The organism is Microbacterium sp. BWT-B31 (genome assembly GCF_041379855.1).
GTDB lineage: Bacteria > Actinomycetota > Actinomycetes > Actinomycetales > Microbacteriaceae > Microbacterium.
Window position 1 is genome coordinate 55,801 of the sequence record NZ_JBFECU010000009.1, and the last position, 56,977, is coordinate 112,777.

The 56,977-nt window shown below is 69.7% G+C and carries 48 protein-coding genes, 3 tRNA genes, 1 other RNA gene and 2 pseudogenes (2 of these 54 running past the window's edge); 23 read left to right on the top strand and 31 right to left on the bottom strand.

The annotated features are described in order from the left end of the window. Nucleotides 1-286, top strand: partial view of a dihydrolipoyl dehydrogenase gene (gene lpdA, locus AB1K54_RS10865; protein ID WP_371202768.1) — the final stretch only. 1,088 nt of this gene lie to the left of the window's left edge; only the last 286 of its 1,374 coding nucleotides appear in the window; the start codon falls outside the window, past its left edge; its stop codon occupies nt 284-286. A 64-nt stretch (nt 287-350) separates the two neighbouring features. After that, nucleotides 351-2,090 (top strand): 2-oxoglutarate dehydrogenase, E2 component, dihydrolipoamide succinyltransferase, encoded by a 1,740-nt coding sequence (sucB, locus tag AB1K54_RS10870; RefSeq protein WP_371202769.1) that lies wholly within the window; start codon nt 351-353, stop codon nt 2,088-2,090. A 254-nt stretch (nt 2,091-2,344) separates the two neighbouring features. On the opposite strand, the gene AB1K54_RS10875 is transcribed toward sucB, so the two are convergent. Then, entirely contained in the window at nt 2,345-3,700 is a 1,356-nt protein-coding gene (locus AB1K54_RS10875) for a hypothetical protein (protein WP_371202770.1), read from the bottom strand. A 123-nt stretch (nt 3,701-3,823) separates the two neighbouring features. On the opposite strand from AB1K54_RS10875, the gene AB1K54_RS10880 reads away from it, so the two are divergent. Then, complete coding sequence (locus AB1K54_RS10880) at nt 3,824-4,534, top strand: DUF4191 family protein (protein ID WP_371202771.1); 711 nt, start codon at nt 3,824-3,826, stop codon at nt 4,532-4,534. A gap of 4 nt (nt 4,535-4,538) precedes the next feature. Here the strand turns inward: AB1K54_RS10880 and AB1K54_RS10885 are convergent, their stop codons facing one another. Further along, nucleotides 4,539-4,937 (bottom strand): RDD family protein, encoded by a 399-nt coding sequence (locus AB1K54_RS10885; protein ID WP_371202772.1) that lies wholly within the window; start codon nt 4,935-4,937, stop codon nt 4,539-4,541. 128 nt (nt 4,938-5,065) lie between these two features. Here AB1K54_RS10885 and glnA (AB1K54_RS10890) point away from each other — a divergent pair, with 128 nt between their 5' ends. Then, nucleotides 5,066-6,490 carry a type I glutamate--ammonia ligase gene (glnA, locus tag AB1K54_RS10890; protein ID WP_371202773.1) on the top strand — a complete coding sequence of 475 codons (1,425 nt, stop codon included), beginning with the start codon at nt 5,066-5,068 and terminating at the stop codon, nt 6,488-6,490. A 169-nt stretch (nt 6,491-6,659) separates the two neighbouring features. Here glnA (AB1K54_RS10890) and AB1K54_RS10895 read toward each other — a convergent pair whose 3' ends face one another. Genes AB1K54_RS10895 through AB1K54_RS10905 form a run of 3 tightly spaced genes read right to left on the bottom strand, consistent with a single transcriptional unit; the run spans nt 6,660 to nt 11,274 of the window. Next, nucleotides 6,660-9,662, bottom strand: a complete 3,003-nt coding sequence (locus AB1K54_RS10895) for a bifunctional [glutamine synthetase] adenylyltransferase/[glutamine synthetase]-adenylyl-L-tyrosine phosphorylase (RefSeq protein WP_371202774.1) — start codon at nt 9,660-9,662, stop codon at nt 6,660-6,662. Nucleotides 9,663-9,670: 8 nt separating this feature from the next. Next, nucleotides 9,671-11,008: a type I glutamate--ammonia ligase gene (gene glnA / locus AB1K54_RS10900; RefSeq protein ID WP_371202775.1), complete on the bottom strand. Its 1,338-nt coding sequence runs from the start codon at nt 11,006-11,008 to the stop codon at nt 9,671-9,673. Nucleotides 11,009-11,046: 38 nt separating this feature from the next. Further along, nucleotides 11,047-11,274, bottom strand: a complete 228-nt coding sequence (locus tag AB1K54_RS10905; protein ID WP_371202776.1) for an SPOR domain-containing protein — start codon at nt 11,272-11,274, stop codon at nt 11,047-11,049. An 85-nt stretch (nt 11,275-11,359) separates the two neighbouring features. On the opposite strand from AB1K54_RS10905, the gene ppgK reads away from it, so the two are divergent. Then, nucleotides 11,360-12,133 (top strand): polyphosphate--glucose phosphotransferase, encoded by a 774-nt coding sequence (ppgK, locus tag AB1K54_RS10910; RefSeq protein WP_371202777.1) that lies wholly within the window; start codon nt 11,360-11,362, stop codon nt 12,131-12,133. A 12-nt stretch (nt 12,134-12,145) separates the two neighbouring features. Here the strand turns inward: ppgK and rnpB are convergent. The 3 genes from rnpB to AB1K54_RS10925 form a co-directional block, all read right to left on the bottom strand. After that, nucleotides 12,146-12,515: RNase P RNA component class A (gene rnpB / locus AB1K54_RS10915), an RNA gene on the bottom strand. 59 nt (nt 12,516-12,574) lie between these two features. Then, complete coding sequence (locus AB1K54_RS10920; protein ID WP_371202778.1) at nt 12,575-14,347, bottom strand: bifunctional 3'-5' exonuclease/DNA polymerase; 1,773 nt, start codon at nt 14,345-14,347, stop codon at nt 12,575-12,577. A gap of 45 nt (nt 14,348-14,392) precedes the next feature. Then, nucleotides 14,393-15,124, bottom strand: coding sequence for a zinc ribbon domain-containing protein (locus AB1K54_RS10925; protein WP_371202779.1), 732 nt, complete (start codon nt 15,122-15,124; stop codon nt 14,393-14,395). A gap of 84 nt (nt 15,125-15,208) precedes the next feature. Here AB1K54_RS10925 and AB1K54_RS10930 point away from each other — a divergent pair, with 84 nt between their 5' ends. Further along, nucleotides 15,209-16,735, top strand: coding sequence for an amino acid permease (locus AB1K54_RS10930; RefSeq protein ID WP_371202780.1), 1,527 nt, complete (start codon nt 15,209-15,211; stop codon nt 16,733-16,735). A gap of 206 nt (nt 16,736-16,941) precedes the next feature. On the opposite strand, the gene AB1K54_RS10935 is transcribed toward AB1K54_RS10930, so the two are convergent. Further along, nucleotides 16,942-17,017, bottom strand: a tRNA-Val gene (locus AB1K54_RS10935). Between the two features lie 179 nt (nt 17,018-17,196). Here AB1K54_RS10935 and aceE point away from each other — a divergent pair. From aceE to AB1K54_RS10965, 6 genes are all read left to right on the top strand, one after another. Next, complete coding sequence (aceE, locus tag AB1K54_RS10940; protein ID WP_371202781.1) at nt 17,197-19,926, top strand: pyruvate dehydrogenase (acetyl-transferring), homodimeric type; 2,730 nt, start codon at nt 17,197-17,199, stop codon at nt 19,924-19,926. 23 nt (nt 19,927-19,949) lie between these two features. Then, nucleotides 19,950-21,143 carry a PucR family transcriptional regulator gene (locus tag AB1K54_RS10945; protein WP_371202782.1) on the top strand — a complete coding sequence of 398 codons (1,194 nt, stop codon included), beginning with the start codon at nt 19,950-19,952 and terminating at the stop codon, nt 21,141-21,143. A gap of 103 nt (nt 21,144-21,246) precedes the next feature. Further along, nucleotides 21,247-22,167, top strand: coding sequence for an ACP S-malonyltransferase (locus AB1K54_RS10950; RefSeq protein WP_371202783.1), 921 nt, complete (start codon nt 21,247-21,249; stop codon nt 22,165-22,167). Continuing rightward, complete coding sequence (locus AB1K54_RS10955) at nt 22,164-23,165, top strand: beta-ketoacyl-ACP synthase III (protein WP_371202784.1); 1,002 nt, start codon at nt 22,164-22,166, stop codon at nt 23,163-23,165. Before AB1K54_RS10950 ends, AB1K54_RS10955 begins: the two co-directional genes overlap by 4 nt. Before the next feature lie 72 nt (nt 23,166-23,237). Then, entirely contained in the window at nt 23,238-23,486 is a 249-nt protein-coding gene (locus tag AB1K54_RS10960) for an acyl carrier protein (RefSeq protein ID WP_371202785.1), read from the top strand. Between the two features lie 74 nt (nt 23,487-23,560). After that, on the top strand, nt 23,561-24,799 hold the full coding sequence (locus AB1K54_RS10965; RefSeq protein WP_371202786.1) for a beta-ketoacyl synthase: 1,239 nt from the start codon (nt 23,561-23,563) through the stop codon (nt 24,797-24,799). A 144-nt stretch (nt 24,800-24,943) separates the two neighbouring features. On the opposite strand, the gene AB1K54_RS10970 is transcribed toward AB1K54_RS10965, so the two are convergent. After that, the gene (locus tag AB1K54_RS10970; RefSeq protein WP_371202787.1) at nt 24,944-25,447 is read right to left on the bottom strand and encodes a DUF3145 domain-containing protein; all 504 of its coding nucleotides are present in this window, start codon (nt 25,445-25,447) and stop codon (nt 24,944-24,946) included. Nucleotides 25,448-25,665: 218 nt separating this feature from the next. After that, a complete protein-coding gene (locus AB1K54_RS10975; RefSeq protein WP_371202788.1) occupies nt 25,666-26,439 on the bottom strand; it encodes a hypothetical protein in 774 nt (257 codons plus the stop codon). Between the two features lie 211 nt (nt 26,440-26,650). Between AB1K54_RS10975 and AB1K54_RS10980 the strand changes: the two genes are divergently transcribed. Next, entirely contained in the window at nt 26,651-28,657 is a 2,007-nt protein-coding gene (locus AB1K54_RS10980) for a DUF262 domain-containing protein (protein WP_371202789.1), read from the top strand. A 170-nt stretch (nt 28,658-28,827) separates the two neighbouring features. Next, nucleotides 28,828-29,895 (top strand): substrate-binding domain-containing protein, encoded by a 1,068-nt coding sequence (locus tag AB1K54_RS10985; RefSeq protein WP_371202790.1) that lies wholly within the window; start codon nt 28,828-28,830, stop codon nt 29,893-29,895. A gap of 15 nt (nt 29,896-29,910) precedes the next feature. Here AB1K54_RS10985 and AB1K54_RS10990 read toward each other — a convergent pair whose 3' ends face one another. Beyond that, on the bottom strand, nt 29,911-32,007 hold the full coding sequence (locus tag AB1K54_RS10990) for a hypothetical protein (RefSeq protein WP_371202791.1): 2,097 nt from the start codon (nt 32,005-32,007) through the stop codon (nt 29,911-29,913). Nucleotides 32,008-32,295: 288 nt separating this feature from the next. Here AB1K54_RS10990 and AB1K54_RS10995 point away from each other — a divergent pair, with 288 nt between their 5' ends. The 3 genes from AB1K54_RS10995 to AB1K54_RS11005 all read left to right on the top strand — a co-directional run bounded on the left by AB1K54_RS10995 (nt 32,296) and on the right by AB1K54_RS11005 (nt 35,331). Further along, the gene (locus AB1K54_RS10995; RefSeq protein ID WP_371202792.1) at nt 32,296-33,453 is read left to right on the top strand and encodes an ABC transporter substrate-binding protein; all 1,158 of its coding nucleotides are present in this window, start codon (nt 32,296-32,298) and stop codon (nt 33,451-33,453) included. A gap of 93 nt (nt 33,454-33,546) precedes the next feature. Further along, nucleotides 33,547-34,443, top strand: a complete 897-nt coding sequence (locus AB1K54_RS11000; RefSeq protein WP_371202793.1) for a carbohydrate ABC transporter permease — start codon at nt 33,547-33,549, stop codon at nt 34,441-34,443. Between the two features lie 15 nt (nt 34,444-34,458). Then, a complete protein-coding gene (locus tag AB1K54_RS11005) occupies nt 34,459-35,331 on the top strand; it encodes a carbohydrate ABC transporter permease (protein WP_371202794.1) in 873 nt (290 codons plus the stop codon). Between the two features lie 66 nt (nt 35,332-35,397). On the opposite strand, the gene AB1K54_RS11010 is transcribed toward AB1K54_RS11005, so the two are convergent. Further along, nucleotides 35,398-35,474: transfer RNA gene (locus AB1K54_RS11010), tRNA-Ile, on the bottom strand. 91 nt (nt 35,475-35,565) lie between these two features. Then, nucleotides 35,566-36,648: a DMT family transporter gene (locus AB1K54_RS11015; protein ID WP_371202795.1), complete on the bottom strand. Its 1,083-nt coding sequence runs from the start codon at nt 36,646-36,648 to the stop codon at nt 35,566-35,568. Between the two features lie 42 nt (nt 36,649-36,690). Between AB1K54_RS11015 and def the strand changes: the two genes are divergently transcribed. Beyond that, nucleotides 36,691-37,257 (top strand): peptide deformylase, encoded by a 567-nt coding sequence (gene def / locus AB1K54_RS11020; protein ID WP_371202796.1) that lies wholly within the window; start codon nt 36,691-36,693, stop codon nt 37,255-37,257. 211 nt (nt 37,258-37,468) lie between these two features. Here the strand turns inward: def and AB1K54_RS11025 are convergent. Both AB1K54_RS11025 and AB1K54_RS11030 read right to left on the bottom strand, forming a co-directional pair. Continuing rightward, nucleotides 37,469-37,855: pseudogene (locus tag AB1K54_RS11025) on the bottom strand (AAA family ATPase); the annotation flags it as partial. Continuing rightward, nucleotides 37,753-38,067 carry a recombinase family protein gene (locus tag AB1K54_RS11030; RefSeq protein WP_371202797.1) on the bottom strand — a complete coding sequence of 105 codons (315 nt, stop codon included), beginning with the start codon at nt 38,065-38,067 and terminating at the stop codon, nt 37,753-37,755. The gene AB1K54_RS11030 and the pseudogene AB1K54_RS11025, both read right to left, overlap by 103 nt. Between AB1K54_RS11030 and AB1K54_RS11035 the strand changes: the two are divergent. Then, nucleotides 38,042-38,338, top strand: a pseudogene (locus AB1K54_RS11035) (site-specific integrase); the annotation flags it as partial. The gene AB1K54_RS11030 and the pseudogene AB1K54_RS11035 sit on opposite strands and share 26 nt — an antisense overlap. 229 nt (nt 38,339-38,567) lie before the next feature. On the opposite strand, the gene AB1K54_RS11040 reads toward AB1K54_RS11035, so the two are convergent. The 7 genes from AB1K54_RS11040 to AB1K54_RS11070 all read right to left on the bottom strand — a co-directional run bounded on the left by AB1K54_RS11040 (nt 38,568) and on the right by AB1K54_RS11070 (nt 45,286). Beyond that, a tRNA-Asn gene (locus AB1K54_RS11040) sits at nt 38,568-38,640 on the bottom strand. A 64-nt stretch (nt 38,641-38,704) separates the two neighbouring features. Then, on the bottom strand, nt 38,705-39,490 hold the full coding sequence (locus AB1K54_RS11045) for an ATP-binding cassette domain-containing protein (protein ID WP_371202798.1): 786 nt from the start codon (nt 39,488-39,490) through the stop codon (nt 38,705-38,707). A gap of 47 nt (nt 39,491-39,537) precedes the next feature. Beyond that, nucleotides 39,538-41,415, bottom strand: coding sequence for a DNA primase (gene dnaG, locus AB1K54_RS11050; protein ID WP_371202799.1), 1,878 nt, complete (start codon nt 41,413-41,415; stop codon nt 39,538-39,540). Continuing rightward, nucleotides 41,415-42,758 carry a deoxyguanosinetriphosphate triphosphohydrolase gene (locus tag AB1K54_RS11055; RefSeq protein ID WP_371202800.1) on the bottom strand — a complete coding sequence of 448 codons (1,344 nt, stop codon included), beginning with the start codon at nt 42,756-42,758 and terminating at the stop codon, nt 41,415-41,417. Before AB1K54_RS11055 ends, dnaG begins: the two co-directional genes overlap by 1 nt. Then, a complete protein-coding gene (dusB, locus tag AB1K54_RS11060) occupies nt 42,748-43,938 on the bottom strand; it encodes a tRNA dihydrouridine synthase DusB (RefSeq protein ID WP_371202801.1) in 1,191 nt (396 codons plus the stop codon). The genes AB1K54_RS11055 and dusB overlap by 11 nt, the downstream gene beginning before the upstream one ends. Before the next feature lie 291 nt (nt 43,939-44,229). Beyond that, nucleotides 44,230-44,727, bottom strand: coding sequence for a helix-turn-helix domain-containing protein (locus tag AB1K54_RS11065; protein ID WP_371202803.1), 498 nt, complete (start codon nt 44,725-44,727; stop codon nt 44,230-44,232). Nucleotides 44,728-44,770: 43 nt separating this feature from the next. Next, nucleotides 44,771-45,286 (bottom strand): septum formation family protein, encoded by a 516-nt coding sequence (locus AB1K54_RS11070; protein WP_371202804.1) that lies wholly within the window; start codon nt 45,284-45,286, stop codon nt 44,771-44,773. 154 nt (nt 45,287-45,440) lie between these two features. On the opposite strand from AB1K54_RS11070, the gene AB1K54_RS11075 reads away from it, so the two are divergent. Further along, nucleotides 45,441-45,944 (top strand): glutathione peroxidase, encoded by a 504-nt coding sequence (locus tag AB1K54_RS11075; protein WP_371202805.1) that lies wholly within the window; start codon nt 45,441-45,443, stop codon nt 45,942-45,944. A gap of 50 nt (nt 45,945-45,994) precedes the next feature. On the opposite strand, the gene AB1K54_RS11080 is transcribed toward AB1K54_RS11075, so the two are convergent. The 5 genes from AB1K54_RS11080 to recO form a co-directional block, all read right to left on the bottom strand. Next, complete coding sequence (locus AB1K54_RS11080) at nt 45,995-46,690, bottom strand: DsbA family protein (RefSeq protein WP_371202806.1); 696 nt, start codon at nt 46,688-46,690, stop codon at nt 45,995-45,997. 49 nt (nt 46,691-46,739) lie between these two features. Continuing rightward, nucleotides 46,740-47,735, bottom strand: coding sequence for a hypothetical protein (locus AB1K54_RS11085; protein WP_371202807.1), 996 nt, complete (start codon nt 47,733-47,735; stop codon nt 46,740-46,742). Nucleotides 47,736-47,738: 3 nt separating this feature from the next. Beyond that, nucleotides 47,739-48,407 (bottom strand): hypothetical protein, encoded by a 669-nt coding sequence (locus AB1K54_RS11090; protein ID WP_371202808.1) that lies wholly within the window; start codon nt 48,405-48,407, stop codon nt 47,739-47,741. A 118-nt stretch (nt 48,408-48,525) separates the two neighbouring features. Further along, nucleotides 48,526-49,338, bottom strand: coding sequence for an isoprenyl transferase (locus tag AB1K54_RS11095; RefSeq protein WP_371202809.1), 813 nt, complete (start codon nt 49,336-49,338; stop codon nt 48,526-48,528). Next, nucleotides 49,335-50,063 carry a DNA repair protein RecO gene (recO, locus tag AB1K54_RS11100; RefSeq protein WP_371202810.1) on the bottom strand — a complete coding sequence of 243 codons (729 nt, stop codon included), beginning with the start codon at nt 50,061-50,063 and terminating at the stop codon, nt 49,335-49,337. The genes AB1K54_RS11095 and recO overlap by 4 nt, the downstream gene beginning before the upstream one ends. Before the next feature lie 115 nt (nt 50,064-50,178). Between recO and AB1K54_RS11105 the strand changes: the two genes are divergently transcribed. Next, the gene (locus AB1K54_RS11105) at nt 50,179-50,874 is read left to right on the top strand and encodes a trimeric intracellular cation channel family protein (protein WP_371202811.1); all 696 of its coding nucleotides are present in this window, start codon (nt 50,179-50,181) and stop codon (nt 50,872-50,874) included. Between the two features lie 13 nt (nt 50,875-50,887). Here AB1K54_RS11105 and AB1K54_RS11110 read toward each other — a convergent pair whose 3' ends face one another. Both AB1K54_RS11110 and AB1K54_RS11115 read right to left on the bottom strand, forming a co-directional pair. After that, nucleotides 50,888-51,955, bottom strand: a complete 1,068-nt coding sequence (locus AB1K54_RS11110; RefSeq protein ID WP_371202812.1) for a dipeptidase — start codon at nt 51,953-51,955, stop codon at nt 50,888-50,890. Beyond that, nucleotides 51,952-53,472, bottom strand: a complete 1,521-nt coding sequence (locus AB1K54_RS11115) for an MFS transporter (protein WP_371202813.1) — start codon at nt 53,470-53,472, stop codon at nt 51,952-51,954. The genes AB1K54_RS11110 and AB1K54_RS11115 overlap by 4 nt, the downstream gene beginning before the upstream one ends. Nucleotides 53,473-53,590: 118 nt before the next feature. Between AB1K54_RS11115 and AB1K54_RS11120 the strand changes: the two genes are divergently transcribed. Further along, nucleotides 53,591-54,355, top strand: a complete 765-nt coding sequence (locus AB1K54_RS11120) for an IclR family transcriptional regulator (RefSeq protein ID WP_371202814.1) — start codon at nt 53,591-53,593, stop codon at nt 54,353-54,355. Beyond that, nucleotides 54,355-55,278 (top strand): NAD(P)-binding domain-containing protein, encoded by a 924-nt coding sequence (locus tag AB1K54_RS11125; RefSeq protein ID WP_371202815.1) that lies wholly within the window; start codon nt 54,355-54,357, stop codon nt 55,276-55,278. The genes AB1K54_RS11120 and AB1K54_RS11125 overlap by 1 nt, the downstream gene beginning before the upstream one ends. A gap of 135 nt (nt 55,279-55,413) precedes the next feature. On the opposite strand, the gene leuA is transcribed toward AB1K54_RS11125, so the two are convergent. Continuing rightward, nucleotides 55,414-56,977, bottom strand: the 3' portion of a protein-coding gene (gene leuA / locus AB1K54_RS11130) for a 2-isopropylmalate synthase (RefSeq protein ID WP_371202816.1). The gene runs 197 nt beyond the window's last position; 1,564 of the gene's 1,761 nt are visible here — the last part of the coding sequence; its start codon lies off the right edge, out of view; it ends in the stop codon at nt 55,414-55,416.

Sequence of the window (56,977 nt, forward strand, 5' to 3'; positions counted from 1 at the left end):
CGACAATGTCGTGTCGTACGAGTACAACCTCGCCGGGAACGGCCGCAGCGAGATCCTCGGCACCTCGGGGATCGTGAAGGCCGTCCGGCTCAAGGACGGCCCGCTGATCGGGCTCCACCTGATCGGCGATCGCGTGGGCGAGCTCATTACCGAAGGACAGCTGGCCGTCGCGTGGGAGGCCCACCCCGAAGACATCGCTCCGTACGTGCACGCGCACCCCACGCAGAGCGAGGCGATCGGCGAGGCTTTTCTCGCCCTCGCAGGCAAACCGCTTCACACTCTCTGAGATCGACCGCGCCGCGCGGTCACTAAGCTAGACGAGATACCCGCGTTCTGAAGGAGACAGTTTCATGAGCACTTCCGTGGTCCTCCCCGCGCTCGGCGAGAGCGTCACCGAGGGAACGGTCACCCGCTGGCTCAAGAAGGTCGGTGACAGCATCCAGGCCGACGAAGGTCTCCTCGAGATTTCGACCGACAAGGTCGACACCGAGATCCCTTCTCCGGTCAGCGGCATCATCGAAGAGATCCTCGTGCAGGAGGACGAGACCGTCGAGGTCGGCGCCGTGCTCGCGAAGATCGGCGACGGCTCCGGTCAGTCGACGGATGCCCCGGCCCCCGCCGCCGCAGAGCCCGAGGCCGCTCCCGCCCCGACCGAGACCGCTCCCGCTGTCGAGGCACCCGCCGCCGCCGCCGAGCAGCCCGCGTCGGGCGCATCCGCTTCGGCGGCCGATGGCAAGGACGTCGTGCTTCCCGAGCTCGGTGAGAGCGTGACCGAGGGCACAGTGACCCGCTGGCTCAAGAGCGTCGGCGACACCGTCGCCGTGGACGAGCCGCTCCTTGAGATCTCGACCGACAAGGTCGACACCGAGATCCCCTCCCCGTTCGCGGGCACCCTGCAGCAGATCTTCGTCCAGGAGGACGAGACGATCGCCGTCGGCTCGCCCCTCGCCCGCATCGGCGAAGGCGCCGCAGCCGCCGCACCGGCGGCCCCCGCCGCTCCCGCAGTGGCCCCCGCACCGGCAGCGGCTCCCGCACCGGCAGCGGCTCCCGCACCGGCAGCGGCTCCCGCACCGGCGGCGGCTCCTGCCGCCGCTCCCGCTCCGGCTCCGGCTGCTGCCGCGACGCCCGCACCTGCCGCCGCTCAGCCCGCACCGGGCGGTGGCGACGACGACGGTGTGCCGTATGTGACCCCCCTCGTGCGCCGCCTCGCCCAGCAGACCGGTGTCGATCTGAACAAGGTCAAGGGAACCGGCGTGGGTGGCCGCATCCGCAAGGAAGACGTCCTTCAGGCAGCGGCTCAGGTGGCCGCCCCCGCTCCTGCTGCGACCGCGGCCCCGGCTCCCACCGCCCAGCGCGCCCCGCTCGAGGTCTCGCCGCTGCGCGGCACGACCCAGCCGATGTCGCGTCTGCGCAAGGTGCTCGCCGAGCGTGCGGTCGCCTCGATGCAGGCGACGGCGCAGTTGACGACGGTCATCGAGGTCGACGTCACCAAGCTCGCGAACTACCGCGACGCGGTGAAGGCGGACTTCCTCACCAAGACCGGCGACAAGCTGTCGTTCCTGCCCTTCTTCGCGCTCGCGGCGGCCGAGGCCCTCCAGGCCTACCCCGTGATCAACTCGACAGTCGACGGCACGAACATCGTCTACCCGGCGAGCGAGAACCTCTCGATCGCCGTCGACACCGAGCGGGGCCTGCTCACGCCCGTGCTGCGCGACGCCGGTTCCAAGACGATCGCGACGATCGCGCACGAGATCGCCGACCTCGCCGCCCGCACCCGCGAGAACAAGCTCAAGCCCGACGAGCTCGCCGGCGGCACCTTCACGCTCACCAACACCGGTTCGCGCGGTGCGCTCTTCGACACGCCGGTCGTGTTCCTCCCGCAGTCGGCGATCCTCGGCACGGGTGTCGTCGTCAAGCGCCCGGGCGTCGTGTCGGTCGACGGCAAAGACGCGATCAGCGTCCGCTCGTACGTCTACCTCGCGCTGTCGTACGACCACCGCGTGATCGACGGCGCCGACGCGGCGCGCTTCCTCGGTGCGGTCAAGTCGCGCCTCGAAGAAGCCGCGTTCGGGGACCAGCTCGGAATCTGAGGCAGACAGTCCTCTCACAGCTGAGCCGCGGCGCCCACGGGTGCCGCGGCTCAGCCGTTTCATCGGCCTCCGCCGCGCCGGTGCGCTGCCGCGCGGGAAGGACGGGAAGAGGCTCGCAGCACCAGGCCTCTGCGCGCGCGGGTGCTCTACGGCACGCTCGCCGATCGACCGTCGGCGGAGCGCCTGCGAGTGGTCACGGTGGGGACGGCCGCGTGCGGCGCGTCTGAGCCGGCGTCCGCACGCCGCCGGCTTGCTCACTCCCGGTGCACGTCATACACATCGCGGATCAGCCATCCCGCGTCGACCTTGACGACCACCGCGAGCTGGGCGGCATCCGATCCGGTCACCTCGACGCGAAGGACGGCGACACCGCCGAACTCGTCGACGAGGGTGATCGTCCGCGCGTTCGCCGGGACGTCGATCGCGCCGACCGGCAGCGGCGACGAAGGATTCTCGACGAGGGCGGCGAGGCATTCGGTGTCGGCCTCGCAGGCGGAGCGCCGTGTGAGCAGCGCATCGAGCATGGCCGCGAGGTCGGATGCGGCGGACGCCGGCTCCGAAGCGGGTTCGGCGTGGTCGGCCTCCGCATCTGCCGCCGGCTCGCCCTCGACGTGGGCGTCGGCGGGTGCGGGCGGGGCCTCCGACTCCCCGTCCGCAGGAGCCTGCGTCGTCACGGGGTCTGCGGTGGCGGGCTGCTCTCCGCTCGTGGGCCACAGGACTCCCGCGACCACGACGACCGCCGCGAGCCCCGCGGCGATCAGCCAGGGCCGCCGTCGGCTCGCCGAGCCGGCGCTCACTCGGCGCGCGCGGCGCCAGAGATCGGTTCCGATGCGCGAGAGCGTGTCGGCGAACTCGCCGTCGAGGTGACGCAGGAGCGTCGTCAGCAGACCGGCCGGAGCGTCATCGATCACGGCGGCCGCCTCGCGCGTCCGCTCGGGGCGCACGTGCGCCGCATCGGCCGCGCGGCGCGCAGGCCGCGGGCCGAACACCGCCAACGCGAGCGGCTCGGGCGCAGCGCACCGAAAGAGCAGGCCCTCGCACTCCTCGAGGTCGGCCCGCGTCATGCGAGCGCCTCCGAGCACGTGCCGCGCACGCGCCACGGCGACGGTGAGCGGCTCGGAGGAGAGCTGCTCGAGCACCGCGACAGCGGCTTCGGCCGCGGTGTCCGCACCGGCCCCGCACGCGAACACAGGGCGACCGGCATCGGTGATCCACCAGCGCCCGCGGGTCGAGGTCTCATGCGCGAGTTCGCCCGCGCCGCGCAGGACACTCACCGCGAGCGTGACCGCCTCGCCGTCGGTGAGCGGCGCCCCCGCGTCTGCGCGCCGCCGGATGAAGGCATCGGCCGTCTCGCCGCAGACCGGCAGCGCCACCTCGTGCCCGCGCGATCGCCGGACGATGTCAAGGGCGGCGAGCACATGACCGTCGGGATCGGCACGCCACCCCGGCCACGCCGGGTCGAACCGCGTCGCGTCGACGAGCACCGTCGAGTCCCCCGAGTCGGTGCGCACGAGCGCCCCCGGCCACGGCGACTCGTCGCCGCCGGCCAGCACCCGGATAGGTCGGTAGGCCGAGGTGAGCGTCGCATCGGGGTCGGGAGCGGCATCCATTCTTCGATCGTCGCGCGCAGCGCGCTCCAGGCATGGCGTGTGGCGGCGCTCTGTGGACAACTCCGCCGCTTCCGCGCCTGGGGAGGAACAGAGCCCACGGCGGCGAAAGGTAGGCTTGTGCACATGGCCGCCCGCACCACCGCACCTGAGAAGCGCCCCGGATTCTTCCGCCAGCTGACCACCCTCTTCACCTTCACGAAGAAGGCATTCCCCTGGCTTCCGTGGCTGCTCGTCGGCATCCTTCTCGTGGGCATCGGCCTCGGCCTGCTGGTCGGCTTCCTCATCCCGTCGCCCACCTGGTGGAGTGTCCTGCTGTGGTCGATCACCGGCCTCATGCTGGGCATCCTCGCCTCGCTCATCACCATGACGCGCCTGTCGACCGTCGCGATGTACCGGCAGATCGACGGGATGCCGGGCGCGGCAGGCCACGTCATGTCGACCTCGCTCGGCCGCAAGTGGCAGTCCGGCGACATGCCCGTCGGGATCAACCCCAAGACCCAGGAGGCGGTCTACCGCGCGATCGGGCGCGGTGGCGTCGTCATCGTCGGCGAAGGCGCGCGCGGCCGGCTGACCCGACTCGTGAACGACGAGCGGTCGAAGGTGCAGCGCGTGGCGTCCGGCGTGCCGATCCACGTGTTCTACATCGGCCACGGCGAAGACGAGGTGCCGATCTCGAAGCTCGCCTCGACCATCAAGGGCCTGCCGAACAAGATCGACAACTCGACCATGGCCGCCGTCATCAAGCGCGTCGACTCCGTCTCGCAGTCGCTGACGTCACTTCCGATCCCGAAGGGCATCGACCCGACCAAGGCGCGCGCCCCGCGCCCGCGCTGAGCGGTCAGGCCCGGACGAGGATCGTCCCCGCGGCCTTGTCGTGAAGCCCGCGCTGGTCGGCGTCCCAGATGACCGCCGGGATCACGACCACCAGCAGCGCCGTGCGGACGATGGGGCGCCACAGACCCACCCACGCGCCGTCGAGGCGCGTGAGCTTCAGCCCGACGATGCGATGTCCCGGGCTCCCCTGCAGCGTGGGCAGGAACACGAGTTGGATCGCCGCGAAGATCACCAGGATCGCGAGCGGATCCCACCCGAAGAAGCCCGAGATCAGGTACGCGGCGCCGTAGTCGATGAACAGCGCCCCGACACGGCGACCCAGACGCGCGATCGAGCCGCTGCCTTCGCGGGGACGCCCCAGTCGTTCACCGGGATAGGACGAGTCGACAGGGGTCTCGGGCACGTGCTAAGCCTAATCTGGACCACGTAACACCCCCGAAACACGGGGGATACTGACGAGCAATCCCCTGTCGATAGCGTCGTCTTGCGCCCGCGGGCGCGGTTCCCGAATGCCCTACCTCTGGAGTCTCCATGTTCAGTGATTCATCCGAGGTGCTCAAGTACATCAAGGACGAGGACGTCAAGTTCCTCGACATCCGCTTCACGGATCTGCCTGGTGTGCAGCAGCACTTCAACATCCCCGCTTCGACCGTCGACGAAGAGTTCTTCACGGTCGGGCAGTTGTTCGACGGCTCCTCGATCCGGGGCTTCGCGAACATCCACGAGTCCGACATGCAGCTCATCCCCGACGTGTCGACGGCCTACCTCGACCCGTTCCGCGAGGCGAAGACGCTCATCATGGTCTTCGACATCTACAACCCGCGCAACGGCGAGATCTACGCGAAGGACCCGCGCCAGGTCGCCAAGAAGGCCGAGAAGTATCTCGCGTCGACCGGCATCGCCGACACCGCGTTCTTCGCCCCCGAGGCCGAGTTCTACATCTTCGACGACGTGCGTTACGAGGTGAAGCAGAACTCGAGCTTCTATCACGTCGACTCCGAAGAGGGCGCGTGGAACTCCGGCCGCGTCGAAGAGGGGGGCAACCTCGCGAACAAGACTCCGTACAAGGGCGGCTACTTCCCGGTCTCACCGGTCGACAAGCAGGCGGACCTGCGTGACGACATCAGCCTGCGCCTCATCGAGGCGGGTCTCATCCTCGAGCGGGCGCACCACGAGGTGGGCACGGGCGGCCAGGCCGAGATCAACTACCGCTTCGACACGATGGTGCACGCGGCAGACGACATCCTGAAGTTCAAGTACATCGTCAAGAACACCGCCCTCGAGTGGGGCAAGGTCGCGACCTTCATGCCCAAGCCCCTGTTCGGCGACAACGGCTCGGGCATGCACACGCACCAGTCGCTGTGGCTCGACGGCGCGCCCCTCTTCTACGACGAGAAGGGCTACGGCGGGCTCTCCGACATCGCGCGCTGGTACATCGGCGGCATCCTCGCCCACGCCCCGGCGCTGCTGGCGTTCACGAACCCGACGCTCAACTCCTACAAGCGCCTGGTGAAGGGCTACGAGGCCCCGGTCAACCTGGTCTACTCGGCCGGCAACCGCTCGGCGGCCATTCGCATTCCGATCACCGGATCGAACCCGAAGGCCAAGCGCATCGAGTTCCGTGCCCCGGATGCCTCGGGCAACCCCTATCTCGCCTTCGCGGCGCAGCTCATGGCCGGCCTCGACGGCATCCAGAACCGCATCGAGCCGCATGAGCCGGTCGACAAGGACCTCTACGAGCTTCCCCCCGAGGAGGCGAAGAACATCCCGCAGGTTCCCAACTCGCTGCTCGACTCGCTCGAGGCGCTGCGCGCCGACAACGAGTTCCTGACCAAGGGCAACGTGTTCACGCCTGAGCTCATCGAGACGTGGATCGAGTACAAGATCGAGAACGAGATCAAGCCGATCTCGGCCCGTCCGCACCCGTTCGAGTACGAGCTGTACTTCGGCGTCTGACGTTCCAGCAAGAGAGAGGGCCTCGGGCGACCGGGGCCCTCTTTCGTGCGCGCGCGACGGGACGGCGACATGGGGCGCCGGGTCGATAGATCTCGATACACCGGCCCTGCGGGCCGGCACTCGATCTTGAGTCGGGGCACGTCAACGCTTCGTATTGACCCGCCCCGACTCAACCGTAGAACAGCTTCTCGAAGACACGGCGGGAACGCCGCGACGCACCCAGCCAGTCCTCCTCGACGCGCGACGCAGACCGCGGCGGGTAGTCCAAGAGTCGGCCGATCCCGTCGAGCTTCTGCCGGTCCACGGGGAGCACGTCGCTCGTCTGACCCGACAGCAGCGTGTTGGCCGAGCGCAGGCGGCTCGCCAGGCGCCACGCGGCGGCGAGGCGCTCGGCCGCGGCATCGGTCACCAGTCCTGCCTTCTCGGCCGCCCGCAGCGCGCCGATCGTCGATGTCGTGCGCAGCCCCGGCACGTCGTGCGCGTGCTGCAGTTGGAGCAGCTGCACCAGCCACTCGACATCGCTCAGCCCGCCCGGGCCGAGCTTCAGGTGCCGGGACGGGTCGACGCCCTGGGGCAGTCGCTCGGACTCGACGCGGGCCTTGATGCGCTTGATCTCGCGAAGTGCCTGGGGGTCGACCTTGGCGGGGTATCTGACGTCGTCGGCGAGTGCGGTGAAGTCGCGGATGAGCTTCACGCTGCCGGCGACCCCGCGGGCCCGCAGCAGAGCCTGCGCCTCCCACGACAGCGACCACCGCCGGTAGTACTCGGCATAGGCGTCGAGCGAGCGCACCAACGGTCCGTTGCGCCCCTCGGGGCGAAGATCGGCATCGAGCTCGAGCGGCACGCGGTGGTCCTCGGAGTGCTTGCGCAGCACCGCGACGATCTGCAGCGAGAGTTCGTGGGCACGCTGGGGGTCGACGCCGTTTGGCCGGTAGACGTACAGCACATCGGCATCCGAGCCGAATCCGAGCTCCGCTCCCCCGAACCGGCCCATCGCGATGATCGAGAAATCCAGCGCCGCATCCTCCGGCGGGACGATCTCGCGGCGCACCGCCCGCAGGGTCGCCTGGATCGTCACCTCGGTGACCGTGGTCAGCGCCGCGGCGAGCTCTTCGATCGTGATGACATCGAGCTTGCCGCCGATCGCGGTGCGCAGCAGCTCTCGGCGCCGAAGCGCCCGGATCGCGCGGGTCGCGTCGTCGATCGTCTGGTGTCGCTGCTGGATGGCGCGGGCCTCCTCCTGCAGCGCCACCCCGGTGCGCGGGCGCAGCAGGTCGTCGTCGGCCAGCCACGCGGCGGACTCGGGGATCCACTCCATGAGCTCGCCGATGTACCGCGACCCCGAGAGCACGCGGGTCAGACGCTCCGCGGCGCCCGAAGAATCGCGCAGCATGCGCAGGAACCAGTGCGTGTCGCCGAGCCGTTCGCTGAGCCGCCGGAACGCGAGCAGTCCATAGTCGGGATCGGCGCCGTCGGCGAACCACCGCAGCATGACGGGCATGAGGTGGCGCTGGATCGTCGCCTTGCGACTGAGCCCCGCGGTGAGCGCCGCGATGTGCCGCAGGGCGCCGACGGGATCCGCGAAGCCGATCGCCGCGAGCCGATCGTGCGCCTGCGCGGTCGACAGCGCGCGCTCGTCGGCGGGAAGAGCCGCGACGGCAGACAGCAGCGGGCGGTAGAACAGGCGCACGTGGATGTCGCGCACCTCGCGCTTGATGCCCTCCCACAGCGCCCACACCGCCTCTCCCGTGTCGGCCAGACCCGTGGCGCGCGCGAGCACGCGCAGCTCGTCGGGGCGCGCCGGCATGAGGTGGGTGCGCTGCAGCCGGCGAAGCTGCATGCGGTGCTCGAGCAGGCGCAGCACCCGGTAGTCGTGAGAGAAGACGGATGCCTCGGCCCGCCCGATGTAGCCTTCGGCGACCAGCGCGTCCAGCGCGGCGAGCGTGCCGCGCTGGCGGATGTTCTCGTCGGTGAGACCGTGCACCAGCTGCAGCAGCTGGACCGTGAACTCGATATCGCGGATGCCGCCCGGACCGAGCTTGAGCTGATACGGCACGTCGGCGGCCGGGATGTGCTCGGTGACGCGCTCGCGCATGCGCTGCACGCTGTCGACGAAGTTCTCGCGCGCCGCGCTCGTCCACACCTTCGGCTGCACCGCGTTCACGTACGCCTCGCCGAGCTCGGAGTCGCCCGCGAGCGGTCGCGCCTTCAGCAGCGCCTGGAACTCCCAGCTCTTCGCCCACCGGTCGTAGTACGCCAGGTGGGAGTCGAGCGTGCGCACGAGGGCGCCCTGCTTGCCCTCGGGACGCAGGTTCGCGTCGACCTCCCACAGCGGCGGCTCGACCTCGACCTCACAGATTCCCCGCATCGTCTGCACGGCCAGCCGGGTCGCGATGTCGACCACGCGGCTTTCGCCGATCTCGTCGACGAGGGCTTCGTCGGCGCCCGCGACGAAGATCACGTCGACATCGCTCACATAGTTCAGCTCGCGCGCACCCGCCTTTCCCATGCCGATGATCGCGAGCTTGGTGGCGGCGACCTGCTCGCGCGGAAACAGCCCTGCCGCGGCGGCGCCGCGCGACACGCGGGCGCGGGCGACGCTGAGGGATGCCTCGAGTGCCGCGCCCGCGGCATCCGCAAGGCTCGCCGACACGGCCCGCACTTCGTCGACGGGTGCGGGACTGGTGAGGTCATACGCGGCGATCAGCGCGAGCATGCGGCGGTAGCGCACGCGCAGGGCGACCCACGCGGACTCGTCACCGGCCGCGGCGAAGCCCTCGACGTCGCCGACTGCGTCCAGGAGCGCCGCGCGCAGCTCGTCCGCGGTCGGCAGTCGCTCCCCCGCCCCGCGGAGGGCGGCGAGCTCTTCGGGGTGGCGCAGGTAGAAGTCGGCGAAACCCCACGACGCGCCCACCAGCGCCCACAGCGCCGCCCACGCGCGATCGTCGTCGTGCGCGGCGCGGACGGCCGCGGCATCCCTTCTCGCGACGCGGACGATCGCCGAGACGGCCGCATCCGGATCCGCCGCACGTGCCGCCGACTCGACCAGCTCCGCCCGCTCGAGGCCGAGAAGCTGCGCGAGCTCGCCGAGCTCGGCATCCGCGCCGGCCAACTCGCTGAAGCCGACGCGCGCGAGCCCGGTGAGCGGGCCGGAGCGATCGTTGGTCGACATGCCGTCGATCAGAGCATTTCGAGGTTGCTCTTCAGCTCGAACTGCGTGACCTGCGAACGGTACTCCTGCCACTCGTTGCGCTTGTTCAGAAGCACGTAGTTGAAGACCTGCTCACCGAGGGTCTCGGCGACGAGCTCGGACTCCTCCATGTACTCCAGCGCCTGGTCGAGGCTCGCCGGCAGCGGCGCGTAGCCGAGGGCACGCCGCTCGGCGTCGGACAGCGACCACACGTTGTCCTCCGCCTCGGGCGGCAGCTCGTAGCCCTCTTCGATGCCCTTGAGGCCCGCCGAGAGCATGAGCGCGTACGCGAGGTACGGGTTCGCGGCGGAGTCCAGCGCGCGGTACTCCACGCGCGACGACTGGCCCTTGCTCGGCTTGTACAGCGGCACGCGCACGAGCGCCGAGCGGTTGTTGTGGCCCCAGCAGATGAAGCTCGGGGCCTCGTCGCCGCCCCACAGCCGCTTGTAGGAGTTCACGAACTGGTTGGTCACCGCCGAGATCTCGTTGGCGTGGCGCAGCAGGCCCGCGATGAAATGCCGCCCGGTCTTCGAGAGCTGGTACTGCGCGCCCTCTTCGTAGAAGGCGTTCACGTCGCCCTCGAAGAGCGACATGTGCGTGTGCATGCCGCTGCCCGGCTTGCCGCCCAGAGGCTTCGGCATGAACGTGGCGTACACGCCCTGCTCGATCGCGACCTCTTTGATCACGGTGCGGAAGGTCATGATGTTGTCAGCGGTGGCCAGTGCGTCGGCGTAGCGCAGATCGATCTCGTTCTGACCCGGCCCGCCCTCGTGGTGGCTGTACTCGACCGAGATCCCGAGGTCTTCGAGCATGCGCACCGAACGCCGCCGGAAGTCGTGCGCGGTGCCGCCGGGCACGTTGTCGAAGTAGCCTGCGGAGTCCACCGGCTCGGGGCCGTCCGGCCCGAACGAGGAGGACTTCAGCAGGTAGAACTCGATCTCAGGGTGCGTGTAGAACGTGAAACCCTTGTCGGCGGCCTTGGCCAGCGCACGCTTGAGCACGTGTCGCGGGTCGGCCACGGCCGGCTGCCCGTCGGGGTTGGTGATGTCGCAGAACATGCGCGCCGTCGGGTCGACCTCGCCCCGCCACGGCAGGATCTGGAAGGTCGTGGGATCCGGATGCGCCAGCAGATCCGACTCGTAGGAGCGGGTCAGTCCCTCGATCGCCGACCCGTCGAAGCCGAGGCCCTCGCTGAAGGCACCCTCGACCTCGGCCGGCGCGATGGCGACCGACTTCAGTGTTCCTATGACATCGGTGAACCAGAGGCGGACGAACTTGACGCCGCGCTCCTCGATCGTGCGCAGTACGAAGTCACGCTGCTTGTCCATGGCATCCTCTCCCGGACCCCGCGGGGCCCCAGGCCAGACTAATGGTCCGCGCCCGGCGTTCCGGCCGATTCGGCGGAACCCCAGTCGTCGTCGCGGGCGTCCTCTTCGGCCCACGCCTTCGAGCGCTCCTTGAGCAGCTGCGGGGCGTTCGCCGCTTCTTCCGGCGTGTCGAACGGGCCGGCGCGATCGATCGCGGGGGATTCGAACCCGCGCTCGACCTTCCCGGTCGCGAACACGTACCAGTACTTCTCTTCGTCGCCCGCCACGATGATCCCCTCACGGTCGAATCAGTTGATCGCACTCGCTCCCGATCCTACTGATCGCTCCCCAGCGCCTGGATATGCTGAGCGCATGGCAGCGAAGACGAGCCAGGCCGTCGGGATCGACATCGGCGGCACCGGCATCAAGGGCGCGATCGTCGATCTCGCCACCGGGAAGCTCAGCAGCGACCGCATCAAGGTGGCGACCCCGGCCGGCGCGCGCCCCGACGACGTGCTCGGCGCCGTGCGGGACGTGGTGGCGACACTGGGCATCGAGGGCGATTCGTCGATTCCGCTCGGGGTCGCCTTTCCCGCCATCGTCAAGGAGGGCCGAACCCTGTCTGCGGCCAACGTCTCGGACGAGTGGATCGGGTTCGAGGCGGAGCGGTTCTTCGAGGAGGGCCTCGGGCGAGGCATCCACTTCGCCAACGATGCCGACGTCGCCGGGGTCGCCGAGGTGCGCTACGGCGCCGCCAGGGGCCAGCGGGGCCTCACCGTGCTCACGACCCTCGGCACGGGGATCGGCACGGCGCTGATCCACAACGGCGTGCTGCTGCCCAACACCGAGCTGGGGCACCTCCAGCGTGCCAAGCACGGCGGCGACGCTGAGTCGTACGCCGCGTACTCGGCGATGGAGCGTCACCACCTGTCGTGGGAGCGGTGGACCAAGCGCCTGCAGTGGTATTACAGCCACCTCGAGTTCCTGTTCACTCCCGACCTCTTCGTCGTGGGCGGCGGAGTGTCGAAGCACTCTCAGGAGTTCCTGCCGCTGCTCACGCTGAAGACGCCCATCGTGCCCGCCGTGCATCGCAACAACGCGGGCATCATCGGCGCGGCGGCGCTCGCCGGCGACGAGGGCCCGTAGCCGGGGCGGATGCGAATGGGCCGGCCTGTACGCCGGGTTCTGTTCCGGGGCCGGAGCCCCTTCGACGGTCATCTCTCTCGGCGACACGTTGCCGTGCCGCTCCAGCGGCCTACCCGGGGACTCGGCGGGCCGCGTCGTCATCCCCTGTCTGGCCTTGCTCCGGGCGAGGTTTGCCGTGCGAGTCGCGTCACCGCGACTCCGGTGGTCTCTTACACCACCCTTTCACCCTTACCCCGGCCGAGGCCGAGGCGGTCTGCTCTCTGTGGCACTGTCTCGCGGATCGCTCCGGGTGGGTGTTACCCACCGCCCTGCCCTGCGGAGCCCGGACGTTCCTCGGCGCGACACGGCGAACCGCGCGCGACGCGACCGTCCGGCCGACCCATTCGCTCGGCCGAGTCTACCGGGGCGCGCTGACCCGCCGCTGGGCGCGGCGTTCGAGCGTCACGTCTTGTCGGCGGTGTGCGCGATGCGCACCTCGAGCGGGAAGTCGATCGGGAAGCCCCCGAACAGCAGGCGCCCGGCGGATGCCGCGGCCTCCTGAACGGCGACGGCGACCTCGTCAGCCGACTCGGCGGGGGTGTGCACGATGACCTCGTCGTGGAGGAAGAACGCCAGGTGAGGCCGCCGCTGGAACACCGGCCCCGACCGCGGGGCGGGTTCGGCCCCACCGGGGAACGGCATGCGCTCCAGGCGCCCGCGCAGGTCGGCCAGCCACGCGAGCGCCCACTCCGCGGCCGTCCCCTGCACGACGAAGTTGCGCGTGAAGCGGCCGCGATCGCGCGCCCAACGGCGGGCGCGGGTCTCGTCGGCGCCGGATGCCTCGGCCTCGGTGGCCTGCGCCTGCGCGCTCTGCCACCCCTGCGACGGCGACGGCGACGTGCGGCCGAGCCACGTCGTGACGACCCCGCCGTCCTCTCCGACCAGCGCCGCGTCATCCACGAGCGCCATCGCCCTCGGGAACGAGCGTCGCAGCCGCGGCACGAGACGGCCGCTGTCGCCCGTCGTCGCACCGTACATCGCTCCCAGCAGGGCGATCTTCGCCTCCTGCCGGGTTTCGACGATCCCGCCCGCGACGATCCCGGCGTACAGATCGCGGCCCCGTGCGGCGTCGGCGAGCGCGGTGTCGGCGGCCATGCCGGCGAGCACGCGCGGCTCGAGCTGCGCCACGTCGGCCACGACCAGCAGCCACCCCGGGTCGGCACGCACGGCAGCCCGCAGCGAGCGCGGCACCTGCAGCGCTCCCCCGCCCGAAGACGCCCAGCGTCCGGTGACCACGCCGCCGGGCACGTAGACGGGCCGGAACCGGCCGGCGCGCACCCATTCGTCCAGCCACGTCCACCCGTTGGCCGTCATGAGGCGCCACAGCCGCTTGTACTCGATCAGGGGCGGAATGGCCGGATGCTCGTGCTCGGCGAGCTCCCATCGATTGGTGGACTCCACGAGGATGCCGGCGCGGTGCAGCGACCGCAGCAGCTTCGGCTGCGAGTCCAGCGACACCGCCGGATCGCCGAGCGCCTCGCGCACCTGGCGCGCGAGCTCTTCGAGCCGCTCGGGAGGGCGCCCGGCGACAGGGCGCGCGCCGAGCCGCGCGGTGAGGATCGCGTCGTGGGCCGCAGCGTCCCACGGCAGTCCCGCCGCCCGCAGTTCGGCGGCGATCAGCGCTCCGGCCGACTCGGCGGCGGTCAGCAGCCGCAGCCGCTGCGCGTGCGGTGAGGCGCCGATCGCGTCGCGCTGTCGCGCGAACTCCGCGAGCGCCGCGTCCACCCCGGACGGCGGGCCGGAGGGCTCATCGGGGTCGAGGTCGAGGTCGAAGAGTGCGGGCGCCACAGCTGCGACGGGCTCGACGTGGGTCGCGGCATCCCACTCCCGCGCCGCCCGGAGGGCCGCGGCATCGGTCACCAGAGCCGAATCGCGCAGGATCGCGTGGCACAGCCGTAGGTCGTGACACCGTGCCACGCGCACGCCGGCGTCGAGCAGCGCCGCATACCATGCGGGAGCGTCGCTCCAGACCCAGCGCGGAGCCTCCGCCTTCTCGCGGGCTGCGACCCACTCGGCCAGGCGCGCGGCGTCGAGCGTCGTGCGGGAGCGCTCCGCGGCATGAGCGTCGAGGTCGACGGCGACGACCCGGTCGCCCGTCCGGCCCAGGACGATCCAGGTCGGCGGGCCCGCTGGATCGAGTGCCCGTGCAGCGGGTGCGTCAGCCCCGTCCGCCATCGGATTCGCCGCCCCGCCCGCCTGCGGCGGTCGCGACGCCCGCGCTCACAGCCCCGACTCGTCGGTGCGCACCAGGATGCAGCCGCACTCGGGGCACATCACGACCGCGTCTTCGGCGGCCTGGCGCACGGCCTGCAGGTCGATGCCGGACAGCACCATGTGGCATCCCTCGCACGTGCCCCGGCGCAGCAGCCCGGCGCCCGCACTGCGCACCGCGACCTTCTCGTAGAGCGCGAGCAGGTCGGCAGGCAGCGCTCCGGCGATCGCGGCACGATCGCGCGTGGCCGCGTCGAAGTCGGCGGATGCCTCGCCCACGACCCGTTTGCCCTCGGCGCTCAGCGCCGCGCCCTGGGCGTTGACGTCGGCGATCAGCGCCTCCTGCTCGGCGACGGCGGCGTCGGCCTGCTCGAGGCGCTCCATGATCTCGAGCTCTGCGTCTTCGAGGTCGCTCTTGCGACGCGCGAGCGACGCGAGCTCGCTCTCGTAGCCCTGCGCCTCTTTCATGTTCGACGTGGCCGCGAGCCGCTCGGTGTCGCGCGCGGCGCGCGCGTCGACGACCGCGACGTCGGACTCGATGCGCTTGAGCTCGGCGCGCAGGTCGTCGCGCGCGCCGAGCCGCGTCGAAAGCTCCTGCGCGAGGGTCTGCCGCTGCGCGAGCAGCTCGTTCACCCGGGCCGCCTGCGGCGGATTCTTGCGCGCGGCCTCGGCCTTCCGGATGCGGATGTCGAGGTCGGCGACTTCGAGAAGACGGCGCTGGTCGGCGGGGCTGGCGTTCACGTCACCAACCTATCGGGGGATCGACGCCGCGAGCACCGGGGACTAGCATTCGACGACCGGCAACACGCTGACGAAAGGCGCACGATGGGTGTCCTTCGCACCAAGTCCGTCGAGCAGTCGATCGCCGACACCGACGAACCGGAGTTCCGACTCAAGAAGTCTCTGACCGCTCTCGATCTCACTGTGTTCGGCATCGGAGTCGTGATCGGCGCCGGGATCTTCACGCTCACCGGTCGCGCCGCGCACGAGGCCGCCGGCCCCGCCATCGTGCTGAGCTTCGTGGTCGCCGCGATCGCGTGCGCGCTGGCGGCGCTGTGCTACGCGGAGTTCGCCTCGACGGTGCCGGTCTCAGGGTCCGCCTATACGTTCTCGTACTCGTCGCTCGGCGAGCTGTTCGCCTGGATCATCGGGTGGGACCTCATCCTCGAGATGTTCCTCGGCGCGAGCGTGGTGGCGCAGGGATGGAGCGCGTACCTCGGCACCCTGCTCGCGCAGCTCGGGGCGCCGATCCCCGCAGCGATCGGGTACGGCGGCACCGTCGACCTCATGGCGATCCTGCTCGTGGTGGTGCTCGGCGGCCTGATGACGTTCGGGATCAAGGAGTCGCTGCGCGTCAACCTCGTGCTGGTGGGTGTGAAGCTCTTCATCGTGCTGTTCGTCATCGTCGCCGGCATCCTGTTCGTCGACCCGGCGAACTGGTCGCCTTTCGTCCCGGAGGCCTCGCCGCGCGACACCGCCACGGGCCTGCAGCAGCCGCTGCTGCAGTTCTTCTCGGGGATCGAGCCGACAGCCTTCGGGGTGACCGGGATTTTCGCGGGCGCCGCGCTGGTGTTCTTCGCGTACATCGGGTTCGACGTGGTCGCCACGACGGCGGAGGAGGCCCGCAGGCCGCAGCGCGACCTTCCGATCGGGATCATCGCCTCGCTCGTGATCTGCACGGCGCTCTACTGCGCGGTCGCTCTCGTGGTGACCGGGATGGTGCCCTACCAGGACCTCGATCCGGCCGCAGCGCTCGCCAACGCGTTCGCCTTCCACGGCGCGACCTGGATGGCGACGCTGATCTCGGCAGGCGCCGTGGCGGGCTTGACCACCGTCGTGCTGACGCTGCTGATCGGCGCGACCCGCATCATCTTCGCGATGTCACGCGACGCGCTCCTTCCGATCCGTCTGGCGAAGGTGCATCCCCGGTTCCGCACTCCGTGGGTGATCTCGATCATTGTGACCGCGGTCGTCGCGGTGGTCGCGGGGTTCACTCCGGTCGGCGTGCTCGAAGAGATGGTCAACATCGGCACGCTGTCGGCGTTCGTGCTCGTGTCGATCGGCGTGATCGTGCTGCGGCGCACGCGGCCGGACCTGAAGCGCGCGTTCCGGGTTCCGCTGAGTCCCTGGCTTCCGGGGCTGTCGGCGGCGATCTGCGTCTACCTCATGCTCAACCTCACGGTCGAGACCTGGCTCCGGTTCCTGGTGTGGCTGGTCCTCGGGTTCGCGGTCTACTTCACGTACTCGCACCGCCACTCGAGGGTCGGCCAGCCCGGGTACCAGGAGTTCGCGCTGCCCCACGTCGTCTCGCACGTGCGCGAGGAGGACGAGCCGCGTTCGGGTCCGGAATGAACCAGCGCCGTTGGTCGAGGTCTCACCCCCTACGCGGCTTGGAGTACTTGGTTAGGTTGGTCCGGCGCGTTGGCAGTAGGGGCATCACGTGATCCTGTTGGATCATCGACTGATGACGGCTTCGGTCCAGGCCTCGAGTGTGAGCAGCTCGGTTGGCTTGGCCCCGAACCGGGATTGTCGTCGGTGTGAACAGCGGTGATCTGATCTGGTGGGCCCTGCCGGGATCGAACCGACGACATCCACGGTGTAAACGTGGCGCTCTACCAGCTGAGCTAAAGGCCCTCGCCGCACAGTCTACGAGTCGGCGCAAGCGGCGGCCCCATCGGAGCCTGCTGCGTCGAACCAGCGGCGTCGAGACTGGGTAGGCTGGACGACGGCGCGTTGTCAGATGCGAACAAGGCCTGGCGCGCTCGACACCACATTGACTGGCATGATCTGCCAGACGTAGAAAGGTCCCTGCAGTGACTGTCAACGACCAGGATCCATACTCCCAGGGCCCCCTCGACAGCGACCCCGAAGAGACCGCCGAGTGGCAGGAGTCGCTGCACCAGCTGGTCGACGCCAAGGGCCACGGCCGCGGCCGCGAGGTCATGCTGAGCCTGCTTCAGACGTCTCACGAGCTCCAGCTCAACGTGCCGCAGGTCCCCACCACCGACTACATCAACACGATCGCCCCCGACAACGAGCCGGAGTTCCCCGGCGATGAGGAGCTCGAGCGCCGCTACCGCCGGTGGATCCGCTGGAACGCGGCACTCACCGTGCATCGCGCGCAGCGTCCGGGCATCGGCGTGGGCGGTCACATCTCGACCTACGCCTCGTCGGCATCGCTGTACGAGGTCGGCTTCAACCACTTCTTCCGCGGCCTCGACGACCCGAACGGCGGCGACCAGGTCTTCATCCAGGGCCACGCCTCGCCCGGCATCTACGCCCGCTCGTTCCTCGAGGGGCGTCTCACCGAGCAGCAGCTCGACGGGTTCCGACAGGAGAAGTCGGCCTATCCCGACGGGCTGCCCTCGTACCCGCACCCGCGGCTCATGCCCGAGTACTGGCAGTTCCCGACCGTCTCGATGGGTCTGGGCCCGATCAACGCGATCTATCAGGCGCACACGAACAAGTACCTCACCAATCGCGGCATCAAAGACCTCTCGAACTCACGCGTGTGGGCGTTCCTCGGCGACGGCGAGATGGACGAGGTCGAGAGCCGCGGACAGCTGCAAGTCGCCGCGAACGAGGGCCTCGACAACCTCACCTTCGTCGTCAACTGCAACCTGCAGCGCCTCGACGGCCCGGTGCGCGGCAACGGCAAGATCATCCAGGAGCTCGAGAGCTTCTTCCGCGGCGCCGGCTGGAACGTCCTTAAGGTCGTGTGGGGCAGCGGATGGGATGAGCTGCTCTCGCAGGACTCCAGCGGCGCGCTGGTGCACCTGATGAACACCACGCCCGACGGCGACTTCCAGACCTACCGTGCCGAGGACGGGGCGTTCATCCGCGAGCACTTCTTCGGTCGCGACGAGCGCACCGCGGCGATGGTCAAGGACTGGTCCGACGAGGACATCTGGGGAAAGCTGCGCCGCGGCGGCCTGGACTACCGCAAGGTGTACGCGGCGTACAAGGCCGCCGTCGAGCACAAGGGCCAGCCGACCGTCATCCTCGCCAAGACGATCAAGGGCTACGGCCTGGGCCACCACTTCGAGGGCCGCAACGCGACCCACCAGATGAAGAAGATGACCCTCGACGACTTGAAGCACTTCCGCGACTCGATGCGCATCCCGATCACGGACGGCCAGCTCGAAGAGAACCCGTACCAGCCGCCGTACTTCAACCCCGGCCCGCAGGACGAGACCATCCGGTACATGCTCGAGCGTCGCCGCAGCCTCGGCGGGTTCCTGCCTGAGCGCCGCTCCACCCACGTGGGGATCGAGCTTCCCGGCGACGACGCGTACGCCCTCCCCAAGAAGGGGTCGGGCACGCAGGAGATCGCCACCACGATGGCGTTCGTGCGACTGCTGAAGGACCTCCTGCGCGCGAAGGGCTTCGGCCACCGCATCGTCCCGATCATCCCCGACGAGGCGCGCACCTTCGGCATGGACGCGTACTTCCCGACGGCGAAGATCTACAACCCGCACGGCCAGAACTACACCTCGGTCGACCGCGACCTGCTGCTGGCCTACAAAGAGAGCCCGCAGGGGCAGATCGTCCACGTGGGCATCAACGAGGCCGGCGCCATCGCCGCGTTCACCGCGACCGGCACGTCGTACTCCACGCACGGCGAGCCGCTCATCCCGGTGTACGTGTTCTACTCGATGTTCGGCTTCCAGCGCACCGGCGACGCGCAGTGGGCCGCCGGCGACCAGATGGCGCGCGGCTTCATCGTCGGCGCGACGGCCGGGCGCACCACACTCACCGGCGAAGGTCTGCAGCACGCCGACGGGCACTCGCAGCTGCTCGCCTCCACGAACCCGGCGACCGTCTCGTACGACCCCGCCTACGGCTACGAGATCGCCCACATCGTCCGATCCGGCCTCGAGCGCATGTACGGCGGCGCGCACCCCGATCCGAACGTCATGTACTACCTGACGGTCTACAACGAGCCGCTCGTGCAGCCCGCCGAGCCGGCCGGTGTCGACGTCGACGGCATCGTGCGTGGCATCCATCGCATCTCGGTCAGCGAGGCAGAGGGCCCGCGCGTGCAGCTGTTCGCTTCGGGCGTGGGTGTGCCGTGGGCGCTCGAGGCGCAGAAGCTGCTCAACGACGACTGGGGCGTCGCGGCCGACGTGTGGTCGGTGACCTCGTGGAGCGAGCTGCGCCGCGACGGCCTCGCCGCCGACGAGCACAACTTCCTGCACCCCGAGCTCGAGCCGCGCACCGCCTACCTGACCGACAAGCTGCAAGGCGCCGAGGGCCCGACGATCGCGGTGAGCGACTTCATGCACGCGGTGCAGGACCAGATCCGCCCGTGGGTCCCCGGTCGCTACGCGACGCTGGGCGCTGACGGGTTCGGGTTCTCGGACACGCGCCCGGCGGCCCGCCGGTTCTTCAAGATCGACGGCCCCTCGATCGTCGTGCGCGCCCTTCAGGAGCTCGCGGCCGAGGGCAAGCTCGACCGTGGCCTGTCGGTCCAGGCGATCGAGAAGTACCGCCTGCACGACGTGTCGGCCGGCACCAGCGGCAACGCGGGCGGCGAAAGCTGACCCCGCGCGTGCCCGGCTCGACCATGGACAAACCCGAGACGCTGGCGTGGCTGCGCCGCATCTCGGGCGACCTGGCCACGGCGACGATCAAGCGTCTCGAAGACACGCTGCCGTGGTACGCCGAGATGCCGCCCGCGCGGCGCTCGGCGGTGGGGCTCGTCGCGCAGGCCGGCATCTCGTCGTTCATCCAGTGGTATGACGATCCCCGGTCCACTCCGTGGATCGCCGCGGACATCTTCGCGGCAGCGCCGCGTGAGCTGCTGCGCAGCGTCAGCCTGACGCAGACGCTGCAGCTCATCCGCGTGACGGTCGAGGTGACCGAGCAACGCGTAGCCGACAAGGGCGAGCACCTGCGCGAGGCGATCCTGCTGTACTCGCGCGAGGTGGCCTTCGCCGCGGCCGACGTGTATGCGCGGGCCGCCGAGGCGCGGGGCCTCTGGGATGCGCGCCTCGAGGCGCTGGTCGTCGACTCGATCCTCACCGGCGAGGCCGACGAGGAGCTCCCCAGCCGTATCGCAGCGCTCGGCTGGCACGGGCACGGCGAAGTCTCCGTGCTCGTGGGCACCACTCCCCCGCAGTTCGACATCGATCAGCTGCGCCGCACCGCGCGGAAACTCGGCGTCGACGTGCTGGTGGGGGTGCAGGGGTCGCGGCTGGTGCTGGTCATCGGCCGGTCCGAGCCTTCGGCGGGCAGCGACGACCCGTCGGGCGAGCTGCCTTTCATCGACATCGCCCGCCGCCTCGAACCCGGGTTCGGCAACGGCCACCTGGTGCTGGGGCCCACCGTGCCGGCGCTCGTCGACGCCAGCCCCAGCGCGCGGGCAGCGCTCGCCGGGTTCGCGGTCGCCCGCGCGTGGCGCAACGCCCCGCGGCCGGTCGAGGCCGACGATCTGCTGCCGGAGCGCGCCCTCGCAGGCGATGCGCTCGCGAAACAGACCCTGGTGGACCGCATCTACCGGCCGCTGCAGGCGCACAGCACCGATCTGGTGGCCACCCTGTGGAGCTACCTCGACAACGGCCGCTCGCTCGAGGCGACCGCGCGCGAGCTGTTCGTGCATCCGAACACCGTGCGGTACCGCCTCAAGCGCGTGTCGGACGTCATCGGGTGGGACGCGACCGGCTCCCGAGAGGCCCTCATCCTGCAGACCGCGCTCATCCTCGGATCGATCGGGACGGATGCCACGCGCCGGCGTGTGGCGAAGCCGCGGCGTCCCTGACGCCTGTCCGCACAAGACCCACTGTAGGGCACGCACAAAGCACCGTCGTGATCTTGTGTCGATGCCGCCAGTCGTTCACGCCGATCCTTGGCAGGATGGGATGGTGATCATCGCCGTCTTCCCCGGTCAGGGGTCGCAGTCCCCCGGTTTCCTCGCCCCCTGGCTCGAACTCGACGGGGCGCGCGACCGGCTCGCGGCGTTCTCTGACGCCGCTGAGGTCGACCTGATCGCGGCAGGCACCGAGTGGGACGCCGACCGCATCCGCGACACGCAGGTCGCGCAGCCGCTCATCGTGGCGGCGAGCATCCTGTCGTGGTCGGCTCTGACCGAGGCATCCGCCGCACGGCCCGCGGGGGTCGCCGGCCACTCCGTCGGCGAGATCGCAGCGCTCGTCGCCGCCGGCGTGCTGAGCGCCGACGACGGAATGCGCCTGGTCGGAATCCGCGGCCGCGCGATGGCCGAGGCGGCCGCAGCCGACCAGACCAGCATGAGCGCGGTCATCGGGGGCGACCAGGATGCCGTCGTGGCGCGCCTGGGCGAGCTCGACCTGACCCCGGCGAACTACAACGGCGGCGGGCAGCTCGTCGCCGCCGGCGCCCTTCCCGCGCTGGCCGCCCTCGCCGAGACCCCTCCGGCGGGCACGCGCGTGATCCCGCTGCAGGTCGCCGGGGCCTTCCACACGCGCTATATGGCCTCTGCGGTCCAGGCGCTGCGCGACGCGGCGGCGGCGGTCGAGGCATCCGACCCCGCCCTTGCCCTGTGGACCAACCGCGACGGATCCCGCGTCGCAGACGGCGGCAGGGCCCTGGACCTGCTCGTCGCGCAGGTCGCATCGCCCGTGCGATGGGACGCCTGCATGGCGTCCTTCGCCGAGGCAGGCGTGACCGGCATCATCGAGCTCGCCCCGGCCGGCACCCTCGTCGGCCTCGCGAAGCGCGCCCTGCGCGGCGTCCCCACGGTCGCCGTGAAGACCCCCGACGATCTCACCGCCGCAGCAGAGCTGCTGAACGGAGCCGCAGCATGAGCCGCACACTGAACCAGTCCACCGGTCCCGCATACACCCGCATCTACGCGTACGGCGCGGCGCGCGGCGAGAACGCGGTGCCCAACGACGACCTCGTCGGCCCGATCGACTCGAGCGACGAGTGGATCCGCCAGCGCACCGGCATCGTCACGCGCGCACGCGCGGTCAAAGAGACCACAGCGATCGATCTGGCCGCGGATGCCGCGGCAGAGGCGATCGCGACCTCCGGCGTCGACCCGTCGCAGATCGACGCGGTGATCATCGCGACGATCAGCAACCCGAAGCAGACGCCCTCGGTCGCGGCGATCGTCGCGGACCGCGTGGGCGCGAACCCCGCCGCCGCGTACGACATGAACGCGGCGTGCGCCGGCTTCGCCTATGGCGTCGCCCAGGCCGACGCACTGATCCGCGCCGGCGCAGCCCACTACGCGGTGGTCGTCGGAGCAGAGAAGCTCAGTGACGTCGTCGACCCCACCGACCGCAGCATCTCGTTCCTCCTCGGCGACGGCGCGGGCGCGGTCGTCGTGGGCCCGAGCGACACCCCCGCCATCGGCCCCACGGTGTGGGGCTCGGACGGCTCTCGGGCCGACGCGGTCGGCATGAACCACACCCTCACCGAGTTCCGCGACGGCGTGGCCCCGTGGCCGACGCTGCGCCAGGAGGGCCCGACGGTGTTCCGCTGGGCGGTGTGGGAGATGGTGAAGGTCGCGCGCCAGGCGCTCGAGGCCGCAGGGGTCGAGGCATCCGATCTGGCCGCCTTCGTGCCCCACCAGGCCAACATGCGCATCATCGACGAGTTCGCCAAGCAGCTGAAGCTGCCCGACACCGTCGTGATCGGGCGCGACATCGAGACCACCGGCAACACGTCGGCGGCGTCGATCCCGCTCGCCACGCACCGGCTGCTGAAGGAGCATCCCGAGCTCAGCGGTGGCCTCGCGCTGCAGATCGGCTTCGGCGCGGGGCTCGTCTTCGCCGCCCAGGTCGTCGTGCTTCCCTGATCGCCGAAGCGCCTTCGGACCCGACCCTAGACTGAACTGGCCCGACCGGGCCCCACCCGAAAAGGAGAAACCATGGCATTCACCAACGACGAGGTCCTCGCGGGACTCGCCGAGCTCATCACCGACGAGACCGGCATCTCGGCCGACGAGGTCGCGCTTGAGAAGTCGTTCACGGACGACCTCGACATCGACTCGATCTCGATGATGACGATCGTCGTCAACGCCGAGGAGAAGTTCAGCGTGACGATCCCCGACGACGAGGTCAAGAACCTCAAGACCGTCGGCGACGCGGTCTCGTACATCACGGCCAACCAGTCCTGAGGGCGCGGGGCGGGCGGGATCACCCCGTCCGCCCGCCTCTGTCCCCCGCCCCCACTCTCACGAGGAATGACCCCATGAGCACCACGCGCGTCGTCGTGACCGGCATCGGCACGTCATCGCCCATCGGCGGAACCGCCCCCGAGACCTGGACGGCCCTGCTGGGCGGCGCCTCCGGAACCCACACCCTCGAGCACGACTGGGTCGCGCAGTACGAGCTGCCGGTGACCTTCGCCGCCGAGGCCAAGGTGCGGCCCGACACGGTGCTCGAACGGCCCGTGGCCAAACGCCTCGATCCCGCCTCGCAGCTCGCGCTGATCGCCGCGATGGAGGCCTGGGCCGATGCCGGCAGCCCCGAGGTCGAGCCCGAGCGGCTCGGCGTCGACTTCGCGACCGGCATCGGGGGCGTATGGACGCTGCTGGACGCATGGGAGACCCTGAAAGAGAAGGGCCCGCGCCGGGTCCTGCCGATGACGGTCCCGATGCTCATGCCGAACGCGGCCGCCGGCAACCTCTCACTGCACTTCAACGCCCGCGCCTACGCGCGGACCGTCGCAAGCGCCTGCGCCTCGAGCACCGAGTCGCTCGTCAACGCGCTCGAGCACATCCGCGCCGGCTACGCCGACGTCGTCATCGCCGGCGGCACCGAGTCGGCGATCCACCCGATCACGCTCGCGGCCTTCGCGTCGATGCAGGCGCTCTCCAAGCGCAACGACTCCCCCGAGACGGCGTCGCGCCCGGGCAGCATCGACCGCGACGGGTTCGTCATGGGCGAGGGCGCCGCGGCGCTCATCATCGAGTCCGAGCAGCACGCCAAGGCCCGCGGCGCGAAGATCTACGCGTACGTCGTCGGCGGTGGCGTGACGGCCGACTCGTACCACATCACCGCGAACGACCCCGAGGGGTTCGGGGCCGCGCGCGCGGTGCGCGCGGCGCTCGAGATGGCCGATGCCTCGCCCGACGACGTGACGCACATCAACGCGCACGCCACCTCGACCCCGGTCGGCGACCCCAACGAGTACAAGGCGCTGCTGTCTGTTTTCGGATCCCGCATCGACGAGATCCCCGTCTCGGCGACCAAGGCCTCGACCGGGCACCTCCTCGGCGGCACGGGCGCGATCGAGGCGATCTTCACGGTGCTTGCCCTGCGCGACCGCGTGGCTCCGCCGACGATCAACATCACCGAGCAGGACCCGGCCGTGCCGTTCCGGATCTCCGGCGCCGCCACGCCGCTCGGCGACGGCGAGCAACTGGCGATCAGCAACTCGTTCGGGTTCGGCGGGCACAACGCGGTCGTCGCGTTCGCGTCTGCCTGATCCTGCTCCAGGCACGACAGACGCCCCCGGCGAAGCCGTTCCGGGGGCGTCCGTGTCGTATCAGGCGGTGGCGATTCACTTTTTCAGCGCCGGGAGTCAGTCACCGGCATCCGGTAATCACGCCTCGCCCCGCCTGACGTCATCTCAACCGACTTTGTGCAGCCACACGACGGGGGCGTCGTCGCTCGCGTGCCGGAAAGCCTCGAGCTCCTCGTCCCACGCAGTGCCGAGCGCGACCTGCAGTTCGCGCTGCAGCTCACGAGGATCGCCTGCGGCGAGGTCCATCGCGTAGCGGATGCGGTCCTCGCCGATGACCACGTTGCCGGCGGTGTCGGTCTGGGCGTAGTGGATGCCGAGGCCCGGCGTGTGCAGCCAGCGGCCGCCGTCGTTGCGGGGCGTCGGGTCCTCGGTGACCTCGAACCGCAGGTGCTCCCACCCGCGGATCGCCGTCGCGAGGGCGGCACCGGTGCCGACGGGGCCGGTCCAGTAGAACTCGGCGCGACGACTTCCGGCGAGCACGGACTGGTCGGACCAGTCGAAGCTCACCGCGCGGCCGAGGGTGCGACCCACGGCCCACTCGAGGTGGGGGCACAACGCTCGTGGCGCGGAGTGGATGAATACCACGCCGCGCGCCTGCGATGTCGCCATGATCTCTCCGTTCGTTCAGGTGCGTCTTCCCCAACGACCTGACTGCGGAGCCTGGCGGTGTTCTGTTGTGCTGAATTCTGTTGTGCTGCGGCCATTATGCCCGCCGACCGGGAGAAATCACAAGGATGTGATTGCTGCGCCTGTGCCGTGTCGGCGCGCGCAGCGCACACGGCGGCCCCGATCCGAGGACCGGGGCCGCCGTGGGTGATCGCTGAGGCTCAGGCCTCGCTCATGGCCTGGACCTCGGCCTGCCCCTTCGCGGCGTAGTAGGCCGCGCGCGCGGCATCCTTCCGCGCCTGCTCGGCGTACCCCGCCTCGAGCACGTCCTGCGGGACGTGCACGCTCTCGACGTGGTTGACGCCGTTGTACTTCTCGATGTACGCGTCGAGCTCGGGACCCGAGGTCCACGAGGTGATCAGGCAGTAGCGCGGGGCGGTGCCGTTGTGGGTGGCGGCGTGCCACAGACGCTGCGTGTCGATGATGAGCTGCGCGCCGGCGGGCAGGGCGATGCGCACCTCGCCCTCGGGGTCGGTGCGGTTCTCACGAAGGACGAAGAAGCTGTCCTTGTCGTCGGTGAGGTTGAAGAACCCGCGCACGACCCAGCCGGTGCCGTCCGGGTTCAGGCGGTTGTTGTCGTCCTGGTGCAGGTTGTAGAGACAGTCGCCGTAGGGCGTGGGCTGCAGTTCGATCACGCGGCAGCGGCCGACGTTGGCGCCGGGCTCCTGCGCGCGACGGGCGAGGTTCGGCGCCTTCTCGATCTGCGACGGGATCCACACGCCGTCCTTGTCGGTGCGCGCGGGCTTATGGTTCCAGAACCCGTTGCACTCGATCTCGCCGAAAGCGCTGGCCAGCGGCGCGAAACGCGTGTCGCCGGAGGACTTCCAGTCGTTGTACTCGAGGTCGAGCCATTCCTTCGGATCGAGCTGCTGGTTGTAGCTGTCGAGGACGACATAGCCGGTCTCTTCGAGCGCGGCCGATTTGATGTAACCCATGACGGATTGCCTTTCGGTCAGCGGGCAAGCACGTTTTTACATGCCCGACTTAGGCAAGCCTATCCCGTCGGGTTCGAAAGCCCCCGGGGCATCACCGTGAAAAAGCAGGCCACCCGGCCGGTCGCAGATGCGTCGGCTAAAGTCGTTCTCGGCGTGTCCGGGCGGGTTCCCGACGCCGCGCCGCACGCAGGACGAAGGAGCGATCCGCACGATGGTCAACGCCACCAATGTCCACGCGACCGCCGTCAACACGATCGGATGGCTGTCTGCCGGCGACTGGCAGATCGTCGTGCCGGTGTATCAGCGCCAGTACCGGTGGGACATCGGCGGGTGCGAGCAGCTTCTCGCCGACATCCGCGCGGTCGCGGGTGCCCAGGAGCGCAGCATGCACTTCATCGGATCGGTCCTCTCGTCGCACGGCACCGAGGGCGGGGCATCCGAGCTCGTGCTCATCGACGGGCAGCAGCGCATCACGACCCTGATGCTGCTGGTCGCGGCCCTGCACCACACCGTGCGAGACAGCGACCCCGAGCTGGCGGCATCCCTCGAGCGGGTGATCGTTCGGAAGGATGCCCCGGGCTCCACGAAGCTGCGCCCGCACCGCGCCTGGGCCGACGTGTTCGAGAGCGTCGTGCTGGACCGCCGCGCGCCCGGCGAGGCGGGGCGCGAGTCGCGTTTCGACGACAACTACGCGTTCTTCCGCAGCCAGATCAGCCTCGAGGAGGCGCCGCAGATCTGGCGCGGCCTGCAGAAGCTCGAGCACGTGGCGATCACGCTCGGCGCGGGGGCGAACGCGCAGCAGATCTTCGAGAGCCTCAACTCGACAGGCGAACCGCTGCGCGACCACGAGCTGATCCACAACTACGTGCTCATGGGTCTCACCCATTCGCAGCAGCGCGAGATCGAGAACGACTACTGGATCCCGATCGAGCGCTCCACCGGCGAGTCGATCGCGGCCTTCTGGCGTCAGTACCTCGTGATGAAGACGGGTCGCGAGGTGGTCGTCACGGGCGGACGAGGCGTCTACGACACGTTCCGGCACGTGTTCCCGCGCCTCGCGATCGACGACCTTCGCCGGCACGCCGCCCAGTGGCGCGAGTACGCGGACATCTATCGCACACTGCTGGACCCGACCGGGATCGCCGATGCTGACGTGACACGCGAGCTGCGGCACCTGAACACCTTCGGCAGCGGCATGTATCCGCTGGTCATGCGTGCCTTCCGCGATTGGCGGCACGGCGCGATCGACGTCGCCGAGCTCATGCGCACCATCCAGCATGTGCAGTCGCTGCTCATGCGGCGCGCTGTCGTCGGCGTCTCGGTGGACCGGCTCGTGGCACGCCTGTGCCGCGCACGCGAGCAGGGCGCGGCCGAACTGCTCGCGGCGATCGCGCGCATCACTCCGTCGGACGAACGCGTGCACGCCGCGCTCAAGTACGCCGAACTCCCCCACCCCGCCTACGTGCTCGGCCGGCTCTCGGGTGTGGACCCCGCCGCCCTCGACGTGGTCCACATCTTCCCGCCGGCGCCGTCGGACTCCTGGTCGGGCGACGGCGTGCGCCTGTGGTCGGAGTACAGCGAGGACGAGCAGAACAGTCACCGGGCGCTCTCGCAGACGCTCGGCAATCTCGCCCTCCTCGAGGACGACCTCGCGTGGCGCGCCCTGGACGCGTCGTACCCCGTGAAGCGCGACCTGTTCGCCCGCAGCGCGGTGCCGACGACTGCCGACCTCGCCGAGATCCAGACATGGAGCACGGCCGCGATCACCGCGCGATCGGCTCGCCTCGCGGACCGCTTCATCGAGGTGTGGAAGCGTCCCGCGGTGGCCGTGATCGACGATGACGGGCTGACGCCCATCCTCGACGCCGTCCGCCGTCGCGGGTGGCCGCGCGGCTGGCAGCGCGAGTGGGACTATGTCGAGTACCGCGGCGAGCACTGGGAGGTGCCTGACGTGAAGTACCTCTTCAACCGCATCTTCAAGCGGCTGTGGGCCGACGCGCGCGATCACGTCGTCGCCTACTGCGAGCGCCGCGGCGGCCCGGTCTACGGTGCGCAGTCCTGGAACGGCCAGTGGGATCGCCTCGACGACGAGCACTGGCTCTACATGGGCTGGGACTCCAGCTACATGCTCACCGCCGTGCAGGGCGTGCTCGAAGAGGCCGGCATCGCCGCCGAGGTCTTCGTCAAGTACTCCTACATCGGCAACGCGATGCGGTAGGGGCCGCTCCGCCCGCTGCGCGGAGCGATCGTCGCGTTCGTGACGGCGGGGTTCGTGTGCGCTTGAGAGACGACCCCGGCGTCGAGCACAATCCACGCGGAAAACTCATTCGAACATAAACGAACAGATTCAATCGGAATACACACGGGTCAACTAGATTCGTTCACATGATGAGCGAGGAACGCCGGGAGCGGATCCTGCGGGAGGTCTCTCTGCGTGGTCGCATCAATGTCGCCGAGTTCGCGGAACGCCACGGCTTTTCCGGCATGACGATACGCCGGGATCTCGCGGTCCTGGCCGACCGCGGGCTGCTCCGCCGCATTCACGGCGGAGCGATCGCCGCAGCAGAGGGCGCCGCGACCGGCGATCGCGGGCTCGGCACCGGCGCGGGGCCGATCGCCACCGTCGGGCTCATCGTGCCCGATGCGACCTACTACTTCCCTCAGGTGATTCGCGGGGTGAGCGTTGCGGCGCGACAGTCGGGGCTACGGCTGGTGCTGGGCGTGACGAACTACGAGCCTCGAGAAGAGATCCGACAGCTGACGAAGCTGAGCGACAGCGGCGTGGGCGCGATCATGCTCGTGACCGCCCGCCCCGGCATCGACGAGGCGCGCACGTGGGATTGCCTCGCCCGTGTCCGACCGCCGGTCGTCTTGGTCGAGCGGTCGTTGGAGAACGCGCCGACGTCGCTGCGCATGGACGCGGTCCGCTCCGATCACAGTTATGGCGCCGAACTCGCCGTCGCGCACCTCGTCGATGCCGGGCACCGGCGGATCGGTCTGATCTGCCGCGAAAGCGCGACGGCACCTTGGATCGAGCAGGGCTACGAGCGTGCCGTGTCGAGGCTCGGGCTGCCCGAGGACGCACCCCGGATGCGGGCACCGTCGCCTCGATGGGGCAACGAGTCCGCGGCGGGGAGTCTCCGGGACTTCCTGGACCGTTGTCTTGCGTCCGACACCCGCGCGGCGATCGTCCTGCCGGACGAACTGGGCATCAATCTGCTCAGCCTCGTCGAGGAGTCGGGACTGCGCGTACCGCAGGACTTCTCCATCGTCACCTACGACGACGAGGTCGCGGGCCTTGCGAGTGTCCCCCTCACCTCTGTTGCTCCGCCGAAGGACGCCGTCGGGCGCCGCGCGCTCACCACGTGTCTGATGCGCATAGAGGAGCGGGAGCGTTCTCCCGCACAGCGCGTCGAGCTCGTTCCAGAGCTGCGGGTGAGGGAGTCCACCGCCTAAGTCCTTTCCGCCGGTTCAGGCGACAGAAGGCGCGGCGACGACGAGCGTGTCGCCTCGCCTCACGGTCGCGCTCGCGACGACCCCGCGCGGGCCCCGCGAGAGGGCCGCTGAGCCGGTCACGACGACGGCATCGACCATGTCGGTGTCGATGAGGATGTCGTCGTCCCGGGCGGCGACAACCTGCACGCGAACGGTGACGCCGTCTCTGCGCTCCGCGCCGACGCGGTGTCCGCCACGGACGCGCAGATCACTGAACCGCGCTGAGCGCCACGTGCTCGGCACCGCGGGAAACACCCTCACGCGTCGCGCCGGCTCGTCGATGAGAAGGTCCAGCAGTGCCCGCGCCGCCGCCAGAGGCGTCTCCAGCACGGGCCCCGTCTCCCGGTACATCGTCGTCGCCGAGAGGCATTCGCGAGTGAGCATGCGCAGCTGTGCCAGCGCGGCATCGCCGTCACCGAGTTGGGCATACATGCTCGCGGCACCGGTTCGACTGTAGCCTCGGAGCGCATCGGGCATCGAGAGCCAGTGGCGCAGCGATTTCAGAAGCAGTCTGGCGCACGCCGGGTCGTCCGCATCCAGAAGGCGCAATGGCTCGAACCACAGCAGATGCGAATAGTGCCGATGGCTCTCGTCGAGCCTGCGATTCTCTCCGATGAGCAGCCCCTCTTTCGGGTCCGCGGGCGCAGGGGCGAGCATGCTGAGCGTGCGCGCCCAGCGCGCCGACACGGTCCTTGGTCCGTGCGCGAGCATACGAAGCCCCCAGGTGAGCAGCGCAAGGTCGTAGTTCGCGTCACGGGCGTCGGCGAACTCGGGTGAGTGCGTCACAGGAAGGTGGAGGATGCCGTCGGCATCGGCCTCCAAGACATCGAGGTACGTCTCCACGGCCGCCTCGATGAGGGGCATCATCACCCGCTCGACGCTGCGTTCGTCACCCGCGGTCTCGCGCAGTTCGACTGCTGTGTGCAGCGCCCAGAGAAGATTCCCCGCCTCAGCCCCTGCCGTCCCCGGCGGAGGGACGAGCTCGGAATCGAGATCCTCCTGGCTGGTGCGCCCGATCGCCGCCCGCCCTGGGCGGGCGGTGTTGCGCTCCAACTGCGCGGAGTGTGCACGAAGGCTCGACGAGAGCGAGTCGAGTTCGTGATGACCCGTTCGAGCAGCGAGCGGATAGGACAGCTGCACGTTCAGGTTCCACCAGGCCCCGGCCCACGGTGTCGCGGTCAGCCACGGACCCATCGTGGTGATCACCGCGCCGCCCGCACGGGTGGCCGAGGCCAGTTTGTAGAGCTGGATCCAGAAGAAGCCGTTCAGGGCGTCGGGGACTTCCACATAGCTCGCTCTGAAGAAGTTCCGCCACCACGTGAGATGAGCCAGCCGCCGAAGGCGCAGGTTGCAGTGGGTATCGTGCACACCCGCCACTGCGTGCCGCAGCTCATCCGCCGCGTGCTCGTGCGCACTCGCCAGTCGCGCGCAGAGGACCGTACGCGAGTGTCGGCTCGCCCAGGCGACGACATAGCCGCCGCCCGCGGCGAGGTCCTGCACGCACGCGAAGGCGTCATCGACGCGGACCTCGCGTGCGACGGGGTGGTCAAGCAGGTCGGCGGGGCGCTCCTGGGGTGCGAACGCAAGGCGCGGTGGAGTCGGCGCGGCAGGTGAGAACCGCCACTCGAGCTGCTCCCCCGCTCTGTGAATCACAACGACCGCGTCCGCTTCTGCGGTGATGAACACGTCTACGGCGACCTGCCAGCCCTCGCCGTCGATGGCCAGAGACAACGTGGCGCTCTCGAGGTCGAGCCGCCAGCGACACGCCTCGACGCGTGACGGCAGCGAGGCGCAGAGCTCACCCATCGGCAGGCGGCTGCCGCCCCAGAGCGGTCCCCCCGTCGGCTGGTGGTCACGCGAGAGGTTGTGGTCGATCCAGATGCGGACGCTGCCGTCGGCGATCGTCACGAAGCAGCCGAGTGCGCCGTTTCCCAGGAACGGTGCGTCGAAGAACTCGCGCGGCGGCTCCTGCCCCGAAGGCGACGCGCGCCCCAACGCGGCAGACCAGCGGTCAGGGCCGTCGTGGAAGACGTTGGCCCTTCCGCACGACGAGTGGGAGGCATCGGGTTTCATAGCGCGGCGAGTCTATGCGAGCGACGCCCGTGATGTGGGCGGAAATGCCCGTATATGTTCATCACTGTTCATATCTGCGCAATTGGCTTGACGAGCGCCTGACCTTCGAGTTTCGCTGGCAGTCGCCGAACCCGAATGGCTACGTGACGAGGAGGTCAGCACATGCGTGCCCACAGCAAAAGGAAGAAATGCACCGCTCTATTGGCTCTGGCAGCGATTGCGGTGATCGCAGGATGCTCGAGCAAGCCCCCGGAGGGGGCCGAGACGTCATCGTTCACCTACTGGTCGATGTGGAACCAGAATGAACCGCAGGCTGCGATCATCGCCGATGCGATCGACGCGTTCACGAAGGACACCGGGATCGAGGTGGACGTCCAGTGGCAAGGGCGCGAGAACATCACGAAACTCGTTCCCACACTCAGAGTCGGTGCAGCGGCCGATCTCGTCGACGGCTCCGTCAACGCGTTGGGACCGATCACTTCCAACGCCCAGCAGCTCGATCTGACCGACACCTACGCTCAGACGGTTCCGGGAGAGGACGCCCCGCTGTCGAAGGTCATCTCCTCGGCATACGTCGATGCGGTGTCCGACGAGTCCGGCATCCCGACGATGGTGCCCTACGAGGTGCTGAGCGAGGCGATCTGGTTCGACTCGGCGAAGTATCCCGAGCTGACCGAGACCCCACAGGACTGGGACTCGTTGATCGACGTCCTCTCGCAGATCGACGGCACCGGCACCCCCGCGATCGCGATCCCCAGCAACGACGCCTACTGGGTCACCCTGCTCTTGGAGCGGTCTGTCGGGGTGGCCGGCCTGCGCGCACTCGCGTCCGATGAGACCGGCAAGGCCTGGGAGGCCCCTGGCGTTCGCGAGGCCCTGGAAGCCTTCGATGAACTGCGCGCGTTCTTCCCCGACGGCTACGCTGCCAACCAGGGCGCAGACGCGCAGAACCTCTGGGCAAGCGGTGGTGCGGCCACGTATCTGTCCGGGACCTGGGTTCCCAGCGAAGCGGCGCCCAACGTCGCGAACGGCTTCACCTTCGACTCGCTGCAGATCCCCGCTCTCAAGCGGGGCGGCTCGACCGCGGTGGGCGCGAACTTCATCGGCTTCACGATCCCCGCCTCGGCGGAGAACTCCGACGCTGCGGCAGAGTTCATCGCCTACTTCTCGCAGAAGGAGTATGCGGAGCGCATCGCAACGGAGGCGGTGCAGATCTCGCCGCGCGATGACGTCGAGGTGCCCGAACAGCTGAGGTCCGTTGCAGAGGCGCTCACCCAGAGCGACCTGTACGCAGATCAAGGCGGACTCGCTCGAGACTTTCCGGACTGGTACACGACGATCTTCCGCACCATGGTGACCAACTTCGTCACCGGGCAGAGCGATGCCGATTCCTTCATCGCCGAGTCGAAGCGTCAGACTGTCGAGTACCTGGCGGTGAACGGCTGACCTGACCGTCTCCCCTCGCGGGCGGCAGCCGTACATCCGCCGGCTGGGAGCGCGGAACACACCGCGCTCCCAGCCTCGACCTAGGCCACCACCATGACCACGACAGCGTTCGCGCGCAAGCAGCGCCAGCTCACCGTTCCCTTCGTCCTCCTCGCCTTCGTGCTCTACACCGCGCTCTTCATCGTCCCGACGTGCTATTCGATCTATGCGAGTTTCACGAACTGGAATGGGATCGACGAGCCCACCTGGGTGGGCTTCATGAACTACCTGAGGCTCGCTCAGGATCCCGTGTTCCACAGAGCCTTCCTCAACACCGTGTGCATCACAATCGGTGCCGGGGCGCTGCTGTTCGTGCTGAGCTTCGTCATGCTCCTCGTGATCAGGGAGATGCGCTTGGCGCGGTTCATCCGCGCCGCGCTCTTTCTGCCTCACCTCGTCTCGACGATCGTGCTGGCGATCTTCTGGGGGTTCCTGTTCCGCTTCGACGGCCTCGTGAACACCTTTCTCGGGGCGCTCGGGATCCCCCCGGTGGCGTGGATGGGACCGGACACCGCGTTCCTGTTCATCCTGCTGGGACTCATCTGGATCCATCTCGGGTACTACGTGACAATCCTCATGGCCGGAGTCGACGCCATCCCGGTCAACTACTACGAGGCTGCGCTCCTCGACGGCGCAGGGCCGTGGCAGCGATTCCGCAACGTCACCCTCCCCCTGGCCTGGGACGTCGTCGGCGTCGCCGCCGTGCTGTGGACGATCAGCTCGGTGAAGATCTTCGAGTTCATCCTCGCCTTCTCCGGAACACAAGGAGCGCTTCCCCACGTGAACCAGTGGAACACCGCCCTCTTCGTCTATGGGAAGACCCTGGGGGGAGGCGCGGCAGCCTTCCAGTTCGGCTACGCGTCAGCCGGTGCCGTCGTCACGCTCGTCTTCGTCGCGGTGCTCGTCGTGCTTCTGCGACGAGTGATGCGCCGCGACACGATCGAGTTCTGAGAGTCGAGAATCCGCATGAGCAACTCATACTCCCGCACCCGTCCCTCTCTTCGGACCTTCGACGGCGGAGCCTTCCAGCGCGTCGTCTCCGTCGGAGTCTGGGCGATCGTGCTGTTCAGCGTCGCAGCCTTCGCCTTCATCATCACGAGCGCTTTCAAGTCCAGCGGTGCGATCCTCCGATCCCCGTGGAGCCTGCCCGAATCCCTTCACTTCGAGAACTGGGTGAAAGCCTGGACGGACGGCAACCTCGGCGTCGGCTTCCTGAACTCGGTCGTCCTGGTCGTCGCCGCCTCTCTCACCACGACGGTCATCGCCGCGCCGGCCGCGTACGCCCTCAGTCGGCGCGGCGGTCGCTTCGCGAACGCGACGCTCGTCTACTTCGTGCTCGGCCTGGGCATCCCGATGCAGATCATCGTGCTTCCGCTCTATTCGGTGTTGCTCGGCCTCGGCCTGATCAACTCGCTGCCGGGACTGTTCATCTTGTACGTGGTGGTCAATCTCCCGTTCACCGTGTTCCTCCTCACCGGCTTCTTCAGGAGTCTGCCCAGCGAGCTGGAGGACGCAGCCGCCCTCGACGGACTCACGCCGAACCGCACCTTCTGGACGATCATGCTGCCTCTCGCCAGAGGAGGACTGACGACGGCGGTACTGCTCAACGCCATCAACGTGTGGAACGAGACCTTCCTGGCCCTCATGTTCATCCAGACCAACGACAACTACACGCTCCCGCTGGCGATCCTCAACTACTTCCAGCAGCAGCAGTACTCCGGCAGCGACTACGGGGCGCTCTTCGCGGCCGCGTCCATCAGCATCTTGCCGATGATCGTGCTGTACGCGTGGTTCGGTCGACGCCTGACGATCGGCATCACAAGCGGCGCGCTGAAGTAGACCGAACACCACGCTTGACGGCCCCGCACGCGGTCGAGGCGTCGCCCCACGGGCGACGCCTCGATCTGGTAGGGCGGGTGGGACTTGAACCCACGATCGTCGGGTTATGAGCCCGCTGCCTTGACCAGCTTGGCCACCGCCCCTCGCCCTTGAAGCCTATCGTCCCGCTTCGGCCGATCCCCCACCTGAGTCGTAGCCGCGGAAGGAGCGTGGCGAGGCCCCCGGGCGACGACGTCACATCGGGCGAGCGCTGTCGCCCTTGTCGCGAATCGGCGGGTCAGGCCACACCTTCGCCACAGCCTCGGTGACCCGCACCGAGCCGGTCTTCGGATGCGCCGGATCGGCCGACCCGCTTCCGCGCTGGATCGGCAGCTCCTGGCTGTCGCTCAGCACCTGCGGGTGGTAGCGCGCCAACTGGAACACCCCCCACACCGCCAGGGCACCCGCGACGCCGAATCCGAGGTAGGCCCACAACGGGGCGCCCGCGGCCTCGCCGAGGATCGCGAGGCCGATGACGATCGCGACGATCGGGTCGATCACGGTGAGGCCCGCGATCACGAGGTCGGGCGGACCCGACGAGTACGCCGTCTGCACGAAGTAGGCACCCAGCGCGGACGCGATGATCAGCGCGACCAGCGACGTGAGGGTGAGCCACTCGAAGTTCGCGTGCTGGATGCGGCTGATGACGACCTTGGCGAGCGTGGCCACGAAACCGTAGAGCACGCCCGCCGCGACGATGTAGAAGAGGGCGCCGATGCGCGTGCGCAGCCACAGCCACAGGCCCGTGAACACGATCGCGACGCCCAGCAGCAGCAGCAGGATCGTCACCACCTGCTGGTCGGTGACGGCCTCTTCGGTCGCGAACAGGGCTGCGATCGTGACGAAGATGACGATCCCCGCGACACATGCGGAGATGGCCGTGAGCGAGCGGCCCGTCGGCTTGTGGCCGCTGATGCGGGCGTTGAGCAGCGTCGTGATGACCAGCGCGAGCGCGCCGAGCGGCTGGACCACGATGAGCGGGGCGAACGCCAGGGCCGACAGTTGGCACACGATCGCGAGCGCCAGCATGAGGGTGCCGATGACCCAGGACGGTCGGGCGAGCAGTCGCAGCAGTTGGTGCAGGTTCAGTCCCTGCGTGGCAGTGGAGCCGCTCAGCCTCTCGACCTTGATGACGCCGCGATGCTGATACTGAGCGCCGAACGACATGAAGACCGCGCCCAGCAGCGCGAGCGGGATGCCGATGAGCAGCCCGGGGTTGCGGAACACCCCGACAAGCGTGTCTCCGACGCTCTCGATGTCGACCGCGGTCACCAGCACTCCTCGACACTACCTTTCAGGTCGCGCGGCTAGGCTCATTGCGTGGCTGTTCTCCCCATTCGCATCATGGGCGATCCCGTCCTGCACGCGCCCGCGTCCCCCGTCGAAGAGATCACGGACGAGATCCGTCAGCTCATCGCCGACATGTTCGAGACGATGGATGCCGCACCTGGCGTGGGTCTCGCGGCACCCCAGGTGGGCGTCGGCCTCCGCATCTACACCTACGCCTACCAGGATGACGAGGGCAACCCCTGGCGGGGTGCGATCCTCAATCCCGAACTGTGGATGCGCCCCCTCGAGCCGGGCGAGCCCGACCCCGACGACGAGTCCGAGGGGTGCCTGTCGTTTCCGGGCGAGCGCTTCCCGCTGCGCCGCTCCGAGAGCGTGCTGGTGACCGGCATCGACCTCGACGGCGAGCCGCTGCGCATCGAGGTGGACGGCTGGCGCGCACGCATCATGCAGCACGAGTTCGACCACCTCGACGGCATCCTGTATATCGACCGCCTCGGCGACACCGACTGGAAGACGACGCAGAAGATCGCACGCAAGCGCGGCTGGGGTCGCCCAGGGCAGTCGTGGACGCCAGGCGTCGACGACATCGACGCCTGATCGCCCCCGATATCGCGGCGCCGCGGGCACGAAAAAAGCCCCGAGGGTGGAGCCTCGAGGCCTTCGCTCCCCCACTTGGACTCGAACCCGAAGACGTGCCCCAGATCGCATCGGGCCAATCCTCGAAACGTGAATCGCCGCGCGCATGCGTACCGGCGTGGCCCTGGTGGTGAACGACCACTCCTTCCGGAATCCCTGCTTCGGCCTTGAGCGCGTCGAAGGCCCCGAGAATCGTCCCGGCCTCCTTGTGCTCATCAAGCCCGAGTGCATCCATCAGCGGGCGGATGGGGTCAAGGATGAGGACGTCGAACCCTGTGAGCTTGTCCGCCCACTTGGCGCGAACGCTATCGTCTGTGATCCGAAAGGAGCCCGCCCGCCCGCGCAGCGAGAAGCGCGTGATGTCCCCAGGGTTCTTGATCTCCAGCCCACGAAGCCATGCCCGTGCGGCGCTGTCGCTCATCTCGAAGTCGAGGATGGCGACACGGCGACGGCGGTTCACGGCGAACCGGTCGAGGAAGAGCACTCCGTCAACAAGCGATCGTGCAAGGTTGAACGTGGCCGTCGTCTTCCCGCTCTTGCGTTGCGCAGCGAGGAGCACGTTCCCTCCGTCGTGCATAAGTCCCTCGATCGTGAATACTTCGGCTTCGTCCGCGCCGCGTCGATGCGCTCCGTAGTCATTACCGTCGGCCGTCCGCCGATTCTGCCGTTCTGCCGTGCGTACTCGAGCCCGCGACGGGTGTTCTCCCGGATGAGGTCGACGCGGAGCTGCGCGAACACGGCGACGATGCCGAACAGGGCACGGCCCGGCACCCCGAAGACGCACCAGGCCCGCTCTGTGCCGCTCCCGTCCTTCTTGGCTCAGGCGCTCGCCCGCGCGTGCGAGGGAAAGGATCGGGACGCCCTGGTGTTCGGCGACGGGAAGACCCACCTGGGACAACCCACACACCGAGACGCATGGTTCACGCGCTCTCTGAAGGCTCTCCGCGAGGATTACCCGGACTTCCCGAAGGTCACCGTACATGATCTGCGCCACACCGCCGCGTCGCTCGCGATCACCTTCGGCGCGAACGTGAAGGCGGTCCAGCGCATGCTCGGCCACGCGTCGGCGGCGATGACGCTGGACACGTACGCCGATCTTTTCGACGACGACCTCGATGCGCTCGCGAAAGCGATGGAAGACGCCCGAGATCGAGCGAATGTGGGCACGATGTGGGCAGATGAGGCAAGACCTGACGCGCATCGTCGCGACAGGGGCTCAGAATCCCCGAAAAATCAAGAAAGGCCCCGAGGGTGGAGCCTCGAGGCCTTCGCTCCCCCACTTGGACTCGAACCAAGAACCTATCGGTTAACAGCCGATTGCTCTGCCAATTGAGCTATGGAGGATCATCGTCCGCTCTGCGCGGGCAACCAGACCATGCTACCAAAGCCTATGGGGTGGTGATGACCATCACGAGGCCACCAGTCGGTGGTTCACGTCCGTTCCGGGGGTCCAGAGCAGGCCGTCCGTGCCGTGCCCGAACGCGATCGTGTGCCCCGCGCGCAGCACGAGCACATCCGTGTCGAGGTCTCGCACCACATCGGCCTCGTTCGTGACGATGAGCGTCGACATGCCGTACGCGTCGCGGCGGCGCAGGATCGCATACTTGGCGGCGCGACGGGCCTCGACGTCCATGTTCGCGAGCGGGTCGTCGGCGATGAGCACACGCGGCTGCAGCACGAGCGCGCGAGCGAACGCGACCCGCTGACGCATGCCGGCGCTCAGCTCGTAGGGATACTTCGGGGCGGCGCCGAGCGGCAGCATGAGTTCGTCGAGCAACGACGCGACCCGCACCGCGAGCGCGCGCTGGTCGACGCGCCGGTCGCGGCTGGTGAGGGGCTCGCCGATCAGCTCCGAGACGGTGCGCCGCGCGGGCAGCGACGCCCCGGCGCGCTGCGGCAGGTAGCCGGCGAAGTAGGTGAGTTCGCGATGCGCGCGGCCGGGGTGACGCACGCGGATGCCTTCGACCTCGGCATCCCCGCCCACGACGGCCAAGCCCGGCTCTGCCGTGCCCGACAGCACCGAGACGAGGCTCGACTTGCCCGCGCCGGTGGGCCCCATGATCGCCAGCGCCCCCGCGCGCGGCAACACGAACGAGACGCCGTCGACGACGCGGGCCTGCGCCCCGCGGCCGCCGCGCGCTACCGACAGGTCGTTCGAGCGGATGGCAACGTCGGCTTGTCTGCTGCGGTGCATGTGCACATCCTGCCGCGCGCCGAGCCTGCGCGCCACTCCGACGCGCATCAGCGCTCGGCGGCGAGCCTCGCGCGCTCCAGATCGAGCTCGCGCAGGCGCATCCGGATGCGCCGGCCCTCCTCGGAGTCGGGCGCGACGCGCTGGATCGCCCCGAGCAGCTCGCTCTTCTCGCGATCGACCTGGCGCAGCAGCAACCGCTTCGCCAGAGCCGTCGTCGAGGCGACCGCCGCCTCGTCGGTGAGCGCCGGAAAGTCGGCGGCGAGAAGCTCCGCCGCCAGCGACCGGAACGGCTCCCGCACGGCCGAGACCGCCTCGACCGCCCACCCCGGCCGCTCCTTGTCGGGCGCCGCCAGCACCGCCTGGCGCACCGCGTCGAGCGCGGGGTGACGAAACGGCAGGGCGAGCGCGCGGTCGCGCAGCGCCGGGTCGATCCGGTGGCCGAACTGCAGAAAGCCCATGAGCGCGTCCCGCTCGAGCACGACGTCCGCGGTGCGCGGCAGCGACGCCAGCGTCACGCGGACGATCTCATCGACGGATGCCTCGCCCCCGCCACCGCCCGGCGGCTCGGCGCGCGAGCGGGCGGAGGTGGCGGCATCCGTCCGCCCTCCCGCGCGGCGCGCGCGCTCGACAGCCTGCGTGACCTCGCCGAGGTCGAGGCCCAGCCGCCGCGCGAGCACACGGGCGTAACCGGGGCGGAGCGCGGGGTCGCGGATGTCGGCGACGATGGGCGCTGCCGCCCGCAGGGCTCCGGCGCGCCCCTCGACCGTGGCGAGGTCGAAGCCTGCGAGCCGGCGGTCGATCACGAACTCGAACATCGGGGTCTTGGTGTCCAGGAGCGCGCGCACGGCGGCATCCCCCCGGTTCAGCCGCAGGTCGCACGGGTCGAGCCCGTCGGGCGCGACAGCGACATAGGTCTGAGCGGCGAAGCGCTTCTCGTCGCCGAACGCGCGCAGCGCGGCCTTCTGCCCTGCCTCGTCGGGGTCGAAGGTGAAGACCACCTCGCCGGCGGAGGAGTCATCGCCCATGACCCGCCGAAGCACCGTGATGTGGTCCGCGCCGAAGGCGGTGCCGCAGGTCGCGATCGCCGTGGTGATGCCGGCGAGGTGGCACGCCATGACGTCGGTGTAGCCCTCGACCACGACGACGCGGTGCTCGCGCGACACGTCGCGCTTGGCGAGGTCGAGCCCGTACAGCACCTGCGCCTTGCGGTAGATCGGCGTCTCGGGGGTGTTCAGGTACTTCGGGCCGTTGTCGTCGTCGAACAGCCTGCGGGCGCCGAAGCCGATCACCTGGCTGGTCACGTCGCGGATCGGCCACACCACGCGACCGCGGAAGCGGTCGTAGACGCCCCGCCTGCCCTGCGAGACGAGCCCGGCGGTCGAGAGCTCCTCGTCGGTGAAGCCCTGCGCGCGCAGCGCTCCGTGCATGCCCGACCAGCCCTTGGGGGCGAACCCGACACCGAAGTGCGCGGCGGCGCCCGCGTCGAACCCGCGTGCGCCGAGGAAGGCGCGCGCCGCCTCGGCCTCGGGCGTCATGAGCTGCGCGCGGAAGAACTCCCCGGCCGCCGCGTTGGCGGCATACAGGCGCGCGCGGCCTGTCGTCTCGGGGGCGGCGCCGCCGTCCTCGTAGTGCAGCGCGAAGCCGAGCCGACCCGCGAGGCGCTCCACCGCCTCGGTGAACGAGAGATGGTCCATCTTGCGCAGGAACGAGTACACATCACCCGACTCGCCGCAGCCGAAGCAGTGGTAGAAGCCCGCTTGCGGGCGCACGTTGAAACTGGGGCTGCGCTCGTCGTGGAACGGGCACAGCCCCTTCATCGCGCCGACGCCGGCGGGCTTGAGGGCGACCCGCTCGCCGATGATGTCGGCGATGTTCGTGCGCGCCTTGACCTCGTCGACGTCGGCCTGGGCGATGCGGCCGGCCATCAGTCGGCCGCGCCGGGCTTGGGGGCAGCCGGCGACCACACGCCGAGCGCCGCGGGGTCGACGTCGCCGACGAGCCGGCCGTGCCACGCGATCGCGAGCTGATCGGTGAGGCCCGCGACCTGGTCTACGACGACACGGCGGCGCGCGGCATCCGTCTGTGCGAGGGCGAAGTCCCGGGCGTGGATCGCGTCGAGAGACTCCGGATGCTCCCACAGGGCCGTCGCGAGGCGCTTGAGCAGGCGCCGCTGCTCCTTGTAGAGGCTCCGGCGCCCCTCGATCGACACGACCACGGCTCCGATGATGCCCTTGAGCACCGCCATCTCGGCCTCGACGACACGCGGCACGACGACATGCGCGCGGTAGCGGGTGAGCACCGACACGTCGTACGCCTCGCGTGTGGCGGTCGTCGCGGCGCGCGCGAAGCGCCCGATCAGGTCGGACGTGAGGTTCTTCAGGCGCGCGTGCGCCGCACGGGTGCCGTCGAAAGCGTCGATCCATTCCGGCATCCGCATCAGGCGGTAGAGGGCGTCCTCGAGCTCGTCGCGCGCGTAGTCGAATCCGACCCACGACTGGATCGCGCGCAGCAGCGCCTCATGCTCGCCCGAGTCGGCCAGCCGCGCAGGGTCGAGGTATCCGTTCACGACGGCGTCTTCGAAGTCGTGCACGGAGTAGGCGATGTCGTCCGAGAGGTCCATCGCCTCGGCCTCGATGCAGCGCACGCGGCCCGGTGCGCCCTCGCGCATCCACGCGAACACGTCTTCGTCGTCTGGGTAGACGCCGAACTTGAGCCGGCCGCCCGGATCCGGCAGAGGATGCGCCGCGGTCCACGGGTACTTGCAGGTCGCGTCGAGGCTCGCGCGCGTGAGGTTGAGGCCGAACGTGGCGCCGTCGTCTCCGATCACCTTCGGCTCGAGGCGCGTGAGGATCCGCAGGGTCTGGGCGTTGCCCTCGAACCCGCCGATGTCGTCTGCCCAGTCGTTGAGGGCGCGCTCGCCGTTGTGCCCGAACGGCGGATGCCCCAGGTCGTGGCTCAGGCACGCCGTGTCGACGACATCCGGCGACAGCTGCAGCGAGGTCGCCAGCTCACGGCCGACCTGGGCGACCTCGAGCGAGTGCGTCAGCCGGTTGCGTGCGAAGTCGGCGGGGCTCGCCGGGCTCAGCACCTGAGTCTTGGCCGCGAGTCGGCGAAGTGCCGCAGAGTGCAGCACGCGCGCCCGGTCGCGGGCGAAGTCGTCGCGCAGGGACCGGTGCTGCTCGGGGTGGACGCGCGCGGCGTCGTCGTCGTCGTAGCCCTCCGGCCGCCCCGACCAGGCGCCCGCTGCGGCGACGCGGTCAGCCGCCACTGGTGTCGAGCTCCGCTTCGGCGAGAGCGGCGGATGCCTCGGCCCCGAGCTCGCGCGAGCTCAGCCACCCGTCGGGCAGGGCCGGGCGCTTGGGGGTTCCCGCACGCCCGCGCTGACCCTCGGCGGCCGCACCGGGGTAGGGCGCGTCGAGGTCGAGGGTGGCCAGCAGCTCGTCGATCTCGGCGAGGGTGGACGCGGTCGCGAGGCTCGCACGCAGTTCGCCCCCCACCGGGTAGCCCTTGAAGTACCAGGCGACATGCTTGCGGATGTCGCGGCAGCCGCGACCTTCGTCCTCGAAGAACTCCACCAGCAGCTCGGCGTGGCGCCGGAATGCCCCTGCCACGAAGCCGAGCGTGGCGTCGGGTCTCGATACAGCGCCGCTTCGCGTCGGCACTCGACCACCGGAGGGTGCCAGCGCCTCGGCGAGGTCGCCGAACAGCCACGGGCGGCCGAGGCATCCGCGGCCCACCACGACGCCGTCGCAGCCGGTCTCTTCCATCATGCGCACGGCGTCGTCGGCACTCCAGATGTCGCCGTTGCCGAGCACCGGCACACTCGTGACGGCCTCTTTCAGCTTCGCGATCGCCGACCAGTCGGCCTCGCCGGAGTAGAACTCCGCGGCCGTGCGCGCGTGCAGCGCGACGGCGGCGACTCCCGCGTCCTCGGCGATGCGGCCCGCGTCGAGGTAGGTCAGGTGATCGGCGTCGATGCCTTTTCGCATCTTGACCGTGAGCGGCACATCTCCTGCCGCGCGCACCGCGCGCGTGACGATGTCGCGGAACAGGCCCGTCTTCCACGGCAGCGCCGAGCCGCCGCCCTTGCGGGTGACCTTGGGGACGGGGCATCCGAAATTCAGGTCGATGTGATCGGCACGGTCCTCGTCGACGAGGATGCGCACGGCCGCCTCGGTCGTCGCCGGGTCGACGCCGTAGAGCTGGATCGAGCGCGGGGTCTCGGACTCGTGGTGAGTGATCAGCCGCATCGTGGTCGCGTTGCGCTCGACGAGCGCCCGCGTCGTGATCATCTCGCTCACGTACAGTCCCGCGCCGTACTCGCGGCACAGGCGCCGGAACGCGGTGTTCGTGATGCCGGCCATCGGCGCGAGCACGACGGGCGCGTCGAGCACGAGCGGCCCGATCGCGAGCGCGCGCGCGGGAGCCGGGGCGAGAGTCGGTGTCACCCGTCCATCATCCCAGACTCGACCTGGACGGGAGCGGGATGACGGCGCATGGGCGCTCTCGAGCCGAGTGGGAAGAGAGCGGACGCATGGCGCCGGCTCGTCGCTGATGCCCCGGCTGAATCCGGGGCATCAGCGCTCCGCCCGAAGCGCCGCACCAGCTGGGGCGGGGCCATCAGGGCGGCGGCCTTCACTCAACAGGATTCGGATGCGGCAAGAGTATCTCGGGCCACGCCGGAATCCGGCAACGCCGCGACCCGATCACGGGCCGAAGCGCCGTCCGGGCACGTGCGGCTAGCAGGTCCGACACGGCGGGCAATCGTTGCGGGAGGCGATGAGCAGGCTGTCCAGCACACCCCGAGTCGTCACCCTCCCAGACGACACGCCTGCCAGGCCAGGCAGAAGGAGCACGCGGTACACGTGCGGGCGACGCAGGCCGAGGAACGTCTCCAGGTCGATCAGGTTCAGCATCCGCGGCAGGTGAGCGGTCAGCTCGCCCACGGCATCGGCCACCTCCACCCCATCGGACATCCCGATGCGGCGTCGCAGCTGCAGACGCAGTTCCGCTTCGGGGATGAACCAGCGGCCGCCGAGCCGATAGCCCGGCAGTGCGCCCTCGGTGAGCCGCCGCAGCATCGTGGCCGGCTTCACGCCCGCGATGGCGGCCGCTGCGGCGGCGGTGAGAAACGGCGTCCGACGGGAGCGCTGTCGCGCGCGGACAACCGTCGCCGGGACAGCCGCGGCGGGCGTCGCGCCCGGACGGGGGCCGGTCGCCAGGGCCAGGACGGTCACCGGTCACGCCTTCTTCGATGCCGCAGCGAACCCCCTTCGGGCACTACCGCGCCGCCCCGGCGAGGGTGCCGGTCACGGGGCTGGCCGGGTCGTAGATTATGCACACCACTTCACGGTCGCCGAAGCTGCGCCAGGTATCGGCCGACGGGTACAGGTAGCCGAAGTCGAGGACGGACTCTTCATAGTCGATGCCGACGAACGCGTCGAACTGCCTTATGCAGCCTTCTTCGGCCAAGGCCTCCGTCTCGGCAGCCCCGGGGAATTCGGTCTGCGTCATGTCGTACAGGAAGTAGATCTCGTTGTCGTGAAGCTCAGAGCAGGGCACTGCCGGAACGTCGGAGACGCCGCCAGCCATGTCGACGTCGTCGAAGCAGTCGCCGATGCTCAGATTGAACACATCCGCCTGCCCCGCCCCCGTGACTTCGTTCGTCTCCTCGTCTCGTTCGACCGTCTCACCGCCGAGGAACTCGGCGACGGTGGAGCAGCCCGTCAGGGCTGCGAGCAGGATCACGCCTGTCGTCAGGGCGGTCAGGGTGCGGGTGCGGGTGCGTTCGAGCATCAGATCTCCGTGTTCATCGTGCGGGCACTCACCGTTCTAAGACGCGAACGCACGGCATTCATTACGCGGAAACGACCAAGGCGCCTCAACCGGCGGCGGCTCGCGTGCGCCGAGCACCGATCCCGGCCGATGCCGCGGGCTTAGTGTGGAGGACGTGACCGAGACGACGCTGACCGACTTGCATTCGATCCCCTTCCAGACCGCCGAGGGCGGCACGACCACGCTCGCCGGCTATGCGGCCGACGTGCTGCTGGTCGTCAACGTCGCCTCGAAATGCGGGCTGACCCCGCAATACGAGCAGCTCGAGCAACTGCAGCGCACATACGGGGAGCGGGGCTTTTCAGTCGTCGGCTTCCCGTGCAACCAGTTCAAGGGTCAGGAGCCGGGATCGATCGACGAGATCCTGGAGTACTGCGCCACCACGTGGGGCGTCTCGTTCCCCGTCAACGACAAGCTCGAGGTGAACGGCGAAGGCGCCGCGCCCCTCTACCGGGCGCTCACGAGTGTCGCCGACGCCGAGGGCGAGGCGGGCGACGTCGCCTGGAACTTCGAGAAGTTCCTCGTCACCTCGGACGGTGCGGTGCGCCGCTTTCGCCCGCAGGTGAAGCCTGACGACCCCGCGATCGTCGAGGCGATCGAAGCGGCTCTGGCGTCATGACATGAGCGGGGCGGATGCCGCCTGTCGCGGCATCCGCCCCGCTCGTCGTGTCAGATCTCGACGGGGGCGGGCTGTGCCGCTTCGGCCTCGCGATGCTCGGCCCACACCTGGCGCGCGATCTGCGCGAACGCCTCGGGGGGCTGCGCACCCGAGACCCCGTACTTTCCATCGATGACGAAGAACGGCACCCCGTTGATGCCGTAGGCACTGGCCTGACGCTGGTCGGCGCGCACGTCGTCGAGATACGTGTGCGACTCGAGGGCCTCGCGCGCCGCGCCGGCGTCGAGCCCGACCTCGGCAGCGAGCGCGACCAGCTCGTCGTCCTTGCCGAGGTGGCGCCCCTCGGTGAAGTAGGCCGACAGCAGCCGCTCGGCGAGTTCGAGCTGGCGACCCTGCGCCTTCGCGAAATGCAGCAGCTCGTGCGCCTTCACGGTGTTGGTGTGCTGGAGGATGTCGAAGCGGTACTCAAGGCCGGCCTGGGCAGCGACGCCCGTGACGCGGTCGAGCATCTGCTGGGCCTGCTCGCGACTGATGCCCTTGTGCGTGGCGAGGTAGTCGGTCTCGCCGCCCTCGAAGTCGACCGGGGTGTCGGGCGACAACTCGAACGAGTGGTAGACGACCTCCACCTGCGGTGCGTCGTCATCGGCCGCAGCAGCGGCCAGTCCCGCCTCGAGGTTTCGCTTACCGATGAAACACCAGGGGCAGGCGATATCCGACCACACGTCGAACTTGATGGCATCCGTCATGTCAGGCACAACCCCCCGCCGCCGCGGATGTATTCCCCTGAACGCGCCGTCAGCTCGGCGGATCGGCGTCGGGGAAGAACCGGAATCGCAGCCGCACGCTGGCGTCGTACGGCACCACGATGGTCGAGGCATCCGCCGACCACTGGTCGGGCACGAGAAACAGCCGCTCGCCACCCTGCACCAGCAGCCGCAGCCCGTGGTAGCGGTAGCGGTAGACCTGCTGTTCTTCGAAGGGCGCGAGCTCCTGCAGCTGGATCGCGTCGTTGCCCGGAAACAGGCGCTCCTGCGTGTCGAGCACGACCGCGGGCAACGACGTCAGATCGGCCGCGAGAGCGCGCGCCTGTCCGCGGCCCCACCATTCGGCGACCGTCGCGGTCGCCCAGAACGTGCCCGCCACCATCACCACCACCAGCAGCACGACGACCGCGCGGCCCTCGCGACCGCCGCGCAGCGCACGGGCGGTCGAGGCCGCGTACGCGGCCAGCCCCGCGCCGATCGACAGCACGACCGGCGTCGCCAGCGGGGCGAGATCCCACGCGCCAAGGAGTCCCCACAGCAGCGCCAGCGCGATGCCGGCCAGGAGCAGGACGATGCCCGTCCACGCGATCGCCGACACCGTGCGGACGCGGGTCGCCGCCTCTGCCGTCCGCAGCCGCCGGCGCAGCATCCGATGCCCCACGACCAGCCCCGCGGCCGCGATCAGGATGATGATCACCGGCACGAACAGCGCGCCGGGACTGCGCATAGCGAACGCCTGGTTGCTCAGGCCCAGCACGTCCACGTCGATGCCGAAGTACGCGAAGAACGTGCGCGACGAGACGTAGCCGAAATAGAACAGCAAGCCCGTGATGAGGGTCACAGGAGCGACGAACGACGAAAGGAAACCCATCCAGCGGTCGAAGGCCAGACCCCCCGGAGGCGCGAGGGGCTCGGCGGGAGCGCCCTTCTCATCGGCGGAGACGTCCGGATCGGGCGCCGCGGCGACGTCCTGCGGCACGGGCGCCGCCGCGGGGACGTCATATGAGGCGGGCACGGGCTCTGCCATGGCTCAATCGCTCGAGATCACGATGGGCGGACCGGGCTGCGCCTCGCGCGCGATCGCCGCATCGCAGTACTGCGGCTCTGTGCACTCGAGGGTCCCCACGAACGTGACCTGCGCCTCCCCCTCGAACGCGGGGCCGGCGATGAGGATCATGCTGCAGAACACCGATGACGTCTCGGGCGTCATCGTGAAGCCGACGCACGGCACCTCGGCCCCGCGCGAGCCGCACACCGCGCCCTCGGCCGACAGCGCGCCCGACGGCGAGGACTGCACGCCGTCGATGGTGAACGACGCGTTCTGGGGCGGTTCGCCGCCCCAGAACAGCGCCACGGTCGAGCACCACTGGCCTTCGCCGAGGGACTCCGAGCCCTGGTCGCCGAACGGCGGCCCGCCGAACTCGGCGATCGGTCCGCTGCGACGCGTCTGCTGTGCGGGGTCCTCGATGTCGTCGCTCGCGTCTGGTGCCTGGTCGGTCTCGGGCGGCGCCGTCACTGCCTCGGGGGCCGGGGTGGACGCCTCGGGCGGGGGCGGCGGCTGCGGGGGCGACGTCTGGGTCGGCTCGGCCGTGGCCTCGCGGCTCGGTGGCGGCGCCTCGCCCGCCACCGACGTGCATGCGGCGAGCGACCACGCGAACGTCACCACGAGGGCGAGCGCCATCAGTGCGCGCCGCCGCACCCCGCGTCCCCTCGGCTCCATGAGCCACCTCCCGACCGCGGCATCCGCCGCCCGTACGAGAAGAGCACCAACCTGCCCCGCAGGATACGCCGGTGCGTCGCGCCGCAGAAGGGGCCGGTCAGAGCGCGGGCGGCGCGGGCTGGTCGACGGCCCCGCCGAAGCGGCGGTCGCGATCGAGGTAGAGCCCGATCGCGTGCCACAGGTCGGTGCGGCTGAAGTCGGGCCACAGCGTGTCGAGGAACACGAACTCGGCGTATGCCGACTCCCACAGCAGGAAGTTCGACGTGCGCTGCTCGCCCGACGAGCGGATGAACAGGTCGACGTCGGGCATGTCGGGCTGGTACAGGTGCCGTCGGATCGTCTTCTCGCTGATCGCGGACGGCTTCACCCGCCCGCGTGCGACGTCTTCGGCGATCGCGCGCATCGCGTCGATGAGCTCGACCCGGCCGCCGTAGTTGATGCACATGGTGAGGGTGAGCGTGTCGTTGCCCTCGGTGAGCCGCTCGGCGACCTGCAGCTCTTTGATGACAGACCCCCACAGCCTGGGCCTGCGCCCCGACCAGCGGATGCGCACGCCCCACTCGTTGAGCTGGTCGCGGCGGCGGTGCAGCACGTCGCGGTTGTACCCCATGAGGAACCGCACCTCTTCGGGCGAGCGCGACCAGTTCTCGGTCGAGAACGCGTACACCGACAGGTGCCTCACGCCCGCCTGGATCGCCCCCGCGACGACATCCAGCAGCACCTCTTCGCCGGCTTTGTGGCCCTCGATGCGCGTGAGTCCGCGGCGGTTCGCCCACCGCCCGTTGCCGTCCATCACGATCGCGACGTGCGCGGGCACGGCCCCCTTCGGGTACGCGGGCGGGTGAACGCCCGTCCAGTCGAGGGGGCGATAGGGCACGGCATCCCGATGCGTGTACGGCTTGGGACTCATCGGGGCGCCTCCACGTGCGAAAGGGAACGGATGCCGCGCTCGAGGTGCCACTGCGCGTAGGCGGCGATCAGGCCCGACGCGGCGGCGGTGGCTGCGGGGGCGGCGGCATCCACGTCGTCCCACTCCCCCGACATGAGCGACTGCAGCAGCCGCGCGGTCTCGGGAGCAAGACGGGCGGAGCCGACCGGCGCGCAGTCGCCGCACACCATGCCGCCCAGCTGCGCGACGAACGCGTCGTGCGGGCCGACACGGCTGCAGCGGGCGCACTCGTCGAGTGCCGGCGCCCACCCCGACAGCGCCATCGCGCGCAACAGGTAGGAGTCCAGAATGCTGCGCGAGACGTGCTCGCCGCGTGCAAGCGAACGCAGCCCGCCGACCAGCAGCAGGTACTGCTGCGGAGTGGCCTCGGCCTCGTTCAGTCGGTCGGCCGTCTCGACCATCGCGCTCGCGGCGGTGTAGCGGTCGTAGTGCACGGCGATGTCGGCGCCGTACGCGCCGAGCGACTCGGCCTGCTGGACGATGTCGAGCGAACGGCCCTGGTACAGCTGCACGTCGGCGACCATGAACGGCTCGAGCCGGGAGCCGAAGCGCGAAGACGTGCGACGCACCCCCTTGGCCACAGCGCGCAGCTTGCCGTGGCGACGGCTGAGCAGCGTCACGATGCGGTCGGCCTCACCCAGCTTGTGGGTGCGCAGGACCACGACCTCGTCGCGATAGGTGGGCACCCCTCCATTATCGCCGGGGCGCCGACGCAGGCGGTCGGGGCGCGCTCCCGTCCGGCGCGAACGCCCTTCGGCGGTGCGCACGCCGATCCCGCGGCCCCGCCCCGACAATGGGAGCGTGGACGAGCCGACCTTAGTGATCCCGCTGTGGGCCGACCTCACCGCCGTCGGACTCGGCGGTGTGCAGGGCGCGCTGTTCGCATCCGGCTTCCGTGGGGAGCGCCGGCTCGACCTGCTCGGCGTCGCGATCATCGGCATCGTCATGGGCATGGGCGGCGGCCTCATCCGCGACCTGCTGCTGAACGTGACTCCCACGACGCTGCAGAGCGACTGGTATCTCGTCACCGCCGCCGGCGCGGCCCTGATCGGGATGCTGCTGGCGGGGGTGTTCCGCCGCCTCAACGGGATCATCGTGGGCTTGGACGCGCTCGTGATCGGCCTGTTCGGCGCGTTCGGCACGAGCAAGGCCCTCGCCCTCGGCCTGCCGATCGCCCCGGCGATCTTCGTCGGCGTGTGCTCGGCGGTCGGCGGCGGCATCCTGCGCGACATGATCATGGGCCTTCCGGTGGCGATCATGCATGTCGGCTCGCTCTACGCGGTCGCCGCCGCGGCCGGATGCCTCGTCCTGGCGATCCTGCACGGAGCCGAGATCGACCTGGTCACCGCCGCGGCGATCGGCATCGTGGTCACCACGGTGATCCGCCTGCTCGCGGTGATCTTCGACATCTCGCTGCCCGAGCAGCGAGCCCTCTACCGCCGCAAGGTCGCGGTCGAGACCACGGCGATCCCGATCGTCAAGCCGCACGGAGACTGACACGCGGCTCCGATCAGCGCCCGGGTCGGTCGTCCGCACCGGCTGAGGCGAGCACCCGAAGGGCATTGGCGCCGAGCAGCAGCGTCGTCTCTCGCTCCCCATATCCGCGCCGCAGCAGTTCCGAGACGTAGAGCGGCAGCGCCCGGTAGCGTGCGAGCACCGGCCGGAAGTTGGCATCCATGTCGGTCCCGAGCGCGACATGTTCGGGTCCCACGAGCTGCGCGACCTCGAAGGTGCGATCGACGAACTCGCCGAGCGTGCGCTGACCCAGTCCGGCGGGCCAGACGCCGACCAGCCCGCCGTGCGTCGCGATGGCGAGCGCGGTCTCGCGGCCGATGAAGCGCGGGTGGTCGATCGTGCCGCGGACATGCGTGTGCGAGCAGATCACCGGACCGGTGGCGACCGACAGGGCATCCTCGATGGTGGATTCGCTCGCGTGCGCGAGGTCGACGACGATGCCCTGCTGCTCCAGCTCGCGCATCACCTCGACGCCGAAGGGCGAGAGCCCGCCGTGCCGCGCGGGCGAGGTCTGCGTGTCGGCGACGGCATTGGCGCGATAGTGCACCAGGCCGACGATGCGCACCCCGGCCCGCTGCACTGTTGCAAGCTCGTCGGGGGCATCGTCCAGAAAGTCCGCGCCCTCGATCGTGAGAATGCCCGCGACTCGGCCCTCGCGGTGCGCGGCGAGGATGTCGTCCGGCCCCAGCGCGATCGCTGCTCCGGCGCGGGTGAGGTGGGTACGCAACGCGGCTAGTTGGACGCGTAGGCTCCGCCACGCCTCACCAGGGGCGAATTCTCGACGCGGCGCAAGTCCACCGCGCGTGGGGCCGAGCACCGGAAGATCGCCGACCGCGGCGAAGCTTGCGGCTGTGACGCCTCCCGCCGCGAGGTCGTGGACGGCGCGCTTCTCGCTCGCACCGCGAGCAGCCCACACCCGCACGGGCACGGTCGCGCCGCGAAGCCCCCGCACGAAGGTGCGCCCGGGGTGGGCGTGCAGGTCGACAACGGGGTTCTGCGCAAGCAGCTCCTGCGACCACCGCAGGGAAGGAGGATGCGGCCTGAAGCCGAGCTGCGCCCTCACGTCGCGGCCCCCTCGGGGACCTCTGGAGCATCGCGCAGGGTGTTGACGGGCAGGAAGAACAGCACCACCGTCGCCGAGGCCGTGGCGGCGGCGGCCACGAGCCACACCACGAAATAGCCTGACAGCGGCGAGGCGGTGGTTGTCGTGTCGCCGCTGCTGAGAGCGAGGGCGAAGATCGCCGACGCGAAGGCGCCTCCGATGGTGCGGTGGGTGTTCGTCATGCCGCTGGAGATGCCGGTGCGGCCGGGGGGAGCAGCGGCGGCAGCGGCGGCCGGGATGCCGGCGGCGATCAGCCCGCCACCCAACCCGCCAATGCCGACCGCGACGATCCATGCGACCAGGCTCGCGTGCATCGACGCGATCATGACGTACTGAGTCGTCATCAACGCCGCGCCGATGGCGAGCGACCAGCGCGCGCCGCACACGCGCGCCAAGATCGGGAACATCCCGGCGGCGACCGCCATCGTCGCGAGTTGGAGACCCATGATCAGCGAGACCTGCGCAGAGTCCATCCCGAGACCGTAGCCCACCGCGCTCGGATCGGTGCTGGCGAAGGTCACGAGCGGCACCTGCGTGCCCAGGATCGCGACACCGAGCAGGCCCGCGGCCAGTTGCACAGGCCACATGGGGCGAGTGAGCAGCAGGCGCAGATCGATCGCGGGGTGACGGTGGCGCAGTTCGTGCCGCACGAAGGGCACGAGAAGCGCCGTCCCGGCGGCCAAGACGATCCAGGTCAGCGCAGAAGCCGGACCGAGCACGCGCAGCAGACTGAGCGCGCCCATGATGAGGAACAATGCCCCTGCCAACAGGCCGAGACCACGTCCGTCGAGGGTGCGCGTGGTGCGATTCGGCGGGGATTTCGGCACGAACAGCAGTACGACGAAGAACGCGACGGTCGTCGCCATGGCCGGCACGATGAGTGTGAGGGTCAGCGCGCGGGTGACCGCGTCGACGCTTGCGGCGGTGACACCCGCACTGAGCGCAAGATCGAGAGCTTCGCTGCCACCGAGCCAGGTGAACATGCGTCCACCGAGCAGTGCCGCACCGATGGCACCCACCTCGAGCCCGACCACCAGCACCCCAGCGGCCTTGCGCGTGGCCGACGCCGGCCGGCCGAGCCGTCGCGCGCGGTCGAACACGAGCGCGATCTCAAGGGGAAGCCAGACGACGAGGAATGCCTGCAGCGCCCAGCCGATCAGGAACGTCCAGTAGTCGCCCGCGAACGCGACCCCCCACGACGCGCCCGCCACGACGGCTACCGTCGCAAGAAGAATCCGTCGATGACCGAACAGGTCGCCGAGTCTGGCCAGCACAGGCAGGCTCACTGCGGCAACGAGGGTCTGCGCGGCCTCGAACCAGTTCCAGTCGGCATCGCGGATCTCGAGATACCGGGCGATCGGAGTGACCAGCGGCAGGTAGAACGACTGCAGTGCGCCACTGACGACTTCGACCAGGACGAGCGCGCCGACCAGCCCGCCGCCGAGAACGATCCGGTGGTCGATTCGGGTTGTCGCCACAATCACTCCTGGGCCTTCGTTCGAGATGTGTGTCCGGCGAGCCTAAGCGAGTGATTCCACTTTCCGCAATAATAGTTGCCACTAGTGAAACTCATTCGATGGGAGAGGACGCTTCGGCATGCAGAAGGGTCAGAGTGAGTCGGCCGTCGGCAAAGCGCTCGATCTGTTGGACGCGGTCGCAGGGGCCACGCAGAGCCTGACGCTGAGCGAGCTCGCCGATCGCACCGGGATGAACCGGCCGACCGCTCTGCGAGTGCTGCGCGAACTCGTCAATCGCGGCTGGCTGCTGAGAATCGACGCGCACTATCTGCCGGGCTCATCGCTGCTGCGTCTGAGCGCCCACGCGCGGCAGCGTTCGCTCGCCGCGTTGGCGCGCCCGCATCTCGAACGGCTCTCGACGAGCATCGGGCTGATGGTCAACGTGCAGACCCTCGAGGCGGAGGGCTCGCGAATCCTCGACGCGGTGCGTCCGGAGCGGTACCGCATGCTCGACCGGATGATCGGCGACCTTCTCCCCGTGCACCAGTACGCGGGCGCCCAAGCACTCGTCGCCCACCTCGACGACGACGCTCGCTCGCGACACCTCGATCACGCCGAGGCGCTCGGCATGGATGCCTCCGGGCGCGCGGATCTCATCCGCCAACTCGACGAAGCCCGTGAGCGCGGGTACGTGATCGTGCTGCGCGGCTCGCCGGAGGTCGCCGCCTCGGTCGCCCGCGCCGTGACCGACACGCGCGGGCTTCCCGTGTGCGCGATCACGGCGGTCGGATTCGACGACGATCTCACCGAGCCCAGATTGTCGAAAGCGATCTCGGCGCTGGAGACCGCGGGGGCCGGCATCCTGACCGCGCTTCGCTCCCGCGCGGTCGAGGATGAGACGTGATGCTGCTGCTCAACGGTGCAGCGACTCGCGCGGCGCTCGCCGAGGCCGATCTGCGCCCGAGGATCGCCGAGGCCTTGCAGGCGATGGCCGCGGACGAAGCGCATGCTCCCGCGCGGTTAGTCGCCCGCGCGCCCGGAGGACTGATCGCCGCCATGCCGGCGTATGTACCGCGCCTCGGTCTTGCCGCCAAGGTGGTGTCCGTGTTCGCGGATGCGGGAGCCACCCGCCACCGCGGAGTGGTGGCCCTTTTCGACGAGGCGACCGGGGTGCTGCGATGCCTCATCGACGCCGAAGAACTCACGGCAGCCCGCACTGCTGCAACCGCCGCGCTCGCGATCGACGCACTCGCGCCTCACGCCCGCAGCGTCGCCATCGTCGGCACCGGACGACTCGCGCGGGCCGTCGGCGGTGCGCTGGCCGACTCTGCCGAACTGGTCATCTGCGGTCGGTCACGGCAGGCCGCGCAAGCGGCGGCAGCCGAATGCCGAGGCCGTGCGGCCGCGATCCCAGAGGCGGTGACGGGCGCGGAAGTGGTCGTGCTCGCCACCTCGGCGACTCAGCCCGTCATCGAGCATCGGTGGCTCCGCGCCGGGGCCCTCGTGGTCTCGCTCGGCGGGTCCGAGGGGTGCGAGGTGGATAGCGAGACCGTTGCGGCCGCCCGGATCGTCGTGGAGTGGCACGGCGCGTGGCGTGAACCACCGCCCGCGGGCGCGCACGAACTGCAGGGACTCGACCCCGGGAGGGCGCGGCTGCTCGGCGACTTCATCGATGACCCCGAGACTTCGCGCGGACTGACGCTGTTCAAATCCACCGGGACCGCACTGGTGGATGTCGCTGCTGCCGCCTCAGTGTGGAGCGTGCTCACCGAGCGACCGAGCGCCGTGCCCGGCGTCTTGTCGGTGCCGTGGGAAGCGGGGGCGTAGTCAGCCCTCACTCGCCGAACTCAGAGGCAGGCACGCGCTGATGTGTTCGAGCGCGGACTCCCGACGGGGCACCGAGATGCGCGCAAGCCCGCGGTCTCGGCGCCCCGTCGCAGTGTCGACGTGACAAGCGAGCGGTCAGACCGCCGCGAGTTCGCCCGCGTGCTCGCGCGTGCGGATGGCTCGGTTGACGCCCGACACGATCGCCTTGAGCGACGCGGTCGAGATGTCGCCGTCGATCCCGACGCCCCACAGGCGTTCGCCGTCGACCTGCAGCTCGACGTAGGCGGCCGCGTTCGCGTCGCCGCCGGCGCTGAGAGCGTGCTCGACGTAGTCGTAGACCGTGACCTCGAACCCGTGCGCGCGCACGATGTCGAGGAACGCCGCGACCGGCCCGTTGCCATGACCGGATGCCGCCACCCGCTCATCGCCGTCGCGCAGCGTGACTTCGAGCACGACGTCGCCGGTCATGTCGCTCTGCGTGCGGGTGGAGAGCAGTTCGAAGCGGCCCCAGCGCTCGTCGGCGACATCCGACGGCAGGTACTCGTCGTTGAAGATCGCCCAGATCTCGTCGCTCGTGACCTCGCCGCCCTCGCTGTCGGTCTTGGCCTGCACGACGCCCGAGAACTCGATCTGGAGCTTGCGGGGCAGGTCGATCGCGTGGTCGGCCTTCAGCAGGTAGGCCACGCCGCCCTTGCCCGACTGCGAGTTGACGCGGATGACCGCCTCGTACGAGCGGCCCAGGTCCTTCGGGTCGATAGGCAGATACGGCACCGCCCACTGGATCTCGTCGACCGTGACGCCCTCGGCGGCCGCGCGGGCCTCCATCGCCTCGAAGCCCTTCTTGATGGCGTCCTGGTGCGAGCCGCTGAACGCGGTGAAGACGAGGTCTCCGGCCCACGGGCTGCGCTCGGGCACGGGCAGCTGGTTGCAGTATTCGGCGGTGCGCTTGACCTGATCGATGTCACCGAAGTCGATCTGCGGGTCGATCCCCTGCGTCAGCAGGTTGACGCCCAGCGCCACGATGTCGACGTTGCCGGTGCGCTCGCCGTTGCCGAACAGGCACCCTTCGATGCGGTCGGCGCCCGCCAGGTAGCCGAGCTCGGCGGCCGCGATGGCGGTGCCGCGGTCGTTGTGCGGGTGCAGCGAGATGATGACGTTCTCGCGGTTGTCGAGGTGACGGCCCATCCACTCGATCGAATCGGCGTAGACGTTGGGCGTGGCCATCTCGACGGTGGCGGGGAGGTTGATGATGAGCTTGCGTTCAGGGGTCGGAACCAGCACCTCCATGACGCGGTTGCAGACCTCGACGGCGAACTCGAGCTCGGTTCCCGTGTAGCTCTCGGGCGAGTACTCGTAGTACACCGTCGTATCGGGGACGGTCGCCTCGTACTGCTTGCACCAGCGCGCGCCGTTGAGGGCGATGTCGATGATGCCCTGCTTGTCGGTGCGGAAGACGACCTCGCGCTGCAGCACGCTCGTCGAGTTGTAGAGGTGCACGATCGCCTGCTTGGCGCCGCGGATCGACTCGAACGTGCGGGCGATGAGCTCCTCGCGCGCCTGGGTCAGCACCTGGATCGTGACGTCGTCGGGGATGAGCCCTTCTTCGATGAGCTGGCGCACGAAGTCGAAGTCGGTCTGGCTCGCACTCGGGAACCCGACCTCGATCTCTTTGTAGCCCATGCGCACGAGCAGGTCGAAC

Excerpts from the sequence above, each read along its gene's own strand:
- AB1K54_RS10985 (WP_371202790.1), top strand. The coding sequence starts at position 28,828 with ATGAGCGAGGAACGCCGGGAGCGGATCCTGCGGGAGGTCTCTCTGCGT.
- glnA (WP_371202775.1), bottom strand. The coding sequence starts at position 11,008 with ATGGACAAGCAGCGTGACTTCGTACTGCGCACGATCGAGGAGCGCGGC.
- AB1K54_RS11045 (WP_371202798.1), bottom strand. The coding sequence starts at position 39,490 with ATGCACCGCAGCAGACAAGCCGACGTTGCCATCCGCTCGAACGACCTG.
- AB1K54_RS10965 (WP_371202786.1), top strand. The coding sequence starts at position 23,561 with ATGAGCACCACGCGCGTCGTCGTGACCGGCATCGGCACGTCATCGCCC.
- AB1K54_RS11120 (WP_371202814.1), top strand. The coding sequence starts at position 53,591 with ATGCAGAAGGGTCAGAGTGAGTCGGCCGTCGGCAAAGCGCTCGATCTG.
- AB1K54_RS10930 (WP_371202780.1), top strand. The coding sequence starts at position 15,209 with ATGGGTGTCCTTCGCACCAAGTCCGTCGAGCAGTCGATCGCCGACACC.
- ppgK (WP_371202777.1), top strand. The coding sequence starts at position 11,360 with ATGGCAGCGAAGACGAGCCAGGCCGTCGGGATCGACATCGGCGGCACC.
- AB1K54_RS10920 (WP_371202778.1), bottom strand. The coding sequence starts at position 14,347 with ATGGCGGACGGGGCTGACGCACCCGCTGCACGGGCACTCGATCCAGCG.
- sucB (WP_371202769.1), top strand. The coding sequence starts at position 351 with ATGAGCACTTCCGTGGTCCTCCCCGCGCTCGGCGAGAGCGTCACCGAG.
- glnA (WP_371202773.1), top strand. The coding sequence starts at position 5,066 with ATGTTCAGTGATTCATCCGAGGTGCTCAAGTACATCAAGGACGAGGAC.
- AB1K54_RS11085 (WP_371202807.1), bottom strand. The coding sequence starts at position 47,735 with ATGGCAGAGCCCGTGCCCGCCTCATATGACGTCCCCGCGGCGGCGCCC.
- AB1K54_RS10970 (WP_371202787.1), bottom strand. The coding sequence starts at position 25,447 with ATGGCGACATCGCAGGCGCGCGGCGTGGTATTCATCCACTCCGCGCCA.
- AB1K54_RS10975 (WP_371202788.1), bottom strand. The coding sequence starts at position 26,439 with ATGGGTTACATCAAATCGGCCGCGCTCGAAGAGACCGGCTATGTCGTC.
- AB1K54_RS11005 (WP_371202794.1), top strand. The coding sequence starts at position 34,459 with ATGAGCAACTCATACTCCCGCACCCGTCCCTCTCTTCGGACCTTCGAC.
- AB1K54_RS10945 (WP_371202782.1), top strand. The coding sequence starts at position 19,950 with ATGGACAAACCCGAGACGCTGGCGTGGCTGCGCCGCATCTCGGGCGAC.
- AB1K54_RS10875 (WP_371202770.1), bottom strand. The coding sequence starts at position 3,700 with ATGGATGCCGCTCCCGACCCCGATGCGACGCTCACCTCGGCCTACCGA.
- dnaG (WP_371202799.1), bottom strand. The coding sequence starts at position 41,415 with ATGGCCGGCCGCATCGCCCAGGCCGACGTCGACGAGGTCAAGGCGCGC.
- AB1K54_RS11125 (WP_371202815.1), top strand. The coding sequence starts at position 54,355 with ATGCTGCTGCTCAACGGTGCAGCGACTCGCGCGGCGCTCGCCGAGGCC.
- AB1K54_RS10880 (WP_371202771.1), top strand. The coding sequence starts at position 3,824 with ATGGCCGCCCGCACCACCGCACCTGAGAAGCGCCCCGGATTCTTCCGC.
- AB1K54_RS10980 (WP_371202789.1), top strand. The coding sequence starts at position 26,651 with ATGGTCAACGCCACCAATGTCCACGCGACCGCCGTCAACACGATCGGA.
- AB1K54_RS10990 (WP_371202791.1), bottom strand. The coding sequence starts at position 32,007 with ATGAAACCCGATGCCTCCCACTCGTCGTGCGGAAGGGCCAACGTCTTC.
- AB1K54_RS11000 (WP_371202793.1), top strand. The coding sequence starts at position 33,547 with ATGACCACGACAGCGTTCGCGCGCAAGCAGCGCCAGCTCACCGTTCCC.
- AB1K54_RS10955 (WP_371202784.1), top strand. The coding sequence starts at position 22,164 with ATGAGCCGCACACTGAACCAGTCCACCGGTCCCGCATACACCCGCATC.
- AB1K54_RS10960 (WP_371202785.1), top strand. The coding sequence starts at position 23,238 with ATGGCATTCACCAACGACGAGGTCCTCGCGGGACTCGCCGAGCTCATC.
- AB1K54_RS10995 (WP_371202792.1), top strand. The coding sequence starts at position 32,296 with ATGTGGAACCAGAATGAACCGCAGGCTGCGATCATCGCCGATGCGATC.
- AB1K54_RS11070 (WP_371202804.1), bottom strand. The coding sequence starts at position 45,286 with ATGCTCGAACGCACCCGCACCCGCACCCTGACCGCCCTGACGACAGGC.
- AB1K54_RS11080 (WP_371202806.1), bottom strand. The coding sequence starts at position 46,690 with ATGACGGATGCCATCAAGTTCGACGTGTGGTCGGATATCGCCTGCCCC.
- AB1K54_RS11095 (WP_371202809.1), bottom strand. The coding sequence starts at position 49,338 with ATGAGTCCCAAGCCGTACACGCATCGGGATGCCGTGCCCTATCGCCCC.
- AB1K54_RS10895 (WP_371202774.1), bottom strand. The coding sequence starts at position 9,662 with ATGTCGACCAACGATCGCTCCGGCCCGCTCACCGGGCTCGCGCGCGTC.